This window comes from Streptomyces sp. NPDC029836 (genome assembly GCF_055574495.1).
On the sequence record NZ_JBVHZI010000010.1, the window covers coordinates 112,697 to 170,024 of the forward strand.

The window sequence follows — 57,328 nt, forward strand, 5'->3', positions numbered from 1 at the left end:
GGCCGCGCCTGGCCGGCGCGGAATCGGTCGCGGCCCGGCACATGGCGACCGTCACTCCGCTCGAACTGGCCTACACGCGCGCATCGGCGACCGAACTGGCCCGGCGGTGGCGGGGCCTCGGGCTCGACGCGGTGTTCGCCTACAACGACGAGTACGCCACCCTGCTGCTGCACGCGTTCCGTGCCGAGGGCGTCGTCGTACCGGACGAGGTCGCCGTCGTGGGCTCCGACGACCTGGTCCTGTCCGCGTTCCAGCAGCCCGCGCTCACGTCGGTGCGCCTGGAACTGCCGTCGCCCGCGCGGATCGCGGACTGCCTGCACGAGCTGATCTCCACGGGGACGGCCCCGGACCTGCCGCCCGTCGAAGCCGTCCTCGTTCCCCGCGAGACCTCCTGATCGACGGCCGGTATCCCGGCCGGCGCCGGCCGCGCCGTTCGGGCCGGTCCGTACGACGGGCGGGACTCCCCTCCGGTCCCGCCCGTCGCCTTCAGCCCTGCGGGACGGGGTCCGGCGTGTGCGCGGCCGCCCCCCGGCGGTCGTGCACACGTGCCCGCTCCCGCAGCAGCGCGGGTGCGCGGAACCACCAGGCCAGTAGGCCGACCCCGGCGCCGGCTGCCGCGCCGGCCGCGGTGTCGGTCAGCCGGTGGTTCACGCAGACCGGCGGGTTCACCGGGCGCGGCCGGTCCACCAGGTGCTTGAGCCCCTGGATGACGGCATGTGGGCGCCCAGGTAGGTGACGAGCAGGAAACCGGCGGACAGCAGTCGCCGCCGTACCAGCAGCAGCAACGCGAGCAGGACGAGCGGGACGACGGTTCCTGACGGTCCGCCGAACCTAGTTGAACGCGGCGGCCACGGCGGCGTACGGCCCTTCGTGCGGCCCGCCCATCCAGCGCAGCCGGCGTTCGTCCAGGCCCTGGAAGGGCGGATGCACGACGTCGGGGCGGATGACGAGGGCCAGAAGCGCGGCGCCTCGGAGGAGCAGCAGACCCGACGCGAGCGCGCCGCGGCCCCCGGTTCGCCCCGGAGGCGCCGGGTCTGCCGGTGGGGGTGTCGGCGGTGGTGGTGGCGGGGGAGGTGGACAGGACTGCCTTTCCGGACCGCGGGAGCGGCCGCGGCCGTGGGTGCGGGGGCGCGTGGGGGCGTGGGTGTGGGCAGGGCCGACCGGAGGTGTTGTCCGCGTGGCGTACGGCGCTCCGAGGTCGCCTCCGGTCGGCGCGTGGCAGGGACCCGGGTCAGGCCCCGGCGCCGAGGTGGCTGGCGAGGAAGGCGACGCTCTCGGTGACGATCCTCCCGACGTCCGGCGAGCCGAGGAAGATGTGGTCGGCGCCGTCCACGGGCCGCAGGGTGACCGCCCCACCGGCCCCCTCCAGCGCCCGCGCGAGGACCTCGCTCTGGCTGTACGGGACCAGCCCGTCCCGGGTGCCGTGGACCAGGAGGAACGGCGGCGGCGGGTTCGTGCCGTCGGCGTACGTCACCGGGCTCGCGGCCCGGGCCAGCGCGGGGCGTTCGGCCTCGGTGCCGCCCAGTAGGGCCTCGTACGGGTCGGGGAACCCGTCGGCGCCGGGCATCGGCGGCATGGGGTGCTCGGCGAGGGCGGTCAGGTCGGAGACCCCGTACCAGTCGACGACGGCCAGCACTCCGGTGTCCCCGGAGCCGACGCCGTGCGCTCCCTCCAGGGCGGCGCCGTCCGGGCTGCCGGGGCCGACGAGTCCGGCGAGGGCCGCGAGGTGGCCGCCCGCCGATTCCCCCCAGACGCCGATCCGGTCCGGGTCGATGCCCAGGACCTCGGCGAAAGCGCGGACGTAGCGGATCGCGGCCTTCACGTCGTGCAGTTGGGCCGGGAACGGGGCTTCGAGGCTGTGCCGGTAGTCGATGGAGACCAGGGCGAGCCCGGCGTCCAGGACCGCGCCGTGGAGGAGTTCGGCGGGCACGGTCGGCGGCGGGTAGCGGCGGTCGCCGTCCAGCCAGCCGCCGCCGTGGATCCACACGACCGCCGGGAACGGACCCTCGCCCGCCGGGGTCCGCACGTCGAGCAGCCGGGGCCGGAACCCCGGCGTGGTCGCGTAGGTGACCCCGTCGAAGAGCCGTACGCCGTCGGCGCCCGTCCGGGGCGGTACGGGGGGCTGGTAGGGCGGGGGCGGCCAGGTCATGTCGGCGAGGTCCAACCCGGCCGTGGGGGATTGCGTCATTGCGGCCCTTCGATTCGGCGCGGCCGTGGCGGCCGGCGGGTCCCGGCGCGGACGCAGGCTTCGTGACGTTCGTCCGAAATGCTTGCGTGGGTCCGCTGGGGGAGGCATGACTTGTTACACGTGTAATCAGAACACTAGCGACGCGTTTCGGCTGACCACAAGCCCACGGGGCGGATGACTTCCCGGCCGGTCGTACGGGCCGCTCGGGCGGCTGCGGACCCGGGTCAGCGGCGTCCCGACCGGCGCGCGGAGCGCGAAGGGGTGTCGGTGTCGGTCAGGGCCGCGGTGAGCGCGGCGTGGTCGGCCAGGGTCAGGTCCGCGTAGTCCAGGGCGAAGCGGGTGACGGCCTCGTCGAATGAGTCCCCGGCGCCCAGGTAGCCGGCGATCGCGCACCGGTCGCCGGTCCGGGCGTGCGCCCGGGCCAACGTACGGCCGCACAGGCGGGCGTACCCCTCCAGCATCAGCGGGTCCATGCCGGCGACGTCCGCCGAGCCCTTCATGTCGCGCAACTGCCGCCAGTAGAAGTGCCGGCCCTCCGGTCCCGTGGCCCAGCCCAGGAAGATGTCGGCGGCCGCCTGGAGCAGCCGTTGTCCGGCCACCACCCGGTGCCCGGAGTGCCGGTGCGCCGACGGTCCGAGGGGGGCCTCCAGCACCGACGGCACGGCCTCCTTGATCTGGAGGAAGAGCGGGTCGGCGTCGTCGCGGCCGGTCAGGAGCACCACGAAGCAGCGGGTGCCGACACTGCCGACGCCCACCACCTTGCGGGCGACGTCCACCACGTGGAACCGGTCCAGCAGGAGCCGCCGTTCCTCCGGCAGCGAGGCCCGGTACTCCTGGAACACCTGCTCCACCATCGCCTCGTCGAGGGAGTCGACCGGCTCCAACAGCGGCGGCTCGAACCGGATCCGGAGCCTGCCGTCCACCACCTCGGCCAGCCTGTCCAGCGCTTGGAGACTGGTCCGCCGCCGGGCCCGCGCCAGCCCCGACGCGACCCGCTCCCGGTGCCGTCGTCGTACCAGAGGCAGCACCTCCGCGCTGTCCACCCGCTCGTACCAGACGGCGAGTTCACCCAATCCGGCCAGCCGGCGCATGTTCCGCCGGTACGCGGCGGCGGCCGCCCCGGCGGCGCGCCGGGCGGCCTTGTCACCGTGCCCGTTGTCCCGGGAAGCCACGGCCACGCTCGCCGCGAGCCGTTTCACGTCCCACTCGAAGGGGCCCGGCAGCGTCTCGTCGAAGTCGTTCAGGTCGAACAGCAGGGCCCGCTCGGGCGAGGCGTACAGGCCGAAGTTCAGCAGGTGCGCGTCCCCGCACAACTGCACCACCAGCCCGCTGTGCGGGGTCGACGCCAGGTCGGCGGTCATCACGGCCACCGCGCCGCGCAGGAAGGGGAACGGTCCGGCCGCCATCCGGGAGTACCGCAACGGCAGCAACTCGGGCAGCCGGTCCGCGCCCTGCGCCGCCAGCAGGGCCACCGGGTCCGGGCGGCTGTCGGGCGGGGGCGTCGCCGCGTGTTCCGACCGGGGCAGCCGCTTGCGCCGCGCCCGACCGGAGCGGGCCCGTTCCTCGGGGGACGGGGGCGGAGCCATTGCCATCCCCCAGTCATATCACCGGCTCCGGGTGTGCGCCGTCCGGGGGAACGCCCGGTGCGCCGGACCGGCGGGCGGCCCTCCGCGACGCAAGGTCCTTTCCGGCGGCCGTGTTCGACGCGGCCGCCGGCGGTATTCGGCAAGCCCGGCGGTGTCCGGCGGTGCCCGCGACGACGGGTGGCGTCCGGCGGGGTCCGGCAGTGGAATTTGGGGAGGCGCGGATGCGCATGTTCAGGAAGATCGCCGCGGCGGCGCCGGTGGCCGCAGTCTCGGCCGTTCTCCTCGCCGGGACGGCCCTGGCGTCGGGGTCGTACGCGGAGGGGCTGGTCGTCAGCTCGGCGGGGGTGAAGGTCCGCTCCAACCCGACCACCACGGCCCGGGTCGTCGGCACCCTCGCCCCGTGGCAGAAGGTCAAACTGTCCTGCCGGACCGAAGCCAAATGGGTGGAGGGCAACGACACCTGGTACCGGCTGCACGGCGACGGCTGGGTGTCCGCCCGGTACGTGCACAACTACACCAACGTGCCCTGGTGTTGAACCCGCGGCCGACCCGCCGCTGAGCCCGCTCAGGCCTCCGGGGCGACGCAGTCGCCGGTGCCCGACGTCCCCAGCTCCCCGCCGGCCAGGGAGAACGACAGGACGAGCCCGGCACCGGTGGCGCGCGCCCCGGTGAGCCCGACCCCGTCCGGGAGGTCCCCGAGACCGATCGTACGGGGCCTCAACTTGTCGGCGATGCCGGATGCGAAGGGCAGGGACGCGAGCCGGTCCACCGGTATGTCCCGGCCGAACAGCCGGACGGCGGCGGGGGTGACGGTGACGCTGTCGGCGGTGGTGGACAGGGTCGTCCTGACCGTGACGGGCAGCCCCGTGCCACCGGCGTCGCCGGTGAGCGTGAGGTCCTTGCCGTCCGTGCCGAGGGCCAGGCCGGAGGCGGCGTCGCCCGCCTCGCGCTCCGCGCGCCGGTTCAGCGACGCGTAGGACACGGTGGCCGTGGCGGTGCCCCCGCCCACACCGTCGCGGGACACGTCCTTGAGGACCGCCTCGACGTCCATGTCGGCGCCCTCGCGCCGCACGCCCTCCGCACGCACCCGGACGGTTTCGATGCCGCCGGTGAGGGCGCGCAGTCCGGCGAGGGGACCGTCGAGATCGGCGCTGACCGCTCCGGCCGCGCCGAGCCGGCAGGTCGCCGCGTCGACGACCTCCCCCTCGGCCCGCTGGAGGACGACGAGGTTCAGGGTCCCGGTCGCGGCGGTCGCCACGAGGCAGGCGGCGGCGGTGACGAGCAGGGTCTTGCGACGGGGGCTGTTCACGGTGCGGGTGTTCCGTTCCGGGCGAGGGCGAGCAGGTCGAAGGCCTTGGGCAGGAGCGGGGCGGTGTCCCCGGCGGTACCGGCCTCGCGGCGTGCCCGCTGGGTGCGCAGTACGGCACGGGCCGCGGAGAGGGCCGAGCAGGCGACCACGTTCGCGTGGAGGTCGGCGTCGGGCAGGTCGGCCGGGAGGCGTTCGCGTACGAGGACCGCCAGCCGGTCCTCGAACTCAATGAAGGCCTGCATCAACCGGGACCGGATCAGCGCCTGCCCTTCCGCGCCCGCCAGCGAGTGGGTCAGACCCGCCAGGGTGCTCCGCGCGAACGGCACCGCGGCCTCCAACAACGCGTGGCACACCGCGTCGAGTGGGTCCTCGTCGCGCGGGCGTTCGGCCAAGGCGGCTTCGATGAAGGCGAACAACTCGGCGCTGTCCGGCAGCAGTAGGGATTCCTTGTTCTCGAAGTACCGGAAGAACGTGCGCTCCGACACGTTGGCGGCCGCCGCGATGTCGGTGACCGTCGTCGCGGTGTACCCCCGCTCGGCGAAGAGTTGGGCCGCGCACGCGCGCAGCGTGCGACGGGTCTGCTCCTTCTTGCGTTCGCGCAGGCCGGGCTGGGGGGTCTCGGGTGCCATGGAGTCACCCTATCCAGCGCGGCAGCCATGTCAATTGGCAGTCCTGCCATGTGTGACCCGGTCCGCCTGGGCAGTACTGCCGCGGGCCAATGGGTGGCTGTCGCGCGGCCTCGACCGGATCTGCCGCCACATCAGGGCGTGAACACCCGGCCGGGCGAAAGACCGGCCATCCGATTCCCGTTCCGGCCGGGGTGGAATTCCCCCGTGCATTTCACCCCGGGCCGGCCCGCGTCCGTCGACGTCACTTCGATGGGTTTTCCAGCACGCTTATAGCGGTCCGGGCGATTCTGGGCCTGCATCAAAGCGGCCGGTTCTCGTCGGTGGACCGCCGTGTTCCAGCCGCCGAAAGCGCTATTCGGACGTGACTCTTCTGGGCGTCCGATGCGTTCCGCAATTGCTTGCCGCAGATCGATCGGCCTTGTCATACTTTTTTGGAACAGCGCTCTCCGAATATCGGACGACCCGAGCCGCGGAGTGCGGTGTCCTGTTCCCGTGCACATTCGGCTATCACCCACTTCTGGGAGACATTCGTGCCCGAATTCGCGAGCACCATCGATCTCGACCTCAAGGCGCTCGACCTCGACCTCAGCGACCTCGTCGTGACGTCCATGCGAGACAAGGGCGCCCTGCCCGAGGGCGCCGCGGCCGGGGGCGCCTGCTCCTGCGTCGCCTCGTCCAGCTGCGTCGACCCGCAGCTGGAAACCGGTGTGTCCACGGGCTGATCACCGCCCGTCACCCCACCGCGCACATCCTCACCGATCACTCAGCGAAGGAGACATCCATGCCCGAATCCCGGCCCGCACCCGCGTTCGAGATCGAGGACCTCGACCTCGGCGAACTCACCGTGACGTCCATGCGCGACACGGCCGCCCTCCCCGAAGGCGGAGCCTCCTGGGGCTCGTGTTCCTGCCAGGGCTCCTCCTCCTGCGCCCACCCGGACGCCGGCGAAGCCCCCGTGGGCTGACCGGGCCACCAGCACCCAGCACGCACCACTGACCCACAACATGCCGGACGCCTCCCGCCGCACCCCGCGTGCGGCGGGAGGCCCGCGCCACCACACACAGGACGGGAGCGGCATGCCGCAGCCACAGCACACCGCCGCCGAGGCCGAACACCCGGTCCGGTCCGCGCCGTACGCGCTGGTCCGGGCCACCGTCCTCGCGCATCCCGCCCAGACGCCCGACGCCGCGCGATTCCGTACGCTCGCCGCCCAACTCCACGGTGTCGAAACGGAGTTGCTGCGTCTCGTCGAGCCCCTCTGTGACGCTCTCCACGACAGCCGCGACGGCCACCCCGAAGAGTTCCACCGCGACGTCGTCCTGCCCCTGCGCCGCGCCCTGCACAACGGGCGCGAACCCCGACCCGCCCTGCTCACCCGCCTCGGTGACCTGCCCGCCCGGCTGCCGGCGCTCGCCGGCTGGACCGCCCTGCGCGCGCGCCGCGCCCACCTCCTCACCCGGCTCGACGTCGCCACCGAACGGGCCCTGGCCGCCGAACGCGCCCAACTCGCCGCCCTGTGCGCCCGGCCGGCCCTGGCCAAAGCCGTCGCCTCCACCAGCGTCGACCTGCTCCGGGCCGTGGAGCGGGCCGCCACCGGCGCAACCGACCGGCGGGCGCGCAAGGAGGAACCCGCCGTACTGCGGTACGCCCTACGGGCCAGCACCAAGACCAGTCCGCTGTCCTGGTTCACCGCCGTCGGCTGGGGCCCCCTGGCCGCACACCCCACCGACCCGACCGTCCCGTCGTGGGGCGCCGAACCCCAACTCCTGGGCCCGCTGCGCTCCGTGGTGAAGGTCAACCGCACCCTGACGGCCGCCCTCACCGTGGCGCTCCTCGACGCCCCCCACCGCCGCACGGCCCTGCCGCACCGCATCACCAGCACGGCCCGGATCACCGAAGGCCGGGCCGCGTACTCCCGCGACCGGACCGCCTTCGCCGGCGGGCGCTACCTGGTGGCGGGCGAGGACGAGGCGGAGCTCGCCCACGCCGGTCCGCTGGACCTGCTCACCGGCCGGGCCGCGGAACCCGTCGCCCTCGACGCCCTCACGGACGTGCTCGCGGCAGCCCTGGCGGGCCCGGGGAGCGGGGCCGGCGACGCGAACGGCATGGCGGCGGCTGCCACCGGATACCTCGAACGGCTCGTCGAGGCGGGCCTGCTCGTGCCCGCCGACCCGATCCCGCCCCAGGACGACGACCCGCTGCGCCGCCTCGCCGCCTGGCTGCGCACGTTCGGCGCCGGCCACCCCGAGGACGCGGCGCGCGCCGACCGGCTCGACGAACTCGGCCGTCTGACCGCCTCGTTCGCCGACACCCCCGCCGCCGAACGCCCCGCCCTGCTCGCCGACCTGTCCGTTCGCTGGCGGGCCGAACTGGCCGACGCGGGGCGCCCCGTACCGCCCGTGTCCGCGCCGCTCACCGTCCTCACCGAGGACGTCGTCGCCCCGGACCCGCTCGTCCTCGACGGCTTCCTCGACGCCGCCGACCACGAGGCACTCGGCGAAGTCACGGCGCTGGCCGAACTGTTCGACCTCGGCCACCTCGTCCGCCGCGTCGTCCGGGACCGCTTCGTCGCCCGCTACGGGCTCGGCGGCAGCTGTCGGCACCCCTGGGAGTTCGGCGCCGAGGTCACCGACGCCTGGGACGCCGCCGCACGACTCCCCGTACTCGACCCGCAGGACGGAACCGCGCTGCCCACCGGGGCGGCCCAACTCCTGGCCCTGCGCTCCGCCGTCATCGACGCCGTCCGGGACGCCGCGGTCACGGCGCCCGCCGGCACCCCCGAACTCGTCCTGCCCCCGGACCCGCTCAAGACCCTCGGCGCGCACCTGCCCGACTGGGCCCTCGAACGGCCCCTGGGCTACGCGTACTTCCTCCAACGGGACCCGCGTCGCGGTCTGCTCTGCGTCAACCACGTCTACGGCGGGTGGGGCCGGTTCAGCAGCCGCTTCCTGGACGCCCTGGACCCCGCCGCGCGCGCCGCCGCGTCCCAACAGATCGACCGGGGCCTCGGCCCCGGCGCCAGGGCCGCGCAGATCCGCCCCGTCGGCGGGTTCAACGCCAACCTCCACCCCCTGCTGGTCCCCGACGAGATCGGCACCGACCGCCGCAGCGCCTCCCTCACCGAATCCGACCTGGAACTCGTCCACGACCAGGCCACCGACCAGGTGCGCTTCCGGCTACGGGCCACCGGCGAACTCCTCGACGTCCTCTACTCCGGCTTCCTCGCCCCCGTCCTCCTGCCGCGCCGCCTCGGCGCCCACCTCAGCGACCACCCCCAGGGAACCGTCGACTTCCGCCCGCTCATCCCCCGTACGCCGCTTACCGCGCCGGGCGGGACGGTGACCCGGAGCCCCCGGCTGCGCCACCGGCACGTCGTGCTCCGGCGGGCCCGTTGGGTGCTGCCCCCCGACACGGTCCGGGCCCTGCGCGCGGACCTGGCCGCCGGCCCCCACCCGGCGGAAGCGGCCGCCCGCTGGCGCGCCCTGCTGGACCTGCCCGAACAACTCTTCCTGCACGCGGCCGCGGCAACCCCCACTGGGCGCGGCGCCGAGGACTTCCTCAGCCGACTGAACCGCCCCAAGCCGCAGTTCGTGGACCTCGGGAACGCCCTGCACCTGCGCTGCCTGGCCAAATGGCTGCTCCGGCACGAGGACGGCGCGGTCCTCGAAGAGGCGCTGCCCGCCTCCGGCGGCCTGGCCGCCCCGACCCGCGCGGCCGAACTCGTCCTGGAGGTCAACCGGACCGGGCGGCCCCGATGACCCACCCCCCGACCACGGAGGAGGACCCCGTGTGCGCAGCACCCCCCCACACCACCGAAGCCCGCGACGTGGTCGCCTCCTACCACCACCCGGTCAAAGCACCGCTGCTCCGCGAGGTCCTGCTCCCCCTGGCCCGGTCCGCGACCGCCTCGGGCCTGGACGCCCACGTCGAACGGCACTGGCTGCACGGCCCCCACCTGCGGCTGCGCCTCCAAGGACCGCCCGCCCGGGTGACGGCCGCCGCGACCGCGGCCGCCGACCGGATCCGCGCCTGGATGACCCTGCACCCCTCGCGGGGCGACCTCTCCGAAGCGCGGCTGCTGGAGCTGGCCGCCGAGGCCGGCCGCGCCGAACTCGTCGCCCCGCCCTACGGGCCCATCGCCCCGGACAACACCGTCCGCACCGAGCCCGCCGACCGGTCCTCCGTACGAGCCCTCCTCGGCGACGACGGCGCCGCCCTGCGCGACGACCTGCTGCGGACCGGGCTCGGCGCGCTGGAGGCGGGCGCCGGCTACCTGGGGGAGCAGGGCGACACCGCGGGCGCCCGGCTGCGGCTCGCCGTGACCGCGCTCGCCGCGCACGCCGGCGCCCACCCCGGGGGACTGGCAGGCGGGCACTGGTCGTACGTCTCCCACCTGGAGGACCACCTCCTCCACGAGGACCCGGACGGCCGCCTGCGGGAACGCTTCGACGGCCACTGGGAGAGCGCGGGCGGCGCCGTCACCGCTCTCGTCGGACGGATCGCCGACGGCGACGCGCAGGGCTGGGAACGCGCTTGGGCGCAGTACGCGTGCGACGCCTGGCGACTGACCCGGGGTCGGTACGATGCCGGCGCCGACCTGCACGGCGTCCCGCAGGAGTACCGGGCCCGCGCCGCCGCCACCGGCGACGCGGCGGCCGCGCGCCGCTGGGACCACGAAACCCGCACCCGCTACAGCGAGTTCCACCGCCTGCTGGCCCGCTCCGACCCCGACGGCCGGATGTGGAGCCGCCCCGACTACCTGGTGTACCGGGCGTGCACCAACGCCCTGTACCGGCTCCTCGCCCTCTGCGACGTCCGCCCGGTGGAGCGCTACTTGGCGGCCCACCTGGTCATCCGCACGGTTCCCGCGCTGACCGGCTGTGACTGGCGGACGGACCTCGCCGCAGCCGCGGCCGCGACGACTCCGGAGCCGGGCGCATGACCCCGACGACGCGAGCCGCGCGCACCACCGCGCCGCCGGACACCGCGCTGGGCCGGGCCGGTTCCGGGGCGGGGGGCCCGGCGGGGTCGGCGGGCCCGGCGCCTTCGGCGCCGGACGCGGGTGCACCGACCCACCTGACGCCCGTCGCGCCTGCGGGCGCGGAGGCCGCGGAGCCGGCTACGGAGCCGGTCGGCCCTGCGGCGGGGGGTGTGCCGCAGGGTGCTGCGGCGCCGACCGTGTCCGCGGCGGGGGGTGCGGCGGCGGGCGCTGTGGTGCCGATCGTGTCCGCGGTTGTTTCCGTGCCGGCTGCTTCTGCGGCGGCCGCTTCCGTGCCTGGTGCTTCGGCGCCGGCTGTTTCCGTGCCGGCTGCTTCTGCGGCGGCCGCTTCCGTGCCTGGTGCTTCGGCGCCTACCGTTCCCGTGCCGGCTGTTCCCGCGCCTGCTGCTTCCGTGTCGGTCGCTGCCGGGCCGCCACCTTCCGCTTCGTCGGTTCCCGCTGCGGGCGTTGCCGCCCGGGGCGGTGTGCGGAGGTTGCGGTCCGGGGTTGCCGTGACGCCCTTGCGCGACGGGCTGCATCTGCGGGGGCGGCGGGGGAACCTCACCCTGGAGGGAAGCGCCGCCCTACCCCGGCTGTGGCGACAGCTGGAGCCCGTGCTGCTGGCCGGGGGCGTGGAGGACCTCCTCGACGGAACGGAACCCGGCTCGGCCCTGCACACGGCTGTGGAGACACTGCTCGCGCAACTCGACGCCCACGACCTGCTCGTGACGGAGCCCGCCCGGCCCCCCGCGCCAGACGTCCCCATGGCCGGCGCCCCGGACCTCATGGACCCCGGATCCGCCGGTTCCGACCCCGCGGCCTCAGCCCCCGCCGCTTCCGAGCCCGCCGCTTCCGAGCCCGCGCGGTCCGGCCCCGGATCTGCCGGGTCCGTAGTGGGCGCTTCCGACCCCGGAGGTTCCGACCCCACGGTTTCCGGCCCCACGGTTTCCGGCCCCGCCGTTTCCCAGCCCGTGCTGCCCGGTCCCGGACCCACCGCCTACGACCTCGCGGTTTCCGGCCCCGCCGTTCCCGAGCCCCGGGCCGCCGGCCCTGCTGGCCCCGCCCTCGGGACCCCCGGCCCGCTCGCCCAGTGGCTCGGGGAGTGTGCCGATCGGCCCGGCGAAGCCGCCGCCGCGCTCGCCGCAGCACGTGCCGAGGTGCTCGCCGGGGTCCCCGCCGGGCCCCTCGGCCGGGCCGCGGGCGAGGCGTTGGCGCGCGGGGGGTTGCCCGTCACGTACACCGCCGATCCGCACCTGCCCGAGGGCCGGGTCCTGCTGCGGATCCTCGGCGACGGCCCCGAGCACGTACTCGCCGTCGGGCGCTCCGGCGGCGCCGGCTGGGTCACCGCACCCGGCAGCGCCGCCCAGGCCCGTTCCGACGCGGCAGCCCTGGCGGCCCGGCTCTGCCAAGGCGCGCCCGTACGGTCCGACACGCTCGTCCCGCTGCTCGCCGGCGCCGCCGCGCACCGACTCCTGTGCGCGGCGGCCGGCCTGCCGGACCCGTCGACCGAGGGCGACGACGGCGGGCTGCAGCCCGGCCTGCCCGCCGTGCTGCTCGCGGACTCCCGCCCGCCACGGGCCGAGTACCGGACCTGGCTCGGCCCCGACCGGATCGACGGCGACCGCCGCACCGCCGCCGCACCCGCCACCACCCTCGGCGAGGCGCTGCGCCGGTTGGCCGTCCTCACCGACGAGCGCTGCGGGGCGCTGCCCGAACCCCTCCCGGGAGAGTTGCGACAGCTCCCCGTCCCGCTCGCCGCCTGTCTCCTGCCCGGGCTCCCGCCCCACGAGGGGCGGCTGGCCGGGGGAGCGCCGCGACTGGACCTGGCCCGGCTGGAGCTGTTCTGCCGCACGGCCGAACACCTCCTGGGCGCGGCGGAACCGGGGGCGGGGTTCACCGTCGGGGCGAACCCCGGGCACGCCCGGGGCCGGGCCCTGCGCGAGGCGGCGTCCCGGCTCTTCACCGACGCCGACGGGCCGTCACCCCCTGCGGAGTCCGACTGGTCCGGGCACCCCCAGGTCCACCACTGGTGGACGACCCTGACGGCCCGCCTCGCGGTGCCCGCCCGCCTGGAGGTGTTCCGGCTCGTCCCGGGCGAGGAGGCGTACCGGGCCGTCGTGCACCGGGCGGCCGAGGGCCCGCCGCAGCTGCTCGGCGAGGCCGTCGAGGCGACCCCGGGCGACGCGGCCGCGTACGCCGCGCTGGCAGCCGTGGCCGGCCGCGTCGCCGGGCCGGCCACCGGGAGGCCCCGCCCCTCGGGCGGCGCCGTGGCTCCGCTGGCCGTGGCCGGAGCGGGTACCGCCGACTGGGAGGACGCGGGGTGGACCGGCGGCTGGCTCGCGGAAACGGCCGGCCGCGAGCCCGCCCTGCAGGAAGCCCTCGTCCGACTGACGGGCCCGACCCGGTCGTCCACCCCCGAACGGGCCCCCGCCCTCGCCGAACTCCTGCACGCCCACGGGTTCACCGTCCTACCCACCCCGAGGAACCCCCGATGACCAGCCACCCCTCCACCCCTTCCACCCTCGGCTCCCTGCCCGTCCCCCTGCTCGACGGCGCGGCAGCGCTACGGCACGAGGCAGGGCCCGCCGTGGTGCTGCTCGCGCGGTGGACGCTCGGCGAGGCCGAGGGGCTGAGTCGGTACGGGCTCGGGCACCCGGTGGCCCTGGTGCCCGTACGCCTCGACGGACCGCTGGCCGTGATCGGCCCGGTGTTGCGGCCCGGCGCGGCGACCTGCCTGTGCTGCGCCGAGTACCAGCGGTTGGCGACGGACGGCGGCCGGGTGCCGTGGCGCAGCCCCGGCATGGTGCTGGCCGGCGTACCGTCACCGGCGCTCGGCGGCTCGGCGGCCGCCCTCGCGCTGGACCTCCTCGACGACGCCGATCACGGCGACGGCGACGGCGACGGCGACGGCGACGATCACGAGCACCGGGACGGCGACGCGGCATCCGCCGTCGTTCACGTCCTGCACCAGGGGCGCGGCACCTGGTCGACCCACCGGGTCCGCCCGGTCGGCGGCTGCGCCGTGTGCCGGCCCCTGCCGGCGGACGACCCGGCCGCGGTCGCGCCGCTGCCCTCGGCGTCCCGCCCGCTGCCGGACCCGTACGTCCTGCGCGCCCCCAACCCCCGCACCACGCCCGAGGGGTTGCGCGCCGCGCTGTACGACACCCGGTTCGGGCCGGTCCGCCGGTTGATCCGGGCGGAGGACTCGGCCTTCTCCCTGACCAGCGCCTTCGTCACGGACGGCCGACTCGCCGATGGCGCCGGGTACGGCCGCGCCGGCGACTTCGCGGGCAGCGAGCGGATCGCCCTGTTCGAGGCGGTCGAGCGGCACGCGGGCATGCGCCCCACCGGCCGGCGCACCGCGCTGCGCGCCCCCTTCGCCGCACTGGGCCCCGACCTGGCCGTCGACCCGGAGCGCCTCGGCCTGCCGGACCCGGCCCACCAGGGCCACCCGGCGTCGCGGACCGTCCCGTACGCCCCGGACCTCGAACTGGACTGGGTGCACGGCTGGTCGCTGACCCGGCAGCGGGTGACGGCGGTGCCCGAGCACGTGGCCTACTGGGACGTGCCGGGTCCCGACCGCCCCCGCGTGGTGTACGAGTCCTCCAACGGTTGCGGACTGGGCAACAGCCTCGAAGAGGCGGCGCTCTACGGCCTGTTCGAGGTCGCCGAACGCGACGCCTTCCTGATGGCCTGGTACGCGTCGACCCCCCTGCGCCGCATCGAGGCGCCCGCCGGGGACCTCGACACGGCCCTCCTCACGGACCGGGCGGCCGGGGTCGGCTACCGGCTCGTCCTGCTCGACGCGACGAACGACTTCGGCATCCCCGCCGTCCTCGCCGTCTGCCGCTACGAGGGCACCCACCCGGCGGCGCCCCGGATGTTCCTCGCGGCGGGCGCCCACCACGACCCCCGCGCGGCGATCCGGTCCGCCGTGGCCGAAGTGGTCACCAACGTCCTGGAATCGACGCACCGTTCGACCGACGCGGGCGGCCCGCGCGATCCCGCCCGGCTGCGACCGATGCTGGACCGCCCCGAACTGGTGGTGAGCCTGGACGACCACGTCGGGCTGGGCACCCTCCCCGAGGCGGCGCCGCGCTGGGAGTGCCTGTTCGCCGACGCGCCGCCCCTGACGGTCGAGGAGGCCTGGCCGGGCGCCCCCACACCGGTGCGCGACCTCGGCGCCCTGCTCGGCGCCACCGTGGAGCGGCTCGCCGGGGCGGGCCTGGAGGTCATCACCGTCGACCAGAGCGAGCCGGGTACCCGCGAACGCCTCGGCCTGCGCTGCGTGAAGACGCTGGTTCCCGGATCGCTGCCGATGACCTTCGGACACGTCAACCACCGCACCCGGGGCCTGCCCCGGCTGCTGGAGGTGCCGTACCGGCTCGGCCGCACGACCCGCCCCCTGCGTCACGCGGACCTGGCCCTCCACCCGCACCCCTTCCCCTGACCGGCCCGGCCGCTCGACCCGTACGCCCGCCCCCGCCCGCGCCCGCCCACCCCGAGGAACCTCGTGACGACGACGACCGGCACCTGGCACAGCCACCACCTCTTCCTGCACTGCGATGCCGAGGAGACCGACGCCTTCCTGCTGCGGACCGCGGCCCCGCTCCTCGACGGCCTGGTGGAGTCCGGACACGCCGACCGGTGGTTCTTCATCCGTTACGGCGAGGACGGCCCCCACCTGCGGATCCGGGCGCACGGACCGCACTCGGCCGCCCTCGACCGGCTGCCCGCCGAACTGGCCCTGGCGGCGAAGGAGGTGCCGTCCGTGCCCGGGCCGTGGCCGTCACGCCACGGCGAGGTCCGCACCGTGCCCTACGTACCCGAGACCGGCCGCTACGGAGGCCCCGGGGCCCTGCCGGTCGCCGAGGAGGTCTTCACCGACTCGACGCGGGCCGCGCTGGACGCCCTGCCGGGACTGCGTGGCGCCGCGGACCGGCTGACCCGCGCGGCGGACCTCGCGCACGCCACCGCCCACGGGCTCGGCATGGACCCGCTCACCGCGGCCCGCTGGCTGCGCCGGCACGCCGCGGGCTGGCGTTGGGTCGAGGAGGTGCCGCTGCTGCCGGGTGCGGCCGTGCACGGCCGGGTCAACTCCGTGTACGCGACCCAGCGCGAGGGACTCGTACGCCGCGCGGCGGACCTGCGGGAGCGGCTCGCGGCGGGCACCGCGCAACCGGGGCTCGTACGGTGGGCCGCCCGGGTCCGCGAGGCCGACGCCCTGATGCGCGGCGGGGCGGGTGCGCGGGGCCTGCCGCAGGAGGCGGCGCACTGGGTGTGGGCCTCGCAGCTCCACATGCTCTTCAACCGGCTCGGGGTGAGCCCCGACGAGGAGCGGGCCGTGTGCCGGTTGGCCGCGCGCACCCTGCTGGAGCCGGGGGAGACGACCGGTTCGGCGCCCGAGGAGGCGGGCTGGTTCCCGCAGGCGCACACCGCGCCCGACCTGCGTTACCTGGAGCGCAGCAAGTTCCAGATCGGCCGGGGCGAGGACTCGGCGCTGAGGTCACCGGCGGCCGATCCGCAGTGGGCGCCGGGCGCCGGCCGACCGGAAACCGCCCTGCCCGCCGACCCGTTGCCCGCGACGACCCTGCGCGACGCCCTCGCCGCCCGGGCCTCGGTGCGCGGACCCCTCGGGGGACCGCTCGACGCGGGCGCCCTCGGCGCGCTGCTGTGGCACTCCCTGGCCGAGAGCGGCCGCACCGAACACCACCGCCCCGACGGCTCCGTCCTGACCGCGGTGCACCGCCCGCACCCCAGCGCGGGCGCCCTGTACACGGCCCGGGTACGGCTGATCGTGCTCGACGTCGCCGGGGTGGCCCCGGGCACCTACGACTGCGTACCGGAACGCCGGACGCTGCGGTACGTCGGTCCGGCCCCGGAGGTCGCGGAACTCAAGGCGCTGTCGACGTACCTGTCCCGACCGGCGACGGACCCGGCCGCGATCGGCATCGACGCCGCCCCCGTCTTCCTCGGCCTGTACGCGGACCTCGGCCTGCTCCGCAGCCGCTACGGCCTGCGCGCCCTGCGCCTCGCCCTCCTGGAGACCGGCCACCTGGCGCAGAACCTCCTCCTGGTCGCCGCCGCCCTCGGGCTCGGCGGTACGACCCTCGGCGGCTTCCACGACGACCTCGCGCACGAACTGTTCGGCTTGGACGACCTGACCCAACCCCTCCAGTACCTCCTCCCCCTCGGCCGCCACCCGGACACCCGCGCGCTGGGGCCGGACGCGTCCACGGCCACGGTCGCCCCCGCCGCCGGAAACAGGTCCTGAAAGGTCAAGGGCAGCCCGACCGGCATCAAGGCCGGTACCAAGGTGCGCACCATACGTCTCGTCGACGGTGTGGAGGGCCACGACATCGACTGCAAGGTCGAGGGGCGCGTCCCCGTGCAGCTGAAGTCCGGCGTGGTCAGGAAGGGCTGACCGGTCCGCGCGGCCGCCGTCAGGGCCCGCCCGTGCGCCGACGGTTGGCCGAAATCGTACGGTTCCGGTCGCGGGCCGGCCGGTCCCGCCCGCCCACGTGTCCCTCGGCCCCCGGGCCGTTTCCCCTCCGCCCGCGGGCCGGCCGTCCTCGTGCCGCGCGGGTCGCCGCTGTCGATGCCGGAAGGGCCCGGAACCCCGTGGCCCCATGCCCGTACCGGGTGCGCCGACCGCGTCGGGCGGGCGTGTGGGGGCGTGGGGGGTGCGGGTGCGGGGGCGTCCCGGGGCATGGATTTGAGTCCGCTCCGAGCGGGCGTGGAGGGGGTACCGATAGGGCCCCGATCGGCGTGAAATTGGTCTGGACCACCTGGCGTCGTGATGGTTAGGGTTCTTAACAGAACTCGCTCCGGCCGGCTGTGGGCCCGTTCCGCACGCCGCCGAAACCTCTGATGGAGGACCCGTCCGTGATCGACATCGTGGCTGTGCTCAGAGCCGAGGACGCGGTTCTCGACTTCCTCTCCGTCCTCGCCGACCCCCGCCGCACCGAGGTCCACGTGCTGTGCGGCGACACCCGCGCCCACCTGGTCCTGCCCCCGGGCACGGAACTGCGCGAACGACTCGCCGTACTGGCCCGCCACGTGCGACCGGTCGACGACACGGCCGCCTCGCCGGGCCCGGAGCCGCTCGCCGTCCTCCTGCACCGGGCCGCCGCCGGCCTGCCGGCCCGGCTGTGGACCCACTCGCCCGCCGACAACCGCCGCAGCCGCGGCGTGCTGGGCCGCGACGCCGCCGTCGCCGGCGAGGGCATGGCGGTCCGGCACGCCGTCGGCTACTCGCCGTTCCTCCAGTTCATCAGCGACTTGGACCGGCCCCTCGACGGCTCCCAGACCGCCGCCAAACTCGACTTCGTCAACCGGCACTGCGGCCACCTCCTGGGGTCCACCTCGCCGGACCAGATGCTCTACACCGCCCGCGTGCCCGCCACCGAGCGGTTCTTCGAGGCCCAACCCGCCGAACGCGAACGGCTGTTCGCCCTGCTGTCCAGCCTCGACGACGGGGCCGCCTCCGTGGAGGACCCGTGGGAGTTCGAGAGTTCCCCCTACGAGGACGAGCGGCTGGACGCGACGACCTCCTGGATCGCCGGCCGGCTGGCCCCGGCGGACGGACCGCTGATCGAGGTCGGCGCCTGCGAGGGCGCGCTCACCGCACGGCTCGCCGCCAAGGGGTTCACGGTGGAGGCCACCGAGCCCAACACCCTGTTCCGCGACCGGCTGTCCGCCCGCGTCGGCGACACGGCCCGGGTCCACCCCGACGGGCTGGAGCAGTTGGCCGCCCGGCCCCGGCTGCCCGGACCGGCGTACCTCCTGATCGAGATGCTCTACTACGGCCAGGACCTCGACCTGCTCGACACCCTGCCGACCGACCGGGTCTTCGTCGCCCTGGAACCCGAGGCGCTCGCCACCCGGCTCACCCCCTGGCTGGAGACCGCCGCGCACTGGGAGGCCGTCGAGGAGCGGGTCCTCGTACGCCCCGCGCTCGAAGCCGTCTGCGGCGGCCGGGCCTACCTCAGCAAGCGCGGGAGCACCGGCGTCCTGCTGCACCGCCGCACCACCGGCTGAGCCCCGCCGTCCGTTGACCCGTCCCACCGGCTGAGCCCGACCGGCCGTTGACCCGTCCCACCGGCTGACCTGTCCCAGCACGCGCGGGGGCCCCGCGCCCGGGGCCCCGCCGCCCCCGACGCCCCTCCCGCCGACACCCCGGAGGCCGGGCCCGTCCGACCGTCACCACCCAGCCCCGTACCCCGCAGACGCCGCCGTCGCCGCCGCGCCCGTGCCCGCGCCCACGGCCTTCCGTCGAGGCCCGCCGCCCCGCAGCCCCGCCGCCCCGCGGCCGACCCGTCGGACCGGCCCGGTCCGGTCACGCCGCCCCACCGGGAGGGACCTCCGCCCTTCCCTCCCTCCGTCCCGTTCCCGAAGGTTGAACGCCCGTGAGCACTGCCACGACCCTCGTCAACGCCTGCCTCCTGCCCGCCTACGACGGACGCGTGCCGCCCGACTGGATCCTGCGCGCGCTGGACGCGGGGATCGCCGGGGTCGGCCTGTTCGGCACCAACCTCCACTCCACCGGGCGCTCGCTGCGCGAGGACATCGTCGACCCGATCCGCGCGGTACGGCCCGACGCCCTGATCGCCCTGGACGAGGAAGGGGGTGACGTCACCCGGCTCGACTACCACCGCGGCAGCGTCTACCCCGGCAACCACGCCCTCGGCAGCGTCGACGACCCCGAACTGACCCGGCAGGTCGCCCTGGCCGTCGGATCCGACCTGCGCGAGGCCGGGATCAACCTCTGCCTGGGCCCCTGCGCCGACGTCAACTCCCGCGCCACCAACCCGATCATCGGCGTACGGTCCTTCGGCTCCCGGCCCGGCCCCGTCGACCGCCACACCCGTGCCTTCGTCCGGGGCCTCCAGGAACGCGGCGTGGCCGCCACCCTGAAGCACTTCCCCGGACACGGGGACACCGGAACCGACTCGCACACGGCGCTGCCCGACATCCACCGCGGTCTCGACGCACTGCGCGCCCTGGACCTGCCCCCGTTCACCGGCGGCATCGCGGCCGGCGCCAAAGCCGTCATGACCGGCCACATCCGGCTCCCGCACCTCTGCGACCTGCCCGCCACCCTGAGCCGGCGCATCGTGACCGGGCTGCTCCGCGAGGACCTCGGCTACGACGGCGTGGTGATCAGCGACGCCCTGGAGATGGCCCCCGTACGCGACCGCTGGGGCTTCGGCGGCGCGGCCGTCCTCGCCTGGGCGGCGGGCGTCGACCTCGTCCTGCTCGGCGCCACCGACGGCGAGTCGATCCTCCCCGAGGTCCACCGGGCGGCGCAGGACGCCCTGCGCACGGGAGCCCTCACCGTCGAACGGATGGAGGAGGCGGCCGCCCGGGTCGCCGCACTCCGCGCCTGGGCGGCGCCCACCACCGCGCACCCGGCCCCCGCGTCCGCCGAACCCGCCGAACCCGCCGCGAGCGCATACGGCATCGGGCTCGTCGCGGCCCGCCGCGCCCTCTCCACCGCCGGCCTGCCGGCCGTCGGCCCCGGGGAGCCGGTGCACACCGTACGGCTCCTCACCGGCGGCAACATGGCCGTCGGAACGGCGCCCTGGGGCCTGGCGCCCGCGTTGAAACTGCTCGACGCCCTGGCCTGCGCCACCGACGTGGAGCCGGACACCGACCCCCGGGACATCGACCTGCCCGACACCGGCCCCGTCGCCGTCGTCGTGCGCGACGCCGCCCTCGACCCCTGGCAGGACGCGACCCTGCGCGCCCTGCGCGCCCGCAGGCCGGACCTGGTCACCGTCGACATGGGCCTCGGCCCGCGCACCCCCGAACCGGGCAGCCGGGTGGTCCTCACCCGTGGCGCCGGCCTGGTCAACGCGGTCGCCGCCGCCGAACTCCTCACCGGACGCACCTGGACCGGCCCCTTGCGCACCTGACCACCCGGAGCACCACCGTGCCCCCTTCGACCACCCGGACCACCCTTCCCCCCGCCACCCCGGAGGACCAGGTGTACGACGTCTGCGTCGGCCTCGGCTACCACTGCGAATCGACCTACCAGATCCGGCGGATCACCGGCGACGACCGGGCCCACTTCTTCGACTGGCTCGACCTCGACTTCGAATCCGTGCTCCGCACCCTCGCCACCGACTTCCGCGAGGTCCTGGGCCCCGGCCTCACCGAACCGTTCAGCAACGGGACCTGCGCGCTCGACACGGGCTCCCGGATCCGCTTCTTCCACGACTTCCACGCCCGGCCCGACGCACCCCTGACGGCCGAGGACATCGCCGACCAGGTCGCCGGCGTACGGGCCAAGTTCCAGCACCTCGCGGCCCGTTGGCGAGAGCTGACCGCCTCCCGGGCGCACGTGCTGTACGTCCACCACGACGCCTTCGACGAACTCGAAGCCGCTGACCTGGCCCGCCTGCACACCCTGCTCCGCCAACGCCACCCCGGCCACCGCTTCTCCCTGCTGTGGCTGCGCCGCACGCCCCCCGGCGATACGGCCGCCCTGCCGCCGGGCGTCCGGTGGGACACGGTCGCCGAGCGCCCCGGCCGCTGGCAGGGCGACGACGCCCAGTGGGACGCCGCCTTCGCCGCCCTGGCCGACCCGCCCGACTCCGCCCCGCCCGACTCCGCCGCGCCCGACTCCGACCCGAACGCCACCGACCCGAACGCCACCGCCGCGCCCGACGCCCCGGCCCCGGGCGGACCCGTCCGGAGCCGGGCCCGCAGGCCGGCCCGCTCTCCCGCCCCGCCACCCGCACCTGATCCGGAGGAACCCATGCCCGCTCCCGCTCCGCCCCCCTGGCGCACCGTCGTCCTGTCCCCGCACTTCGACGACGCCGCCCTGTCGCTCGCCGGCCTGTTGCCCGCACTGCCCGGACCGGTCGCCTTCGTCACCGTCTTCGGCGGCGCCCCGGCGCCCGACGCCGCCACCTCCTGGTGGGACAGCACCTGCGGGTTCGTCTCCGCCGCGCAGGCGTACCGGACCCGCCGCGCCGAGGACGCCCGGGCCTGCGCCCGGCTCGGAGTCGCACAGGTCGTCCTCGACCACCCCGACGGCCCGTACGGCGACGGTGGCGAACCGCACCTCCTCGACGCCTTCCTGGAGGGACTCGCCCCCGGCACCCGCGTCCTCGCCCCGCTCGGCAGCAACCAGCCCGACCACGAGAGCGTACGGCTGCGCGCCACGAAGGTCCTCGCCGCCGCCGGCGCCCCCGCGCCGTGGGTCTACGCCGACCTCCCCTACACCGGGCACCTACCCGAATGGGGCACCGACGCCGCGAGCGGAGCCCTGGCCCGCAGCCCGATGTGCGGGCTCGCCTACCAGCAGCTGCTGCGGAGCCATCGCACCACCGTCCGCCACGAGTTGCTCCTGACCGACGAGCACTGGCAGGCCAAGCACGAGGCGGTGCTCTGCTACGCCTCCCAACTCGCCGCGCTCGTCCCCGACCACGGCACCTTCCTCGCCCGCACCGGACCGCTGCGCGCCGAAGTGATCTGGGAACTGTCGCCCCTGGACCCGCCGTGCTGACCCCGGGCCGCCCCGCCGAGACCGCCCCGCAGGACGGCGCCGGCCAGGACGGACCCGCCGAGGACCCGCGGCCCGTCGTCATGGCGGCGACCGGCCTGGTCAAGGAGTACCGGCGCGGCCGGGCCGTGGACGGCGCCGGCTTCACCATCCGCGCGGGGGAGCGGCTCGGCCTGCTCGGGCCGAACGGCGCGGGCAAGACCACGACGCTCCTGATGTGCCTCGGAGCCGTCGAACCGGACGCGGGCCGGGTCGAGATCCTCGGCACGAACCTGCACGGCAACCGGGCCCGGGCCATGCAGGGCGTCGGCTTCGTCGCCGGCTACCTGCCGCTGCCCGACCGGGTCCGGGTGCGCGAGTACCTGCGGCTCTACGCCGACCTGTACGGGCTGCGCGCCCCCGGCGCCGCCGTGGACCGCGTCCTGACCCGGTTCGGCATCGAGCACCTGGGCATCGCCATCGGCACCGAACTCTCCAGCGGCCAGCGCACCTTGGTCGGCATCGCCAAGGCCGCCCTGCACGAACCCCGACTGATGATCCTGGACGAACCCACCGCCTCCCTCGACCCCGACATCGCGCTGCGCGTCCGCACGGCGCTGCTCGCCCTCTCGGCGGAACAGGGCACCGCCCTGCTGGTCACCAGCCACGACATGGTGGAGGTGGAGCGGCTCTGCGAGCGGGTGATGTTCCTGCACGGCGGCCGGATAGCCGCCGACGGCACGCCCGCCGAGGTGGCGCACCGCTTCGGCCGGGCCGACTTGGAGGGCGTCTTCCTGCACCTGGCCGAAGAACGCGACCGCGAAAGGGCCACCGCCCGATGAAGACCTCCCGCCCGATGACGACTTCCCCCACGTCCCCCGCCGCACCGGACGCCGCCCCCGGGGGCGGAGACCCTCCCGCCCTGCGGTCCCCGGCCGTCGCGTCCGCGTACCGGGTGCGCGCCGTCGCCCGCCGCCACTGGCTGGTGCTCAAGCGCAGCCCGCACCGCTTCTTCGACGTACTGGTCTGGCCGCTGGTCGACACCCTGCTCTACGGGTCCATCGGCCTGTTCGCCGCCCAGGCGGCGGGCACCGACCCGGGAGCCGCCACCGCCGTCGCCGTGTACCTGCTCAGCGGCACGGTCCTGTGGCACCTGGTCCACCAGACCCAGATCTCGCTCGCCACCGGCTTCCTGGAGGAGACCTGGTCGCGGAACCTGCTCGGCCTCCTCGCCACCCCCATGAGGGAGTGGGAGTACCTCGCGGGCGTCGGCCTCTTCGCCCTGTTGCGCACCGCCGCGAGTACGATCGCCGTCGCCGGACTGGCCTTCACCGCCTACGCCTTCGACGTCACGGCGCTCGGCTTCGGGCTGGTTCCGGTGGCGGCCCTGCTGCTGGCCTGCGGCTGGTCGGTGGCGCTGCTGGTGGTGGGCCTGGTGTTGCGGTACGGCAGCGGGGCCGAGGCCCTGGTCTGGGGCGCCCTGTCCGTGGTGATGCCGCTGTCGGGGGTCTTCTACCCCGTCTCCACGCTGCCGGCCGCGTTGCGCCCGCTGGCCGAGATCCTGCCCACCACGCACGTCTTCGCCGCCGGTCGGGCCCTGACCGGCGGAGGGGGGATGCCCTGGCGGGAGCTGGGCACGGCCACCGCCGGGACGCTCGTCCTGATGCTGCTCAGCCTGTTCGCGCTGAGCCGGATGATGCGCTCCTTCCGCAGGCGGGGTCTGGTGACGCGGTACTCGTGACGGGGGCGGTCGGCGCGCGTCAGCGCGGGCCGGTACCCGGGTGGCTCCAGCGGAACCGCGCCTCCGGGAACCGCGTCGAGGGGCCGTCCAGCAGCGGGGCGGGAAGGTCGCGCAGGAAGCGGTCGAAGAAGGCCCGCGCGTAGGCCCGGACCAGCCGCGTCGACCTGGCCGGGGCCAGGGTGCCGAGGAGTTCCGCGTACAGGTCGGCCGGCCAGGACCGCGGGAGTCCGCCCGCCGCGGCGAAGTGCGGCAGGTCGGTGAAGGTGAGGTGTCCGGTACCGGTGATCCGCACCTGGCGGGCCCAGCCGCGCTGGTGGTCCCGCCACTGCCGCCAGGTGTCGTGGTCCTCCGCCGCGGTGAGCAGCATGTACGGCCGGTCCAGGCCCTGCTCGGCCACGGGCGAGCCGAAGAGGGCGCCGTCCAGACCGAGTCCGGCCCGGAAGCGGCCGTCCACGCGCAGTACCTCGGCCGCGGCCGAACCGCCCATGGAGTGGCCGAGCACCCCGATCCGCGCCGGGTCGGCCCGCGGCCACCCCCACCCGCCCGCGCCGCCGCGCGGCCGGAGGAGTTCGCCGGCCAGGAAACGCAGGTCATCGACCCGCGCTGCGATCTCCAGGCGCTCCTGGGCGCCCCAATCGGCCGGCTCCTCCGGCAACACGCCACGTACGATCCGGCCGCCGGGGAACTCGACCACCGCGGCGTCGAAGGTGTGGTCGACGGCGGCGACGAGGTACCCGTGCGCGGCGAGGTCCTCGGCCAGGGCGGTGCAGTTGGCGCGGCCACCCTTGCGCCCGTGGCCGAGCAGCAGCAACGGCAGCGGGCCCTGCGCCGCGGGGGCCGCGTCCCGGGCGTGCGGGCGGACGGCGGCCAACGTCCCGGCGGTCAGCGGCAGGCCGGACTCCAGCTCGGCGGCGACCGCGGCGGTGGTGTACGCGGCGCGGGGACGTCCCGCCCTGGCGAGGGCCGGATACCAGAGCTGCACCATCAGCTCGCGCGGGCGGCGGTCCGGGGCGAACGGGTCCTCGCGCGCGGTGTCGACCAGGTGGAGGGTGCGGGTGCCGACGGTCCGGGACGCGGTGGGGGCGGGCAGGGGGAGCGCGGCGGTGGCCTGGGCGGTGGTGGGCGAGAGCAACAGGCCGCCGGTGGCCGAGCCGGCGAGCAGCAGAACGGAGCGACGCGTGATCATCATCCACCCTCGGGGAAACGGCGAACTGGCGACGCCCCAACGTAGTTGGTCCGGACCAGCTTGCCCAGGGGGTTTCAAGTGGCCCGATAGGACCGGGGCGCCGTACGTCAGGCGGCGGTCCAACCGCCGTCCATGGGGAGGGAGGCCCCCGTGACGTGGCCGGTGTGCGGCCCGCAGAGCCACAGGGCGACGGCCGCCACCTCCTCCGGTTCGATGAGTCGCTTGATCGCCGAACCGCGCAACAGCACCTCGCCGACGACCTGTTCGGGCGGGATCCCGTGGGCCTCGGCCTGCGCGGCGATCTGGCGTTCCACGAGCGGGGTGCGCACGTAGCCGGGGTTCACGCAGTTGCTCGTCACGCCGTGCGGCGCGCCCTCCAGCGCGGTGACCTTGCTGAGGCCCTCCAGGGCGTGCTTGGCCGTGACGTAACCGCACTTGTAGGGGCTGGCCCGCAGGCCGTGCACGCTGGAGATGTTGACCACCCGGCCCCAACCGCGCCGGTACATGTGCGGCAGGGCTCGGCGCAGCAGCAGGAACGGTGCGGTGACCATCACCTGCTGCAGCCGTTCGAACATCCGGGGCGGGAAGTCCTCGATGGCCGCGACGTGTTGCAGTCCCGCGTTGTTGACCAGGATGTCGGGATCCTCGGGCAGGGACGCCAGGGCGGCGGGATCGGCCAGGTCCACCGGATGCGCGCGCCCGTCCACCCGCCGCGCCACTTCCGCGGCGGCCCGCGCGTCGAGGTCCACCACGTGGACGAAGGCCCCGGCGCCCGCCAGGGCCTCGACACAGGCCCGCCCGATGCCGCTGCCGCCGCCGGTCACCAGGGCCGTACGTCCGACCAGTGCGCCCGTCGGGAGTCCGGGCGCCGTTCCACCGAATCCGCTCGTCATGACCCGAACGGTAGGGACGCGTACCGGGGGCTGCCGATGTGCGCCGCCACCACAGTCCGGGCCCCGGACATGGCCGCGGCCACCACCGACGGGTGGGGGCCCGGTGGGAGCGGTCGCGGGCGCGATCCGGCGACGGGCCTCAGGGGCCGGGCGCCACCGGGACGGACGGCGTGTGCGCCGGTCTTGGTTCGCCCGCCGGGTACTCCTCGCCCAGCACGGTGTCGAACAGGCTGGTGACCTCCTGCGAGGTCAGTCCCTGCGCGCGCGCCTCGCGCATCCACTCGCCCAGCCGGGCCCGCACGGGGGACTCCGGCGCCGTCCGGGGCGTCGCCAGCGTCCGCGTGATGAAGGTGCCCGAGCCCTGCCGCACTTCGACCAGTCCGGACCGCTCCAGTTCGCGGTACGCCTTCAGGGTGGTGTTGGGGTTCACCTTCGTGGTGGCGGCGACCTGCGCCGCGGTGGGCAGCTTGTCGCCCTCGGCCAGTGCCCCCATGTGGAGCGCCTGCTCCACCTGGTGGACGATCTGGAGGTAGGCGGGCAGGCCGCTGCGTCGTTCGATGCGGAACACGACCACGGTGCCCGCCTCCTTGGTCCTCGTCGTTTTCGCTCAGCCTAGTGCTGTGGCCGGAAGGGTTTGCCGGGTCGCGGTGTTCGGTGCGCTGCGTCGCGAGGCGGAGGGCCGCGGCTCGTACTGGACGTACTTCCGCGGTCCGACAACGCGGCTAGGTGCCGTGCCGGGCGCCGCGACCCGGCGGACCTTTCCGGTCACAGCACCAGGTGCTCGCCGGACTACAGCCGGCCCCTGCGGGTCCGGAGCACGCACACCGTCAGGAACAGCACGGTCAGCGCCAGGAGCACGCCCGCCGCGGTCCACTGCATGCCCACCATCTGGTCGCGGTCGAAGTAGTCCCGGACCGTGTTGACGATGCCGAGGTCGCTGCGGCACTTCTCGGCCGCGGCGTCATGGGCGCAGGTGGACCAGCCGTAGAGCTTGCCCGACGCGGTACCGACCCACTGGTCCACCTCGACCCCGCCGCCCAGGGCGGCCGGCGTCTCGCCGTCGAGCGGCCAGGCGACCCGGCGCGGCGTGGCGAGTTCGTCGCGGAGGCCGCCGGCCACGGTCAGGCCGATGGCCGAGACCAGGAAGGTCGCGACCATGGCGGGCGTGACCCGCCGCACGAGCGCGCCCACCGCGATGCCGAGGGAGGTGGTGCACAGGGCGGTGGCGACCAGGACCGGACCCGTGGTGTCGAAGAGGGCGCCGGTCAGCCAGTCGTTGGGGGCGAGCGGTCCCAACGACCGCCACCACCAGCCGTACAGCAGGCTCAGGATCGTCATCGGTACGGTCACCACGAGCAGGGCGAAGGACACCTTGGCCAGCAGCCACTGGAGCCGCGACACGGACTGGGTGGCGACGAGCCGTCCCGTCCCGTTCTCGTAGTCCGCAGCGATCAGCGGTGCGCCCAGGAACGCGCCCAGCAGGACCGGGACGAAGCCCAGGGTCACTCCACCGGAGTTGAGATCGTTGGATATCCGGTTGGTCAGGTCCTGCGGGAGGGAGTCCCCCCGCTTGCCCGGCCAACCGGCGGCGTGCAGGTCGTTCAGCATCGCGCCGCGCTGGTAGACGATCCAGGCCGCGCCGATGAGGGTGAGCGCGAGGCAGCACAACAGGGCCGCGCGGTGCTGGTGGACCATGAGCCAGGCCAGTCCGCGCAGCGCGCGGGGACCGGAGGGCTCGCGGCCGCGGATCGTGGGGTCCTGGGTGAGCGTGCTCATGCGGCGTGGTCCTCTCGGTGGCCGGGGACGGAGGTGGGGGACAGCAGGGCGGGCGCCTGCGGCGAGCGGAGGTAGGCCAGCAGCACTTCCTCCAGGCTCGGCTCGGTCGGCTGCCATTCGCTGCCGATCCACCCCTGGCGGCGCACCAGAGCGCTGAAGTGGCGTCCCGAGGTCCGGGCCTCGATCAGGGTGTGGGCGCCGAGGGCGGCGGGCAGGGCGCCGGACCCGTCGGTCACGCCCGTCACCACCGTGTGCATGGGGACCAACTCGTCGGTGTCGCCCGCCATGCGGACCTGTCCGTCGGCGAGGACCAACAGGTGGTCACACATGTCCTCGATCTCGCTCAGCAAGTGGGAGGAGAGCAGGACCGTGGTTCCGTTCTCGGCCGCCTCGGCGAGGAGCAGCGAGCCGATCTCGTCGCGGGCCACCGGGTCGAGGTCGGCCATCGGCTCGTCCAGGAGGAGCAGTTCGGGTCGCTTGCCGAAGGCGAGCGCGAGGGCCACCCGGGTGTGCTGGCCGCCCGACAGGTCCGCGATCCGCGCCTCCATCGGCACGTTGCCGGAGCGCACGATCCGTTCGGCCACCTCCTGGTCCCAGCCGGGGTTGAGTTCCTGCCCCATGCGCAGGGTCCGGGCCACCGTGAACCGCTTGAAGAGCGGCTTGTCCTGTCCGAGGTGGGCCCAGCGGGTCCTCGTCCCATCGGAGCCGACGGGCAGGCCGAAGATCTTCAGCTCGCCGGCGGTCGGCTCGACGAGCCGGGTCGCGAGACCGAGCAGGGTGCTCTTGCCGGCGCCGTTGGGTCCGACGAGGGCGGCGATGCGACCGGCGGGGATCCGGAAGGTGCAGTCCCGCAGGGCCCATCCCCGGCGGTACCTCTTGCCCAGCCCGTGTGCCTCGATGGCCCACCGGTTGTCGGCCGCGTCGAAATCGGTCGTACTGCGCACGGCGTCCCCCCTTTCCGTAAATCCACTAGATGAGTAGTGGAATAATGGACTCAGGTGTCGGCCGTGTCAAACGCCCGGATCCGACGGCGGCCGGCCCGCGCGGGAAGGGTCCCGCGCGATCCGGCGCCGTCGGATCCGGGCGCTGAGCCGTCCGAAGAGGGGGGTGTCGACGCTCCGATCAGGGGCGGGCCGCGGGCGGCGTCGGCAGCGGGGTGCCCTCGGTGCCGAGCAGCGCGAGGAGGACGATCGCGTCCGTCCACCCGAGCGGTACGACCGCCTTCGGCCGGCCGTCGACGCTGACGGTCTCGGGCAGCTCCCCGAGCGCGTTGCGCTTCGACAGCACCCAGTCCACGACCGCGTCGGCCTTCTCCCGCTGCCCCGTACCCGCCCAGGCGAGCGCGAAGAAGGACGTACTGGCCGTCCAGGTGATGTTGCCCCAGGGCGCGTCCGGGTCGTCACCCGGGACCACGCCCCCGTTGGGCCGCAGCAGCGCGGCGTACGTGTCGTCCAGGGCCCGGGGCAGGTCCGCGGGGGCGTTGTTGAACGGCGGCGCCATGAAGCCGACGGCGCTGTCCCGACCGTTCGAACCGTCGGCGGTCCGCGGGTACCCCAGCGGCGCGAACGTGGCCGCGATGCCCGCGGACAACCGCTGCGCCGCGTCCGCCCACCGGGCGGCGTCCTGCGTCCGACCGAGGCCGCGTGCCAGGTCGGCGGCGGCGTTCAGCCCCGCCAGCAGCGGCGCTGCGGTACCGATGTTCGCGCTCTCGGTCTCCAGCTCCCAGTAGTCGGGGGAGGCCGGTGGCAGGCCGTCGGCGTCGAGGGTGCCCGCCGTGTGGTCGGCCGCCTTGCGGATCATCGGGTACAGCGCCTCCAGCCGCGCGGCCCGACCGTCCTGCGGCGCCGCCCGGTACCACTGCCAGGTGGCCCACGGCACCCAACCGTTCCCGTCCAACTGCCACGGCCGGTCGTCCGGCGGACCCGAACCGTCCAACCGGGTACGGGCGTCCCAGGTGCCGTCCGCCCGCTGGGTCTGCGCGTTGAAGCGCAGGATCCGGTACGCCTCCTCGTCGTGCCCGGTGTGCGCGAACGCCGCGGAGGCGAAAGCGGAATCGCGCGGCCACGAGAAGTCCCAGAACGACGACCAGGCCGCCGCGAAGGCACCGTTCGGCCGCAGCAACGCCCGCATCGACAGCAGGGCCCGCTCCGCGCCCTCCCGCCGCGGCCCCGCCGCGCCCGGGATCCGGCCCGACGCCAGCCAGGCCCGGGACTCGGCGATCTGCTCCAGGGCGCCGGGGTCGTCCGCCTCGACGACGACGGACGCGGTGGCGCCCGCGGGCAGGTACCGCCACCGGCCGGACGGCAGCCGCAGCACGTTGCTGCCCCGCACGTAGTCGGCGCCGACGGCGAACTCCGGAGTGACCGCCTCCACCGCGGTCCCGTTGGAGAGCAGGCCGGAGGTCCGCGCGATCCGGTCGGAGGCGGGCACGTAACAGGGGTCCGTCTCGCCGCACCGCTCCTCGCCGGTCGGGTTCACGTGGAACGCCAGCCGGTCCTCGACGGCCTCCCACTGGTCCGCCGCCCCGTCGTGCCGCCAGCTGACGGGGGCGCCGGCCTCCGCCCGGCGGGTACCGTGCCAGACGACCGGCTTGCCGTCCGGGGTGGTCGCCTGCGCGAACAGGTAGTACGGGGTGCCGGGCGTCACGGGGGCGTCCAGGGGCACCTCCACCCAGCCCGCGCCCGCGCCGCCCAGCTTCGCCACATCGACCGTCCGCGCGGCGATCGTGGAACCGGCGTCCTCGCGCGCGCCGCGCACCTCGATCCGTACCCGACCCGTGGCGGCGGCGCTGCTCAAGTACAGGCTCACCCGCGACAGGCGGGCCTCGGACGTCCTGAACTCCTGCGCGGCCGCGCCACCGGCCGTCGCGATGCCGAGCAGCGCGGCCTCGTGCAGGGACTGTCCGTCCGGTGGAACTCCGTCCCGTGCGCTCGCCGGTCCCCCGGCGGCGCACAACAGTGTCGACAGCAGGGCAGTGGCCAACGCGGTGGACCTCGTACGCACCATGCTTCTCCCTTCGGGTGATCCGGACGTCAAACGAGAGACGGGCATGGGTGGTGGCGCGCTCCTTTCAGAGAGTGCCCCGCACGACCATCGGACCATCGGACCATCGCCCGGCCGCGCCGTAACCCGCCCCGTCTGGACGAACCGGGGCCACGCGGTGCGCCGATGGATGTCACCCCACGGACGCGGGGGCGTACGGGCGTACCGCCGTGGGCCGATGGCGCGGGCGCGGTCCGGTCCCGGCACCGGAACGTCGGGCCCGACCCCCGCCTCGCGGTGAGGGCACCGCGGGCGCCAACGAGGCGCGGGCTGCCAGGCGTTGGGGCAGTCGGCCCACCCATGACCGGTACGGCCCCGGCGGGTTCGGTGCCGGCGGCGGCCCTCGCCCTGCCGACCGGCCCCCGGCGAGCCGCCGGTCCGCCCGCCCCGCGCCGGATCCCCGTCCCCCGCAAGTGGGAGGACGGGGATCCGGCACCTGCCCCTAACGGGCCGGCAGCGCACCCGCGACCGACGACGGGACCGGGGCGAGACCCGCGGGCCGGGTGGTGAAGGTGCCCCGCCCCTGGGTCCGGCCCCGCAACCGGGACGCGTACCCGAACAGCTCCGCCAGCGGCACCGTCGCCGTGATCACCGCGGTCCCGGCGACGGACGTGGAGCCGCCGACCCGACCCCGGCGGGCCGCGAGATCACCGAGGACGCCGCCGACAGCGTCCTGCGGCACGGTCACCGTCACCTCCACGACCGGCTCCAGCAGTTCGACGGCGCTCACCCGCAGCGCCTCGCGCAGGGCGAAGCGGCCCGCGGCCCGGAACGCCATCTCCGAGGAGTCCTTGGAGTGGGTCGCCCCGTCGGTGAGGGTCACCCGCAGCCCCGTCACCGGGAAACCGCCCAACGGACCCTCGGCGAGGGCGTCGCGACAACCCGCCTCCACGGCGCGCGCGTACTCCTGCGGCACCCGGCCGCCGACGACCGCCGACCGGAACGCGAACCCGGGCTCCGCCAGCGGCTCCACGTCGATGACGACGTGCGCGAACTGGCCCGCGCCACCGTCCTGTTTGACGTGCCGGTACACCAGCCCGGTCACCCCGCGCACGACGGTCTCCCGGTAGGAGACCTGCGGCTGACCGACGGCCACCTCCACCCCGTGCCCGCTGCGGATCTTCTCCACCGCGACCTCCAGGTGCAGCTCGCCCAACCCCGACAGCACGGTCTGACCGGTCTCCGCGTCCGAGCGCACCACCAGCGAAGGATCCTCCTCCGCCAGCCGTGCCAGCGCCACGGCGAGCCGCCCCGTGTCGGTGCCGCGCCGCGCCTCCACCGCGACCGACACCACCGGATCGGCCACCGTCGGCGGTTCCAGCAGGACGGGCGCGTCCGGAGCGCACAGCGTCGTACCCGCGCGGGCCGTCTTCGGCCCGATCACGGCGACGATGTCACCGGCCACGGCCTCCTCCCTCTCCTCGTGCCGGTCGGCCTGCACCCGCAGGATCCGCCCGACGCGTTCCGTACGGCCCGTACCGGGATCCAGTACGGTCGCCCCCTTGCGCAGGGTGCCCGCGTAGATCCGCAGGTAGGTGAGCCGGCCCGTCGCCGTGGCCGACACCTTGAACGCGAGCGCCGTGAACGGCGCCGCCGGGTCGGGAGCCCGTTCCTGCTCGGCGCCGGCGGCCGTCCCGCGCACCGGCGGCATGTCCGCGGGCGACGGCAGGTACGCCACGACCGCGTCCAGCAGCGGCTCGATCCCGCGGTTGCGGTACGCCGAACCGCACAGCACCACCACGGCCTCCCGCCGCAGCGTCAGCCGCCGCAGGGCGTGGACCAGGGTCGGCCCGCTCAGCGCGGACTCCGCGCAGAACTTCTCCAACGCCTGCGGATCCAGCTCCGCGACCGCCTCCTCCAGCAGCCGGCGGCGCCGCAGCGCCTCCTCGCGCAGCGGCTCGGGCACCGGCTCCGTACGGTGGGTGTCGTCGCCGTCGTGCCAGATCAGCGCCCGCATCCGAACCAGGTCCACCACGCCGCGGAAGTCGTCCTCCCGCCCGACGGGCAGCTGGACCACCAGCGGGACCGCGCCGAGCCGATCACGGATCGAAGCGACCGCCGCGTCGAGATCGGCGCCCGCCCGGTCCAGCTTGTTGACGAACGCGATCCGCGGCACACCGTGCCGGTCGGCCTGGCGCCACACCGACTCGCTCTGCGGTTCGACGCCCGCGACGGCGTCGAACACGGCGACCGCCCCGTCCAGGACCCGCAGGGACCTCTCGACCTCGTCGGCGAAGTCCACGTGCCCGGGCGTGTCGATCAGGTTGACGCGGTGCCCCTGCCAGGTACAGCTGACGGCCGCGGCGAAGATGGTGATGCCGCGGTCGCGTTCCTGGGCGTCGAAGTCGGTGACCGTGGTGCCGTGATGGACCTCGCCCCGCTTGTGGACGGCGCCCGTGGCGAACAGGATCCGCTCGGTGACGGTGGTTTTGCCCGCGTCGACGTGGGCGAGGATCCCGAGGTTGCGCAGGGTCGTCAGGGTGGGGGAGAAGGGGACGGTGGAACGCCGGTCGGTGCGCATGGCCCGAGGCCTTTCGAACGAAATGGAACAGGGATCGGCGCGATTCCCGGACCACGTACGCACCCACCCGCACGCCCCCGCCCCGGCGTACCGGCCCGTGCCGGGACGGAACCCGGCAGGGCGGAGCGGGGGAACGGGAGGAGCGGAGGTCGGGGCCTAGACGTGTGTCACGGGCATACGGCGCCGGCCGCGCGGCCGGCACCGCACGGCGCGAGACACCGGGATCACGTCGTAACGGGACGGGGGAACCAAGGCGACGGTGCGGTGGGTGCGCATGGCCCGGTTCCCCTTCTCATCGTTCGGCGTCGGACGCGCCCGGCCCGATCGGCGGCGCGCACCGCGAGTGTAGGCAGCGGGACCCCCGACCGGCACGGCATTTTCCGCCGCGCCCCGTCCGGCAGCCCTCCGGCCCCCTCCCGGCGCGCCGGGCACGCCGTGCCCGGCCGGGACGGCGGGCGGGGGTTACCGTCGGCCGCATGGACGGTGACCGTCGAAGGTGGCGTCAGTGCGTGCTCGGCGGGGCGGTGTTCGCCGTGTGCATGGCCGGCACCACTCTGCCGACCCCCCTCTACGGCCTCTACCAGGAGAAGTTCGGATTCTCCGAACTGATGGTGACCGTCATCTACGCCGTGTACGCCTTCGGCGTCATCGGCGTCCTGCTGCTCGCGGGCAACGCCTCCGACGCGGTAGGCCGACGGCCGGTCCTCCTCGCGGGCCTCGCCTTCGCCGCCGCGAGCGCCGGCTGCTTCCTGAGCGCCGACGCGATGGGCTGGCTGTACGCCGGACGGCTGCTGTCCGGCCTGTCCGCCGGCCTGTTCACCGGGGCCGCCACCGCCTACGTCATGGAACTGGCCCCCCGGGACGGCTCCTCCCGGGCCACCCTCGTGGCGACCGCCGCCAACATGGGCGGCCTGGGGTGCGGTCCGCTGCTCGCCGGCATCCTCGCCCAGTACGCGGCCTGGCCCCTCCACCTGACGTTCGTCGTGCACCTCGCCCTGGTGGCGGCGTCGGCGGCGGTCCTGCTGCGGCTCCCGGAGACCGTGGCGGAGCGTCGCCCGCTGAGCACCGTACGCCCCCAGCGGCCCGCGCTGCCGCCTGGCGTCCGGACGGTTTTCGGGCCCTCCGCCATCGCCGCGTTCGTGGGGTTCGCCCTGTTCGGGGTGTTCACCTCGGTCAGTCCGGCGTTCCTCGCGGAGTCCCTGGACGTGCACAACCGCGCCGTCAGCGGGCTCGTCGTCGCCCTGGCCTTCTTCGCCTCGACCGCCGGACAGCTCGCGGTCGGCCGGTTCGGCGTGGGGCGTTCCCTGCCGTTGGGCTGTGCCGGGCTGCTCGCCGGCCTGGCCCTGCTGGCGGGCGCCCTCTGGTGGGACCAGCTGTCCCTGGTGGTGGCCAGTGCGCTCGTCGGCGGGGCCGGGCAGGGCCTGGCCTTCCGCGGGGCGCTGTCCGCGGTGGCCGCGGCGTCCCCGGCCGACCGCCGCGCGGCGGTGATCTCGACCCTGTTCGTGGTGGCGTACACGGGCATCTCCGTGCCGGTGATCGGCGTGGGCCTCCTGACGGGCCCGATGGGCCTGGAGGGCGCGGGGCTGGTGTTCATCGGCTGCATGGCCGTCCTGGCCACGGGCGCCGGCGTCTACCTCCTGCGCCGACCGGTCCGGACGGACTGAGAAGGGTACAACCCCCTCTCCTCCGGCAGGCGTTCACCCTGGCCCGCCTCCCCGTCAACAGAACTCGGGGACAGCGGCGGCGGCGTTGCGGCGTGCGCGCGAGGCGTTCGTGGGACACCGTGGACCCGCCCCCCTCACCCGGGCCACCGGCCCGGACCGACCCGCCGGCGTGACACGAGGAGCCCCTCCATGAACTGGACACTCGAAGTCGTACCCGTCCCCGTCACCGACATGGACCGCGCGAAGGAGTTCTACGCCGACAGAATCGGATTCAAGGTCGACCTCGACGACGAGGTCGCCCCCGGCATGCGCATCATCCAGCTGACCCCGCCCGGCTCGCGCTGTTCGATCGCGATGCTGCACGGAATGCCCACGGCGCCCGGCACGCGCGAGGCGACCCCCGGAAGCCTGCAAGGCTTGCAGCTCTGCGTCACGGACATCGAGGCGGCCCGCGAGGAACTCGTCGCCCGCGGCGTCGTCGTCTCCCGGGTCCGGCACGTCGGGGCGAACGGCTGGGAGGACGGCAAGGGCGGGACCTGGAACTCCTTCCTGACGTTCGAGGACCCCGACGGCAACGGCTGGGTGGTCCAGGAAGCCCCCTCGGAACTGTCCGCCCGCTGACCCGCGGCGGGCCCTCCCGGGCGGGCGGTCGCCTACGGGGCCCTCACCCGCCTCGTCCGGATCCGCCCCCGCGACGTCGTCCTCGTGACGGGGGCCGCCGGAGCGGTCGGCTCCCTGGCGGGCCGGGCCGCCCGACTGCTGGGCGCTGCCCGGGTGATCGCCGCCACCGGATCGCCCGCCAAGGCCGCCCGCCTCGTCGACGAACTGGGCTACGACACGGTCCTGCTCCGGGGCACCCGCCGCTTCGGGGAGCAACTCGCAGAGGCGGCGCCCGAAGGCATCGACGCCGTCCTGGACACCGTCGGCGGTGAGCAGCTCACCGCGGCCCGGCAGGGCGCCCGCGTCGCCGAGATCGCACGGCTCACCGGGCTGCGCGAGAGCCTGGCGCGGGGCGCCTCCGCCGACGTCCCCCAACCCGCCGAGGAGCCGGAATCCACCGACAGCCACGCCGTGGAACTGAATTGACGGATCGTCAATAACAGCCCGCGGCACCGCCGCCGGCGCGGACACTCGCCGCCGCACCGCATGGCGCCGGGTACGGCGGGTAAGCGCGGGCCATGACGGTCAAGAAGACGAGTGTTCTCGTACTGGACTGCGCCGAGCCCCAGGCCCTGGCCCTCTTCTACGCCCAACTCCTGGACGCCGACGTGCGGATGGGGGACAACCCCGACATCGTCGAAGTGGTCGGCACCGCTGGAGTGCAACTCGCCGTGCGCCGGGACCACGGCTACGCCCCGCCCAGCTGGCCGCGCCCCGAGGACTCGCAGCAGGCGCACCTGCGGATCCTGGTCGACCCCGCCGATCTCGACGAGGCCGAGCGCGAGGCGGTCTCCCTCGGAGCCCGACCGATCGCCACCGACGTCGAGGAAGGCCCCCACGACTCACGGCTGTTCAGCGACCCCGCCGGCCACTCGTTCACCCTCGCCGGACGACCCGCCACCCTCTGAGGCACGGACCCGGGCCCGCCCCCTCCAGCGCACCGACCAGGTCGGCACCCGTCAAGGATCCGGCCGAGCGGGGCCGCCGCGGTGCTGTCCGCCCTCGTCGTCGCGGACAGCACCGCCGACGGTACGGCCCCCCGCTCGGGAGACCACCGCCGACCGGCCGCTACCCCGACGGCGGCGCGCGTACGGGTGGGGAGCCGATCCCGCCCCCTCCGGACGCGCCACCTCCGCCGGCGCCGCCTATGGTGGAAGAGGGGCACATCCCTCGGAGCGTGCCATGCGATGCGCGACCCTCCTGTGCGCCGCAGCCCTGACCGCCGCGACCACCTTGGGCGGCAGCACGTCGCCACCGGTCCCGGACGATCCGCGGCTGACCGCGTTCTACCAGCAGAAGATCACCTGGGGCCCGTGCCCCACGTCCCACCCCGCCGTCATGCGGTGCGGGACACTCACGGTCCCCCTCGACTACGCACACCCCGACCGGGGCACCGTCGAGCTCGCCCTGTCCCGCATCCCGGCCACCGGGCCGCACCGGCTGGGCTCGCTCGTGCTCAACTACGGGGGACCCGGCCAGAGCGGCGCCGCGGGCACGGCCCAGCGCTTCGCCCGCTGGCAGGACCTCGCCCGGTCCTACGACATGGTGGGCTTCGACCCCCGGGGCATCGCCGAGAGCTCCCCGATCAGTTGCGGCGGCGCCCTGCCGCTCGTGGGCACCGAGTACATGGACGCCACCGAGCTGCTGAACGCCACCGAGGCGGCGAACCGCGCCTGCGAGAGCCGTACCGGACCGATCCTGCACCACGTGGGCACGGTCGACGTCGCCCGCGACATGGACGTCCTGCGCGCGGCGCTCGGCGAGTCGAAACTCCACTACGTGGGCGCCTCCTACGGCACCCGGATCGGCGCCGTCTACGCGGCCGAGTTCCCGCGACGCGTCGGCCGGATGGTGCTTGACGGGGTCGACACCCTCGCCAAACCCCTGACCGAACAGGCCCTGGACGTCGTGAAGGGCCAGCAGCTCGCCTTCGAGGGGTTCGTCGCCTGGTGCACCGCGCAACCCGGCTGCGTCTTCGCCGGGATGGAGCCGAAGGAAGCCGTACGGCAGACCGAACGGCTGGTCGCCCGGCTGGACGAGCAGCCGCTGCGCACCGCGGCCGGCAAGGAGTTCACCGGCCAGTCGCTGGCCTTCGCCATCGAGAACTCACTGTACGGAAGCAAGAGTTGGCCGGAACTGGCCCGCGGTTTGGGCCTACTGGAGCGGAGCGGGGACCTCACGGTCCTGGCGGACCTCGCCGAGCCGGAGTCGGACAACGAGGGCGCGGCCCTGACCGTCGTGAACTGCGCCGACTACACCGATCGCGGCGCCGGGGACGCGGCGGCGGTCCAGCGCAAACTCGACACCCTGCTGCCGGAGTTCGAGAAGGCCTCCCCGATCTTCGGACGCGGCGAGCTGTCGGAGACCGAGCTCTGCCACGGCCAAGGCCGGGCGGACCGGTTCGTCGCCGACATCGATCACCCCGGAGCCCCGCCGATGCTCCTGGTCGGAGTCCGCAACGACCCCGCGACCCCGTACGCGTGGACCGAGGAGACGGCCCGCCGACTCGGCTCGGCGGTCGTCGTCGACTACGAGGGCCACGGCCACACCGGTTACCCCCACTCGACTTGCGTGAAGCGGTACGTCGACCGGTTCCTGCTGACGGGGGAACTCCCGGAGGGGCAGGGCGGGTCCGGCGACGCCGCCGGGAACACCGTCTGCCCGGCCGAGGAAGTGAACGCGAAGGGCGAATAGGCCCGCCCGGCGGCCCACGCCCCGCCGCGCCGGCGCCCGGCAACCACCGGGCGCCGGACGGCGTCCCCCTTGCCGGGGGTGGTGCGGGTGCGGGCAGGGGAGGGGCGCGGGGGGCGGCCGACGGCGGCGTTGCCCGTCGTCGTCGCGGCGGCGCTGTACGGCTGGGCCCACTTCTACTTCGCGGGCCCGAACCCGCCGTCGGCCGCGGTCGCCGTCGGGGTGGGGGCGGTGCTGGGCACCGCGGCCTGCGCACTGTACTTCGTACGCACCCACGGCAGCGGCGCCCTGTTCGGGGTGCTGTTCCTGGCGGTGGGCCTGCTGCTGACCGTGACGGCGGCCGACCGGGCCGCCGGGCGGGCCGAGGTCGCCGTCTGCGTCGTGCGCGAGGCGCACAGCCAGGTGCAGGGGTCCTACGGCGAGGGCGGTCCGCCTGCCAAGACCGTCCACCGCCTCGTACTCGACTGCCCCGGGGGCTACCCCGACGAACTGAAGGACGACCGGCCCTTGGCGGCGCGGGGCGAGGAGATCGAGGTGGCCTACGACGCACGGCGGCGGGTGGCGCCGGAGCCGGCGGGCGGTACGTCGGCGTGGGTGCCCGCGGTGTGGGCCGCCCTCCTGCTCGCCGGCGCCACGCTGATCGCCGCCAGGAGCCCCGCACCGGGCAAATGACAAGCACCGGCAAATGACGAGCACCGGGCAGGTGAAAAGCGCCGGGCACGCAAAAAACGGGAGGGGCCCGGATCCGAACGGATCCGAGCCCCTCCCGGGCAGTAGCGGGGACAGGATTTGAACCTGCGACCTCTGGGTTATGAGCCCAGCGAGCTACCGAGCTGCTCCACCCCGCGTCGGTGAACCCAACCCTACGGCACCCCGGGGGGTGCCGATGACCACGTCGCCCGGAGCGCCCTCGGGGAGCAGCAACGCCGAGTCGCAGTGGACGGTGATGCGCACCGGCCCGGCCGGAGCGTCGCACGCCGGGTCGGGTGCGGGGGCGAAGCGGGGGTGCGGGGCCGCGCTGATCTGCCAGCGGATGCGGTGGCCGGCGGCGAAGCGGTACGCCGTGTGCCCCATCGCGGCGGTGACCGGTACGGGCGCCGGGCCGTCGGCACGCAGCACGGCCGGTGCGTCACAGACGTTGGTGGAACGCCCCCGGGGGTCGACGTCGCACAGGCGGGTGAAGACGTCCGCGCGCCCGCCGTCGGCGGACAGACTCAATCGGGCGAGGACGGGACCCAGGACGTCGACGGGTTCCGCGAGCGGCGGCCCGGTGAAGGTCAGGACGTCGGCGCGGGCCTCCAGGGCGGTGTTGTCGCGCGGTCCGGCGCCGAGCGACAGCAGCGGGCCGCCCACGGACGGGGTGGGGTCGGCGGGGTCGTGCGTGAAGGACGCCAGCGGTGCGGAGCCGTCGGGGGCCTGCCGGATCAGGTGCCCGCCCGGCGCGGGGAACCAGGAGCGGGCGGCCCGGGGCGGCGGCCACGCGTCGAGGTCGCGCCAGGCGTCCTCACCCCCGACGTGGACCCGTACGCCGGTCGGGCGCAGGCCCGAGGGATCGGAGCACAGGTGGGCACGCAGCCAGCCGAGGCTCTCCGCGAACACCTCGGGCCAGCCCCGGCTCAGGGCGGAGGTGTGGGTCCACGGTCCGACGAGCAGGGCGCTGTCGGGTCCGCCGGCCCGGCTCAGGCGGGCGTACTGCTCGAAGGTCTGGCCGGCGAGGGCGTCGTACCAGCCGGTGATCAGCGCGGTCGGCACGCCCGGCAGCTCGGCGGCGGCCGCGGTGGACGCGTCGCTCCAGTACGGGTCGTCCCGGTCGGGGTGGGCGATCACCTCGTCCAACCAGGCGGGTACGCCGCCGAGCGCGGCCGCGTACGAGTCCGGTCGCGGGGCCGAGGGGGCGAGGCCGCGCAGCAGGCGCCGCAGCCGCAGGGAGGCCTTGAGGAACGGGACCGTGCCCCGGTGCTGGTGGCTCATGGCGGCGCCGACCAGGAGGGCGTGCTCCAGGTGGAGGGCGCCGTCCGCGTGGAACAGGGCCCAGGGGTCGTGCAGGCCGAGTTGTACGACCATCGCCTTCAACTCCGGCGGCGGGTCCAGGGCCAGGGCCCACTGGGTGTACCCGAGGTAGCTGGGGCCGATCGTGCCCAGGGAACCGTCGAACCAGGGCTGTTCGCGCAGCCAGGCGACGGTGGCCCGGCCGTCGGCGGCCTCGTTGCGCCAGAGGTCGAAGCGGCCGCCGGAGCCGCCCGTTCCCCGGCAGCTCTGCAGGATCACGTGGAAGCCCTGTTCGGCGAAGAGGGTGCCGTACTGGGGCCCCCACGGCAGGCCCCGGCCGTAGGGCGAGCGGACGAGGAGGGTCGGGAAGTCACCGGGCGAGCGGGGGAACCAGTGGTCCGTGACGAGCGGGCTGCCGTCGGCGGCGGGGACGGTGAGGCCGCGCTCCAGGCCCACCTCGTGGAGGCGGGCCGGGAGCCGGCGCCAACCGGCTCTCATCAGGCGGGCGGACAGCGGCGGCTTGCCGGCGGGCGGCGTCCAGGCCGTCCTGGGCGGAGCGTCGTGGGCAGGCGTCATCGTTTCCCCTCCATCATTCTCGTACATGGTACGAGAATAGGGGATGCTTGGATGGGAACCGACAGGAGCCGACCGTCGCAAGGACAGGAGCCGACCGTCGAGAAGAAAGGAACACCCGTACCGTGACCGCAGAAGGCGCACCCGGCGGCGCCGGCCGAGTCGACCCCGGGCAGCTCTGGCTGAGCCCCGAACAGCCCCGCAGGGGACGCAAGCCCGCCTTCACCCGCGAGGCCATCACGGCGGCTGCCGTCGCCCTGGCCGACGCCGAAGGCATCGAGGCCGTCACCATGCGTCGACTCGCGGCCGAGGTTGGCGCCGGCGTCATGTCGTTGTACAGCTACGCCCCGGACAAGGAGACCCTGCTCGACCTGATGGCCGACCGGGTCAACGCCGAACTGCCCGTCCCGCGGGCGCCGACCGGCGACTGGCGCGCCGACCTGAAGGCCATCGCCCACCTCCAGCGCGCCCTGATGCTCCGCCACCCCTGGCTGCCCGCCGCCCTGCACGGCCGCCGCTCCCTCGGCCCCCACGCCCTCGCCTTCCTGGAACACGCCCTCGCCGCGCTGCGCCCCACCGGCCTCGACGGCGCGGCCCGCCTGGAGGTCTTCGCCCAGCTCACCGGGTTCGTCGCCGGACACGTCGCCCACGAACTCGCCCAGCAGGCCGCGACGGCCTCCCCCGAGCGGACGGCGGCGGAAGTCCGCTACCTGGCCACCGTCGCCGCGGACGGCGAGCACCCGGAACTGGCCGAGGTCCTGAAGGCGCCGGCCCGCCCCGTCACCCCCGGAGCCACGTTCGAACGGTTCCTGAACCGGCTGGTCGACGGCCTCGACACCGACTGATCCGCCCCCGCGAGGACGCACCGCCGGCGTCGCGCGGTCCGCGGGGTGAGTACCTTGCGTGCCTGCAGATCGAGGGTCCGCGCCGGCGCGGACACGTGCTTCTCGTGGCGGGCGACGCCGCCGTGCGCCGGGGGCCGTCCAGGTGGCCCCCGGCGCCAACCTGGCGGCGCTGGGGGTGATCCCCGTCGCCGGACCGGTCGTCGCCGCCGCCGGGTTCCCCGTACCGGCCCGCGAGCCGTCGCCGGGCGTGGGGTGGCCCGTACCCGCCCGGGATCCGCGCGGCCACATCCACGCCCTGACCAGCCCGCCGACGCGCCCGAGGTCCGGGCAGCCGCGACCGGCGCCCTCTACTGCTGGACCCGTCTCAAGGATCCGGGCACGATCACCGGAGCCGGGCTCGAACTCCTCGACCTCCTCGCATCCTTGCCGACCCCGGACCCCCGTCATCTGCGCCTCGTGCACCGGCGCACGGAGCTGCTGAACCGGTCACCCGGCCCCCAGGGACGGGCGGTTGACCCCCGAGCGGCCGAAGTCCGCCCCGACCCGGGCGAAGAGGGGGCAACGGGGTGACAAACAGGCGCTACGACGCCGTGACTACTGTGGGAATGCCGCGCAGTCGCGCGGGTGAAGGCACGCATTCGTTCAGGGGGAATGGAATGTCATCCCAGCCCGCGGTCATCGACCTGCTGGATCTCAGTCCGGACTTCGTCCGCGACCCATACCCGGTCTACGCGCGCCTGCGCCGCCGCGGGCCGGTCCACCACGTCCGGACACCCGACGGAAGGGACATGTGGCTGGTCGTCGGACACGACTCCTGTCGCACCGCCTTCACCGACCCGCGTCTGAGTCGTGACTGGCGCGGCTCCGGGGACCTCCGCCAGATCATCAACACCGGCCAGGACCAGCCGGGGCTCGCCCACATGCTGATGTCCGACCCGCCGGACCACACCCGGCTGCGCCGCCTGGTGGCACGGGAGTTCACGACCCGCCGCATCGAAGCCCTCGCCCCGCGCATCCAACAGGTGACCGACGAACTCCTCGACGCCATGGCGGCGCACGAGGACCGCAGGGCCGACCTGGTGGACGCCTTCGCCTTCCCGCTGCCGATGACCGTCATGTGCGAACTGCTCGGCGTGCCCGAACTGGACCGCGACGCGTTCGGCGCGTGGTCCAACGAAATGGTCGCCCGCACCAGCCCCGAGGCCGAGGCCGCCGCCTACGAGGAGATGCCCCGCTACCTGGTCGCCCTCATCGAGGCCAAACGCGCCGCGCCCGGGGACGACCTGCTCAGCGGGCTCATCCACGCCGTCGACGAAGGCGGCGACAGGCTTTCGCCGGACGAACTCATCGGCATGAGCCTGCTCCTCCTGATCGCCGGACACGAGACCACGGTCCACATGATCGGCAACGGCATGCGGGCCCTGTTCGCCCACCCGGACCAACTCGCCGACCTCCGAGCCGACCTCGGTCTGCTGGACGGCGCGATCGAGGAGATGCTCCGCTACGACGGTCCCGTCGAGACCTGTACCGAACGGCTCGCCCTGGAGGACGTGGAGATGGGCGGGGTCGTGATCCCCGCCGGATCCGCCGTCCTGATCGCCCTGGCCGACGCCGACCGCGACCCCAGCCGCTTCCGGGAACCCGACCGGTTCGACATCCGCCGCGACGCCCGCGGCCACATCGCCTTCGGGCACGGACTGCACCACTGCCTGGGCGCCCCGCTGGCCCGGATGGAGGGCCGCATCGCGCTGCGCTCCCTGCTGGGGCGCTTCCCGGGGCTCACCGGGGACACCGGGGCGACGACGCTGGACTGGCTGCCCGGCATGTTGATCAGGGGCGTCCGGGAACTGCCCGTCCGCTGGTGAACCGCGCTCCCGAGCCGGTCCGCCGGTCGGCGTCGGGCCGTGGCGTCAGCCGCTCGGCTTCGCGCGGACGTGCATGCGTTCGCCCTGCCGGCCGAACAGGCTGAGCACTTCCACGGACCGCTCGTCCGCGCTGCTGAACCAGTGGGGGAGCCGGGTGTCGAACTCGGCTGCCTCGCCGGGCCCGAGGATCAGGTCGTGCTCGGCGAGGACGAGCCGCAGGCGGCCGTCCAGCACGTACAGCCATTCGTAGCCCTCGTGCGTCCGCAGGTCCGGCTCGGTGCCCCGGTGGGGGATGAGCATCTTGTACGCCTGGAGCGGGCCCGGGGTCCGGGTCAGCGGAACGACCGTCCCGCCGTGCACCAGCGGGCGGGGCGTCAGGCGCACCCGGGGATCACCGACCTCCGGGGCGCCCACCAGGTCGTCCAGCGGCACGTGGTAGGCGGCGGCCAGCGGGAGCAGCAACTCCAGACTCGGGCGGCGTTGCCCGGACTCCAGCCGGGACAGCGTGCTCTTGGAGATGCCGGTCTCCTCCGAAAGGGCGGCCAGCGTGAGGCCGCGCTGGGTGCGCAGGCGGCGCAGGCGGGGGGCGACCTCGTCGAGGACGGCTCGGTAGGGGGCGGGGTGGTCCGTGTCCATGAGTGCATTTCACTCCGCCGTCCCGGAAACGGCAACAACATTTGCCGCCGGGACGGAAAGGGGTGCAGGCTCCGGCCCATGAGCACCCACAGCGCCTCCGGACCCACCCACCAGCACGGCCACGGCAACGCCCACGCCCCCGACCAGGGCCCCGGCCGCACCGACGGCCACGCCCACGGTCCCGGTCACGCGCAGGCCCACTCCCGGAGCCACTCCCCGGGCCACGCCCACGGCCATGACCACGGCCATGACCACGGCACCGACATCGACTGGGCCGCCATGGCCGGCCAACTGGAGGCCAACGGCGAGATCCAGCTCCCGCTCCTGCGCAGCACCGCGGCCCGCCTCGGGGAGTTGCTCGCCGGCGCGGGTACGCGGGTCCGCCGCGTCCTCGACGTCGGCAGCGGCCCCGGCGTGATGACCTGCGTCCTCGCCGAAGCCTTCCCGGAGGCCGAGGTCGTCGCCGTGGACGGCACCCCCGCCCTGCTGGAGCACACCCTGACCCGCGCCGAGCGGCTCGGGCTCGGCGACCGGGTCACCACCGTGCACGCCGAGCTGCCCGAGGGCCTCGACGCCATGGGCGCCGCCGACCTGATCTGGAGCAGCAAGGCCGTCCACCACCTCGGCGACCAGCAGGCGGCGCTCGACGGCCTCGCGGCCCTGTTGCGGCCCGGTGGGGTGCTCGCCGTCGCCGAGGCGGGTCTGCCGATGCGCTTCCTGCCCCGCGACATCGGTTTGGGCACGCCGGGCCTCCAGGCCCGCCTCGACGCCGCCCTGGAGTACTGGTTCTCCGTCATGCGGGCCGAACTGCCCGGCAGCACCCCGGTGACCGAGGACTGGCCCGCGATGCTCGGCCGCGCCGGCCTGGGACCCGTGGGCGCCTTCACCGCGCTCCTCGACCTCCCCGCGCCGTTGGCGGCGCAGGCCCGTGCCTTCCTGCAGGACCACCTGAGCCGGCTGCGGGAACTGGGCGACTCCCTGGACCCCGAGGACGGCAGGACCCTCGCCGTCCTGACCGACCCCGAAGCGGAGGCCGGCATCCTGCGCCGCCCCGACGCCTTCCTGCTCTCCGCCAGTACGGTCTTCACCGGGGTGCGCCCCGCCCGCTGACCGCAACGCCGGAAGCCGGCGGCCCCGTCGATCCCGTCAGCCCGGCGTGGACCGACGGACGGTGCCGATGCGGGCGGCGAGCAGGGCGATGTCGTCGTCGGCGGAGGCCGGCACCAGATGGGTGATCAGCGTGTCGCACAGGTGGTCCAGCGGCTGTTCCGGTTCGGTCAGCAGCCGCGTCAGCTCGCCCAGCCGTTCGTCGATGTCGTGGTCGCGGGCCTCGACCAGACCGTCCGTGTACAGGACGAGCAGGCTGCCCGGGGGCACCGTGAACTCGGTCGTGGTGAAGCCGACCCCGCCGACGCCCAGCGGTACCCCGGGCGGGGTGTCGACCAGGTAGACGGTCCCGTCGGGCTCCGCCACCGCCGGGGGCGGGTGCCCCGCGCGGGTGACGGTGCACCGGCCGGTGACCGGATCGCACACCAGGTACAGGAAGGTGGCCAGCATCGGCTCGGCGAGGTCGGCGAGCGTCGCCTCCATCTGGTGCAGCAGGGCCGTCGGCTGCATGTCGAGGCGGGCCAGGGCGCGAACCGTGGCCGACAGCCGGCCCATGACCGCCGCGGCGGCGATGCCGTGGCCCATGACGTCACCGATGAGCAGGGCGGCCCGCCCGCCGCTCAGCGGGAGGACGTCGTACCAGTCACCGCCGACCTCGTTGATGTCACTGGCCGCGAGGTAGCGGTGCGCCGTCTCGATCCCCGGCGGCGGCGAGACGTGCTGCGGCAGCATGCTGCGCTGCAGGACCACCGCCGTCTCGTGCTCGTGCCGGTACAGCCGGGCGTTGTCGATGCTGATGGCGGTGCGCGCGGCGAGCTCGCCCGCCAGGGTGACGTCGTCCGAACCGAACGGTCCCACCGGTCGCGTCCGGTAGAACGTGGCCACCCCGAGGACCACGTCCCGGGCCGTCAGCGGGACCATCATGAACGAGTGCACGCCCGCCCGGTGCAGCTGCTCGGGCTTGGGGGAGTGGCGCGCGGCCGGGGCGAAGGACTGCTCGTCGAAGCGGGCGACCAGGAACGGCTGGCGGGCCCCGAGGGCCTGCGTGTACGGGGCCGCCGCGGGGAAGGTGAGGGTCCGGCCGAGCGGAGCCAGGATGTGGGTGACCGCCGAACCGGTCAGCGGCGCCTTGCCCAGGCGCCGCAGTTCGACGCCCCCGGCCAGCCCCATGCCCGGCTCGTCGCCCCTCGCCAGGACGTCCAGTACGTCGACGGTGACCGCGTCGGCCAGGTGCGGGACGGCCAGGTCGGCCAGCTCCTGCGTCGTGCGCTCCAGGTCCAGACTGGCGCCGATGCGGGCACTGGCCTCGCTGAGCAGGGCCAGTCTGCGCCGCCCGGCCTCCGCCTCGGTGTGGTCGCGCTGCTGCTCGGTGATGTCCAGGAGGGACGCGATGACGCCGATCGGCCGGCCACCGGGGTCCTCCACGCGCACGTACGAGCACGACCAGACGTGGTCGTGCTCCGGGTCGGCGGGCGTACGGCCCGTACGGCGACGGTCCAGTACGGGCTCACCCGTCGCCAGGACCCGACGCATCGCGTCCTCCATGTCGCCCGCGTTCACCTCCGGCAGCACCTCGGCCAGACGGCGCCCGACGTGCGCGGACTCGGCCAGCCCGTTCATCGTCTCCAGAGCCGGATTGACCTGGAGGAACCGCAGCTGGGTGTCGAGCACGGCGATGCCGACGGGCGAACGGGCGAACAGGCCGTCCCAGACCGCCGACGAACCCCGGATGCGCCGCGCGGCGTGCGCGTCGGCCGCGAACACGAGCACCGCGGAGGCGCCGTCGCGCCGGTCGGGCACGGGGCAGGCCCAGATCTCCAGCTCCAAGGGGTGACCGTCGCGGTGCCAGGCGGTGACCGTCCCCATCACCCCGTGCCCGCCGGCCGCCGTCTCCCACAGGGACCGGCCCAGACTGCGGTCCGCCCCCGGATGCAGCAGATCGGCGATGTGCCGGCCCAGGACCTGGGGCGGGAGGTAACCCAGCAGGTGCTGCGCGCCCTGGTTCCACCGCACGATCGTCCCGTCGGCGCTGGTGGCCAGCAACGCCACCGGCAGGGCGCCGAGCCACCCGCCCGCGTCCTGGGCCGCGTGGCTGATCAGATCCGCCAGTGGCTCCTCGTGCATCCCTCACCCGCCCTCCCGGCAGCCTCGGCCCCGTCTCGCCCCGACCCCCATCAGTGGCGTCCCCCCACCGGGTGGTCCGCCGCGACCCGCGCCCCCTCCACACTCCCCATGGTCGCGCCGACGGCCGGGGAACGCCCCTCGGCCGCCGGCGTGAAGATCAGGACTGTCGGACGGCGGACACGTCGAACTCCAGCACCACCTTGTCGCCGACCAGGACGCCGCCGCCTTCGAGCGCCGCGTTCCAGGTGATCCCGTATTCCTTGCGGCTGATCGGGACGGAGCCCTCCAGACCGACGCGCAGGTTGCCCTGCGGGTCGGTGGCGCTGCCCTGGAACTCGAAGTCGATGTCGATGGACCGGGTGACGTCCTTGATGGTCAGGTCGCCGGTGACGCGGAAGGTGGTGTCGTCGAGCTGTTCCACCGCCGTCGACACGAAGGTGATGTGCGGGAAGGTAGGCGCGTCGAGGAAGTCGTTGGTCCGCAGGTGGCCGTCCCGCTGCTCGTTGCGGGTGTCGACGCTGGCCGTGGTGATGGTGACGGACACCGAGGACTTCGCGGGGTCCGTCCCGTCCAGGTGGGCCTTGCCCTCGAACTCGTCGAAGGAGCCGCGGACCTTGGTGACCATGGCGTGCCGGGCGACGAACCCGATCCGGCTGTGGACCGGATCCAGCGCGTAGTCGCCCGTCAGGGACGCGAGGGAGGTGGCGGTGCTCATGAACCTGCTCCGGAGGATCGAGGGCTGGAAACGCGGGGACGTCAGACGGTGGCGAGCTGCGGGATCAGGCGCAGCGCGTTGTCGTGGTAGATGCCCTGGAGCTGCTCCGGGGTGAAGGCCGGATCGGAGTCGAGGGCGGGCAACGCCAGGTCGGTGACCGTGTCGCCGGGGGCGGCGGGCCAGTCGGTGCCGAAGAGGATCCGCTCGGCGGGGACGTGGGCGAGGAGGGTCGCCGCACTCGCCATCGGCCCGGCGGTGTCGTAGTGGAAGCGCCCCAGGTACTCGCGGACGGTGCCCGGGTCCACGGGCGGCTCGCAGAACCGGCCCAGGGCTTGCAGGCGCGTCGCGATGTACGGCAGGAAACCACCCGCGTGCGGCAGGATCACCGAAATGTCCGGGAACCGGTCCAGGGTCCGCTTGCTGATCATGTTCACGGCGGCCCGGGTGGTGTCCAGCAGGAAGTCGCACATGAAGTTCGGGATCCCCGGAACGGTCGCCGGTCCGGGCGGGCCGTCCGGCAGGTTGTGCGGGTGGGTGTCGACCACCGCGCCGAACTCGTTCAGCTCGGAGAACACCCGGTCGTAGGAGGGGTCCCCGAGGTAGACGCCCCCGTAGTTGGCCGTCACGTTCACGCCGACGGCGCCGAGCTGCCCCAGTCCGCGCCGGATCGCCCACGAGGAGGCGTCCGGGTCGTCGAGGAAGAGCGGGACGTAGAAGGAGAACCGTCCCGGGTGGGAGGTCGCCACCTCGATCATCGACTGGAGCGTGATGTTGATCGCCTCACGCTGCTGCGCCGTGGAGTGGTAGCGGGCGGGCAGCATGGGCTTCAGGACGGCCGTGGCGATGCCCGCGCGGTCCATGAACGCGATCGCGGCGTCGGTGCCCAGCCCGGTCCACGGCGGCAGCCGCTTCGGGTCGACCAGCTCGTGACGCACCGCCCAGTCGAGCCACTCGGGCGCACAGTAGTGGTGGTGCATGTCGATCTTCGACCGGTTCGCGTGGACCGCTCCGGTACCGGGCGCGAGGACGTCGCCGGCGGGGCCGGGACGCTCGTCCGGTGCCGTGCCCAGGAGGGCCGAACCAAAGGTGCTCGCGGATTCAGGCATGCCGATTCACCGTCCGTGGAAGGGTCTGGTCAGTTGCCGGGTACGACGGCGGCCGGCCCGGCCGCGGTGATCGGCGCGATCGGCGTGCCCGCCGTGCGCGGCGTCGCCCTCGCGTCGCGGCCGGGGGCGGACCGTACGGGTTCCAGCACGAGCCGCAGCCGCTCCAGCCCGCGGAACGCCGCCACCGGACCCTTCAACCGGGCCGCCCGCGCCTCCTCCTCGGACTCGGCCAGCTCCATCTCCGGGAACTCCCGCAGGAGGCAGGACAGCGCGATGTCGAGTTCCAGCCGGGCCAGCGGCGCGCCCAGGCAGTAGTGCGTGCCGTGCCCGAAGCCCAGGTGCATGCCCTGGATTCCCTCGCGGGTCACGTCCAGGACGTCCGGGGCACCGAACTGGTCCGGGTCCCGGTTCGCGGAGGAGATGGCGATCTGCACGAGCGAGCCCTTGGGGATGAGCGTGCCCCGCACCTCCGCGTCCTCGGCCGCGTACCGGAAGGTGGAGGTCTCCACGGAACCCTCGAAGCGGACGAATTCCTCCACCGCCCCGGGGATCAGCGCGGGATTGCGCCGCAGCTTCTCGAACTGGTCGGGACGGAGCAGCAGGTCCAGGACGGAGTTCCCGATCTGGAACGCGGTCGTCTTGTGCCCCGCGAAGAACAGCACCCACAGGGACGAGACCAGCTCCGCGTCGTCCAGCCCGTCCTGCGCCCGGATGAGGTCGCTGAGGAAGGAGTCCGAGGGGTGGGCGCGGGTGTGCGCGATCAGACGGTTCAACCGGGCCTGGAGCCACTCCTCGGCAGCCCTCAGCTCCGCTTCCATCCGCGGGTCGAACCGGGCCCGCGTCACCACCGCGAACTGCCCGAGGATCTCCGGACGGTCCGCCTCCGGAATCCCCATCAGCTCGCACAGCACCGTGATGGGGAACGGGAACGCGAACGCGGGGATCAGGTCCACCGGCTCCGTCTTCGGACACGCGGCGAGCAGCCCCTCCGCGATCTCGGTGATCCTCGGCCGCATCCCCTCCACCCGCCGCGGGCTGAACGCGGTCCTCAGGGCGCGGCGCAACCGGGTGTGGCGGGGCGGGTCCGAGTTGAGGACGTTGTCGTCGAGGTCGTCGAAGAGGCTGCCGTACACCGCGTGGTAGAGGTCGAGGGCCCCACGCATGTCCTTGCTGAAACGGGGATCGGACAGCGCGTCGCGGGCGTCGTCGTACCGCGTGATCAGGTACGTGTCGACGCCGTGCGCGGGCGTCAGACGGCACACCGGGGCCTGCTCGCGCAGGGCCGCGTAGACGGCGTGCGGGCACGTCCGGAACTCCGGCGCGCCCCTGGACACGGACGCCACGATGTCCCGCAGCGCTTCGCCGCCGTTCGGTGCCGCATTCTCCTGCGCCATGTCTGAGTACCCTCCGTGAAGCCGGCGTTCGGCCACTCACGGGTTCCCTGCGGCCCCCGGCCGTGAAACGGGCCGTGGCTCGTTCGAGTGAGTCCGCCGCCCCTTCGCGCGGTGCCACCGAGGGCAACGCCCGTCCCGCCCGGCCGTGGGAAGGGAGCCCGCCGACCGCCGCCCGCGCCGTACGCGCCGTCGGCCGACCGGCCGTCAGCCGTCCGATCGGAAGGGGTGGCGGCCGGCCGGAGCGGGGAAGGGCTGCTCGTGCAGCCGCCCGCAGCCGGGGGCGCGCCGTCGCGGCCCCGACCGGACGGCACTCCTCGGACGATGCACCCCCAGGGAGTTCCCCATGCCCCGAACCCTCACCTTCGCCCTCGCCACGGCCGCCTCGCTCGCCACCCTGGCGGCCGTCGCCGCACCCGCCGCCACCGGCGCGGACACCGCCAAGGCCGCCGCCGACCGGGCCGCCACCTACCGGGCCACCGCGCCGTTCCACCGGCACGCGAGCGCAGTGAAGGCGGGCTACGTACCGGACAAGTACTGCGTGGAACGCGCCGGCGCCGGCGCCCTCGGCTACCCGCACTTCAACCACGGCCACGACAACTCCGTCGACCCGGCGAGGCCCGCCGCCCTGTTCTACGAGGACGACGGGCGCGGCGGCAAGCGCCTCATCGGGGTCCAGTGGACGGTCTTCGACCGCGACCAGGACGTGACCACCGACAGCGACCGCCCGAAGCTGTTCGGCATCCCGTTCAAGGGCCCGCAGCGCGGGAACTTCCCCGGCCAGCCGGTGCACTACGCCCTGCACATGTGGCTGTGGAAGAAGAACCCCGCCGGCACCTTCGAAACCTTCAACCGCGCGGTCACCTGCCTGCCCGGCACCACCCGGCCCAAGCCCGCCGTCTGAACCCGGAGGCGGCGGCGCACAGGGCCGCGCCGCCGCCCGACGGCGTCAGGACCCCGAACGGGGTCCGACCGGGTGGGCCCGCCCCGCGCCCCGACCGCCCCGCCCGCTCTCGACCCGGGCCACCAGCCGCTCCAGGGCGGCCAGCGTCCCGGGGAAGCCCGCGCCGGTCTCCCGGACCACCCCGGGCCCGGTCAGGAAACGGCCGTCGACCACCAGCGCCGGCACCCCCTGGATGCCGTACGCCCGGAGCAGCGCGTCGGCGTGCCGGATCGCGGACTCCACCGCGTCCGAGGCGAAGGCGGCGGCGAAACCGGCCTCGTCCAGGCCCTGCTCCGCGGCCCAGGCGAGGACCGCCCCGTCGGTGTCGAGGTGCGCGCGGTCCCGGTGGATGGCCGTGAAGGCCCGCTGGTGGAACGCGCCGGCGCCCAGTGCCTCCAGCGCGAAGTGCAGGCGCTGCTGCGGCTTGAAGTTCTGCCGGCTGCCGCTCGTCGCGCGGTCGAAGTCCACGGGGATCCACCGGAACGCGACGCGGTCGGCGTGGACGCCGCGCCACGCGTCCAGCACCGGTTGCAGCTCGTACGCATGCGAGTCGGAGTACCAGAAGAAGGCCTCGACGGTGACCGGACCCGTACCCGCGCCGGCCGGCGCGGGGCCGTTCACGTGGGTGTGGTCCTGGCCTTCGACAGACATGGGGAGGCTCCTCCGTCTCGAACGTGCCGGCCGCGCCCGCGCGCGGGACGCTGTCGTGCCGTCCCCCGCGCGCGCCGTGCCCAGGACGGAACGTATGTGTCCGCCCACCGGTCGCGAAACGCAGATCCCGGCCACCCCGAGGCCGGAAACAGTCCCTTCGGGATTCCTTCCCCCACGGGCCCCGCCGCCCCGGCCCCGACGGCCCGCCGGCCGCACCGCCTACGCTGGCGCCGTGAACGGAGCACACCCCAGCCGCCGGCAGGCCGTGGGCGCGGGCGCCCTGGCGGTCGCCGCCGCGCTGGCCGGCTGCACGGCCGGCTCCGGCCCGGCGCGCCGACTGCGGCTCGCGACGGGCCCGCCGGGCGGCCCGTACAACGCGTTCGGCGAGGCCCTGGCCAAGGCCGTCACCACGGGCGCCCCCGGGACGCGGATCGAACCCGTCGACACCGCGGCCAGCGTCAACAACCTGCGCAAACTGCAGGACGGCAGCGTCGACCTGGCCCTGGCCATGGCCGACGCCGCCGAGGACGCGGTCCTGGGACGGGAACCGTTCGCCCGGCCCGTCCCGGTGACCGCGCTGGCCCGGGTCTACGTGAACTACACCCATCTCCTCGTCCCCCGGGACGGGCCGGTCCACACGGTGGAACAGCTCGCCGGCCGCCCGGTCGCGGCCGGCGCCGCCGGGTCGGGGGTACGGGTCGTGGCGGGCCGGGTGCTCCGGGCGGCCGGCGTGGGCACGGACCTCGCCGCCGCCCGGGAACGGGAACTGGGCCTCGCCGCATCGGTGTCGGCGCTGCGAGAGGGCACGGTCGACGCCCTGTTCTGGTCCGGCGGCGTCCCCACCGCGGCCCTGTCGGAGCTGGCCCGGGAGCACCCGGTCCGGTTCCTGCCGCTGGACGGACACGTCGGCGCGCTGCGCGGGCGCCACGGCCCCGTCTACACGGCGGTCACCCTCCCGGCGGGGGCGTACGGGCTGACGGAGCCGGTCGGGACCATCGGCGTCGGCAACTACCTCCTGGCCCGCGCCGACCTCCCGGACGCCGCGGTGCGCGACGTGCTGCGGGTGGTGTTCGACCGGTGGCGGGACCTGCTGCGGGAGGTGACCGCCGGGGCCCGGCTGGAACCCCGGTTCGCCATCTCGACCGGAGCCGTCCCCCTCCACCCGGGCGCGGTGGCGTACTACCGCTCGGTGTACGGCTGAGCGCCCGTCCGGGGCGGTTCAGGCGGCCGGCAGCCGCAGTTCGGTCAGCAGCCCGCACGGCACGTTGCCGCCCACGTCGAGCCGGCCACCGCTGACCCGGGCGATCTCCTCGGCGATGGCCAGCCCCAACCCGCTGCCCCGGACGTTCTGGTGCTCGGGGGACCGGGCGAAACGCCGCAGCAGCAGGCCCCGTTGCTCGGGCGGTACGCCCGGGCCGTCGTCGCGGACCCGGACCAGGACGGCGCCGTCTTGCTCCCGCGTGACGGCGACCTCGACGCGACCGCCCGCCGGTACGAACTTGACGGCGTTGTCGAGGAGCGCGTCCAGGACCCGGCCCGCCGCATCGGGCAGCGCGCGGGCCCGCAGTCCCTCCCCGGGACACGCGTGCGCCAGCTCCAACCCGGCCCCGGCGAAGACCGGGGCCCAGGCCCGCACCCGCTCCCGTACCGCCGCCGCCACGTCCTGCTCGCGCGGCTCCGCCGGGCCCGACTCCACCCGCGCCAGGGCCAGCAGCCCGTCGAGGAGCTCCTCCAGGCGCTCCGCCTCGTCCAGGGCCCGCGCGTGTTCGGCCAGACCGGGGCCAGGAGAGACGTACGGCTCCACGTTCTCCAGCTGGAGCACCAGGGTGGCCAACGGGTTGCGCAGCTGGTGCGAGGCGTCGGCGACGAAGTCGCGCTGCCGGCCGATGGAGTCGGCCACGGCCTCCGCCATCGCGTTGAAGTGCAGCCGCAGGCGGCGCAGTTCGGGCGGGCCGGTCTCGGACACCGCCCTGGCCCGCAGGCTCCCCGCGGCCAGCTTCTCCACGGCCCGGTCCAGATCGAGGACCGGCCGCAGCAGCCACCGGGTGATCCCGGCCGCGACCAGGGCGGCGGCGGTGAAGGCGGCCGCCGCCCCGGCGCCGATCAGTGACCAGCGGACCGCCACGTCCCGCCGGGCCGTGGCCGTCGGCAGCGCCAGCAGGACGGCGCCGCTGACCCGCTCGTCCCGGCCCACCGGCTCGGCCAGCACGACCTCGCCCGGCCCCCAGGGGCGCAGCGTGGGGAGCCGGTCGGTGGACCGGCCGGTGAGCGCACGGTCGCGGGCCTCGATCGCCCCGGCGGCGGCGTCGGCCCGCGCTCCGGCCCGGGCCACCGGCGCCCCGGCCGGATCGACCACGACGACCCCGGCGCCGTACAGCTGGGCGTACCGGACGATCTCGGCGGACAGCTCCGCACGGTCGGCGTCCGTCCGCATCCGCTCGGCGAGATCGGCGAACCGCACCGCCTCGGACCGCCGTTGCAGCAGCAGGTGCTCGGTCCGTCCCCGGGCGTACGCGTCGGCCAACGGGACGCACAGCAGCAACGCGGCGGCCCCCATGAGGACCATCAGCACGGCCAGGAGCCGCCGCCTCATCGCGGGCCGCCGGCGGGAGCGCGGGTCGGCCCGGTCCCGGCGGGAGGGGCGCCGAGCTGGTAGCCGAAGCCGCGTACCGTACGGACCAGCCAGGGGCGGCCGGTCTTGGCCCGGACCCCCGCCACGTGGACGTCGAGCGAGCGGGAGACCCCGAGGAAGGCGTCGCCCCAGATCCGGTCCAGGATCTCCTCGCGGGCGTGCACCTCGTCGGGGCGCTCGGCCAGGAAGGCGACGACGTCGAACTCCCTGCGCGTCAACCGGACCTCGGAATCCGCCACGGTGACCGTGCGGCGCGCCAGGTCCACCGCGACGTCCCCGCTGCGCACGATCCGGTCCCCGCCCGCCGTCGGCCCGGAGGGTCCCGTCGGGCCGGAGCGGACGGCCGAACGGCGGCGGACGCTGTCGACGCGGGCCATCAACTCGGCCATCCGGAACGGCTTGACGACGTAGTCGTCGGCGCCCGCCCGCAGCCCCTGCACGATGTCGCGCTCCTCGCAGCGCGCCGTGACCACGATCAGCGGCGCGTCGCAGACCGTCCGCAACCGGCGCAACAGCTCCAGCCCGTCGAGGTCGGGCAGCCCCAGGTCCAGCAGGACGAACTCGGCCTCGTGCACGTGCCGCAGGGCGTCCAGGGCGCGGCCCACCCGGCGGACGGTGTGTCCGCGCTGGGCGAGCGCCGTCCCGAGGGCGTGCGCCATGCGGTCGTCGTCCTCGACGAGCAGAGCGTGCATGGACACATCCCTCGTGCCGCGTGATCCGGGGCAGCAGACTACGGGAGCCCGCCGCACCGGGTCACCGTCGCCGGTTCAGCGCGCGGAGCGCTCCGGCGCCGTCGCGGGGGACGTCACCGGTAGGGCCCTGCCTTCGACCGCCGCGTCGGCCGCCGCGTCGGCCTCCGCCTCGGCGCGGCTGAGCGCGGTGTCACGGGTGTCCGGCATCAGCACGTAGGTGACGAGGGAGACCAGCGCGCAGCCGGAGACGTACCAGAAGAACATGCTCTCGCGGCCGTTGCTCTTGAACCACAGGGCCACGTACTCCGCGGTGCCGCCGAACAGGGCGTTGGCGATGGCGTACGGCAGGGCCACGCCCAGGGCGCGCACCCGGGTGGGGAACAGCTCCGCCTTGACGGCCGCGTTGATGGAGGTGTAGCCGGTGACGATGACCAGCGCCAGCAGCGACAACCCCAGCGCGGACCAGTACGAGGACGCCGACCCGAGCGCGGTCATGATCGGGTACGTGCCGACGGTGCAGCCCACCGCGAAGGTGATCAGCAGCGGCCGGCGGCCGATCCGGTCCGACAGCATGCCGGCGAAGGGCTGCAACACCGCGAAGAGGGCGAGTGCGGTGAAGCTGACCAGGGTCGCGGTCGTCTTCGGCATGCCCGCACTGCCGACGAGGTACTTGGTGAGGTACGTGGTGTACGTGTAGTAGGCCACGGTCCCGCCGAGGGTGAGGGCCATGACCAGGCCGGCCTGCCGCCGGTGCTCCCACAGGACCTTCAGCGTGCCGCGCGTGCTGTCGTCGTGGCCCTCGTCACCCGACGACTGCTCCTTGAACGCGTCGGTCTCCTGGAGCCGGCGCCGCAGCCAGAAGACGACCACGGCGAACAGCGCTCCGAGGAGGAACGGGATTCGCCAGCCCCAACTCTCCAACTGGGCCGTGGTGAGGGTGTGTTGCATCGTGATCAGGATGCCCAGGCCGAGGAGCTGGCCGCACGTCATCGACACGTACTGGAACGACGAACCCAGTCCGCGCCGGTTGCGGGCCGACGCCTCGGTCAGGTAGGTGGCACTGGCCGCGTACTCGCCGCCGATGCTCATCCCCTGCAGGAGCCGCGCGAGCAGCAGCACCAGGGCGCCGAAGTAGCCGGCCTGACCGTAGGTGGGGGCCACGGCGATCAGCAGGGCGGCCACCGACATCATCGTGACCGTGAGCGTGAGCGCGCTCTTGCGGCCGTGCCGGTCAGCGGCGCGGCCCAGGATCCACCCGCCGACGGGACGCATCAGGAAGCCGACGGCGAAGATCCCCGCCGTGTTCATCAACTGCGTGGTCGGATTGTCGTTGGGGAAGAAGGAGTCGGCGAAGTAGATCGCGAAACTGGCGTAGACGAACCAGTCGTACCACTCGACCAGGTTGCCCAGGGACCCGCCGATCAGGGCGAGACGGCGCTTCTTGCGCTCCTCCGCGGACGAGGGCGGTACGGGCACGACGGCGGGCGCGGACATGGCGGCTCCGGAGGGAAGACCCAGAAGGGCGAGGGGGAACGCCCCGGCGGTGGGGGAGTGACCAGAGCATGCGGTCGCCCTCGCCGGCGGACAAGGTCCGCCGCGCAGATCTAACGTTCCGCTAAGGAAGGCGCACGCGAACGGTCCCCGGGGTCGGGGTCGGGGCATCGCCGGTCGGGCGGCGCCGGCCCGGTTCCGCCGACCCGACCG

Annotated in this window: 47 protein-coding genes, 1 tRNA gene and 1 pseudogene (1 of these 49 only partly in view); 26 read left to right on the top strand and 23 right to left on the bottom strand. The window is 74.8% G+C overall.

What is annotated here, in order from left to right:
- A protein-coding gene (locus tag ACZ4XJ_RS26420) for a LacI family DNA-binding transcriptional regulator (protein WP_468497612.1) crosses the window boundary here: on the top strand, positions 1–395 show its end. It extends 703 nt beyond the left edge of the window; 395 of the gene's 1,098 nt are visible here — the last part of the coding sequence; the start codon falls outside the window, past its left edge; it ends in the stop codon at positions 393–395.
- Between the two features lie 91 nt (positions 396–486).
- On the opposite strand, the gene ACZ4XJ_RS26425 is transcribed toward ACZ4XJ_RS26420, so the two are convergent.
- From ACZ4XJ_RS26425 to ACZ4XJ_RS26435, 3 genes are all read right to left on the bottom strand, one after another.
- Complete coding sequence (locus ACZ4XJ_RS26425; protein WP_468497613.1) at positions 487–687, bottom strand: hypothetical protein; 201 nt, start codon at positions 685–687, stop codon at positions 487–489.
- A gap of 544 nt (positions 688–1,231) precedes the next feature.
- Entirely contained in the window at positions 1,232–2,188 is a 957-nt protein-coding gene (locus ACZ4XJ_RS26430) for an alpha/beta hydrolase fold domain-containing protein (RefSeq protein WP_468497614.1), read from the bottom strand.
- Positions 2,189–2,412: 224 nt separating this feature from the next.
- Positions 2,413–3,774 carry a DUF2252 domain-containing protein gene (locus tag ACZ4XJ_RS26435; protein WP_362878676.1) on the bottom strand — a complete coding sequence of 454 codons (1,362 nt, stop codon included), beginning with the start codon at positions 3,772–3,774 and terminating at the stop codon, positions 2,413–2,415.
- A gap of 221 nt (positions 3,775–3,995) precedes the next feature.
- Between ACZ4XJ_RS26435 and ACZ4XJ_RS26440 the strand changes: the two genes are divergently transcribed.
- The gene (locus tag ACZ4XJ_RS26440) at positions 3,996–4,310 is read left to right on the top strand and encodes an SH3 domain-containing protein (protein WP_362878579.1); all 315 of its coding nucleotides are present in this window, start codon (positions 3,996–3,998) and stop codon (positions 4,308–4,310) included.
- Positions 4,311–4,339: 29 nt separating this feature from the next.
- Here the strand turns inward: ACZ4XJ_RS26440 and ACZ4XJ_RS26445 are convergent, their stop codons facing one another.
- Together ACZ4XJ_RS26445 and ACZ4XJ_RS26450 are read right to left on the bottom strand one after the other, a co-directional pair.
- Positions 4,340–5,083, bottom strand: coding sequence for an LmeA family phospholipid-binding protein (locus tag ACZ4XJ_RS26445; protein WP_362878580.1), 744 nt, complete (start codon positions 5,081–5,083; stop codon positions 4,340–4,342).
- On the bottom strand, positions 5,080–5,712 hold the full coding sequence (locus tag ACZ4XJ_RS26450; protein WP_362878582.1) for a TetR/AcrR family transcriptional regulator: 633 nt from the start codon (positions 5,710–5,712) through the stop codon (positions 5,080–5,082). Before ACZ4XJ_RS26450 ends, ACZ4XJ_RS26445 begins: the two co-directional genes overlap by 4 nt.
- Positions 5,713–6,242: 530 nt before the next feature.
- Between ACZ4XJ_RS26450 and ACZ4XJ_RS26455 the strand changes: the two genes are divergently transcribed.
- The 13 genes and pseudogenes from ACZ4XJ_RS26455 to ACZ4XJ_RS26515 all read left to right on the top strand — a co-directional run bounded on the left by ACZ4XJ_RS26455 (position 6,243) and on the right by ACZ4XJ_RS26515 (position 23,922).
- Entirely contained in the window at positions 6,243–6,434 is a 192-nt protein-coding gene (locus ACZ4XJ_RS26455) for a thiazolylpeptide-type bacteriocin (protein WP_362878583.1), read from the top strand.
- Positions 6,435–6,493: 59 nt separating this feature from the next.
- Positions 6,494–6,676, top strand: a complete 183-nt coding sequence (locus tag ACZ4XJ_RS26460) for a thiazolylpeptide-type bacteriocin (protein ID WP_362878585.1) — start codon at positions 6,494–6,496, stop codon at positions 6,674–6,676.
- A 112-nt stretch (positions 6,677–6,788) separates the two neighbouring features.
- The gene (locus ACZ4XJ_RS26465) at positions 6,789–9,470 is read left to right on the top strand and encodes a lantibiotic dehydratase (protein ID WP_468497615.1); all 2,682 of its coding nucleotides are present in this window, start codon (positions 6,789–6,791) and stop codon (positions 9,468–9,470) included.
- A gap of 29 nt (positions 9,471–9,499) precedes the next feature.
- Positions 9,500–10,654 carry a lantibiotic dehydratase C-terminal domain-containing protein gene (locus tag ACZ4XJ_RS26470; RefSeq protein WP_468497616.1) on the top strand — a complete coding sequence of 385 codons (1,155 nt, stop codon included), beginning with the start codon at positions 9,500–9,502 and terminating at the stop codon, positions 10,652–10,654.
- Between the two features lie 548 nt (positions 10,655–11,202).
- Positions 11,203–13,185: a hypothetical protein gene (locus ACZ4XJ_RS26475; protein WP_468497617.1), complete on the top strand. Its 1,983-nt coding sequence runs from the start codon at positions 11,203–11,205 to the stop codon at positions 13,183–13,185.
- Positions 13,182–15,140: a TOMM precursor leader peptide-binding protein gene (locus tag ACZ4XJ_RS26480; RefSeq protein WP_468497618.1), complete on the top strand. Its 1,959-nt coding sequence runs from the start codon at positions 13,182–13,184 to the stop codon at positions 15,138–15,140. Before ACZ4XJ_RS26475 ends, ACZ4XJ_RS26480 begins: the two co-directional genes overlap by 4 nt.
- Positions 15,141–15,203: 63 nt before the next feature.
- Positions 15,204–16,964: a thiopeptide-type bacteriocin biosynthesis protein gene (locus ACZ4XJ_RS26485; RefSeq protein ID WP_468497619.1), complete on the top strand. Its 1,761-nt coding sequence runs from the start codon at positions 15,204–15,206 to the stop codon at positions 16,962–16,964.
- A pseudogene (locus ACZ4XJ_RS26490) lies at positions 16,965–17,114 on the top strand (PhnA domain-containing protein); the annotation flags it as partial. It abuts the gene before it with no gap.
- 461 nt (positions 17,115–17,575) lie between these two features.
- Positions 17,576–18,730, top strand: a complete 1,155-nt coding sequence (locus ACZ4XJ_RS26495) for a class I SAM-dependent methyltransferase (RefSeq protein WP_468497620.1) — start codon at positions 17,576–17,578, stop codon at positions 18,728–18,730.
- Positions 18,731–19,098: 368 nt separating this feature from the next.
- Positions 19,099–20,607 (top strand): glycoside hydrolase family 3 protein, encoded by a 1,509-nt coding sequence (locus tag ACZ4XJ_RS26500; RefSeq protein ID WP_468497621.1) that lies wholly within the window; start codon positions 19,099–19,101, stop codon positions 20,605–20,607.
- 845 nt (positions 20,608–21,452) lie between these two features.
- A complete protein-coding gene (locus ACZ4XJ_RS26505) occupies positions 21,453–22,205 on the top strand; it encodes a PIG-L deacetylase family protein (protein WP_468497725.1) in 753 nt (250 codons plus the stop codon).
- The gene (locus ACZ4XJ_RS26510; protein WP_468497622.1) at positions 22,199–23,023 is read left to right on the top strand and encodes an ABC transporter ATP-binding protein; all 825 of its coding nucleotides are present in this window, start codon (positions 22,199–22,201) and stop codon (positions 23,021–23,023) included. Before ACZ4XJ_RS26505 ends, ACZ4XJ_RS26510 begins: the two co-directional genes overlap by 7 nt.
- Before the next feature lie 14 nt (positions 23,024–23,037).
- Entirely contained in the window at positions 23,038–23,922 is an 885-nt protein-coding gene (locus ACZ4XJ_RS26515; protein WP_468497623.1) for an ABC transporter permease, read from the top strand.
- Between the two features lie 19 nt (positions 23,923–23,941).
- Here ACZ4XJ_RS26515 and ACZ4XJ_RS26520 read toward each other — a convergent pair whose 3' ends face one another.
- The 7 genes from ACZ4XJ_RS26520 to fusA all read right to left on the bottom strand — a co-directional run bounded on the left by ACZ4XJ_RS26520 (position 23,942) and on the right by fusA (position 33,340).
- A complete protein-coding gene (locus ACZ4XJ_RS26520; protein WP_362878603.1) occupies positions 23,942–25,111 on the bottom strand; it encodes an alpha/beta hydrolase in 1,170 nt (389 codons plus the stop codon).
- Between the two features lie 104 nt (positions 25,112–25,215).
- On the bottom strand, positions 25,216–26,001 hold the full coding sequence (locus tag ACZ4XJ_RS26525) for a 3-hydroxybutyrate dehydrogenase (protein ID WP_468497624.1): 786 nt from the start codon (positions 25,999–26,001) through the stop codon (positions 25,216–25,218).
- A 139-nt stretch (positions 26,002–26,140) separates the two neighbouring features.
- Positions 26,141–26,575 (bottom strand): GntR family transcriptional regulator, encoded by a 435-nt coding sequence (locus ACZ4XJ_RS26530; protein WP_362878606.1) that lies wholly within the window; start codon positions 26,573–26,575, stop codon positions 26,141–26,143.
- Positions 26,576–26,790: 215 nt separating this feature from the next.
- Positions 26,791–27,777 carry an ABC transporter permease gene (locus tag ACZ4XJ_RS26535; protein ID WP_468497625.1) on the bottom strand — a complete coding sequence of 329 codons (987 nt, stop codon included), beginning with the start codon at positions 27,775–27,777 and terminating at the stop codon, positions 26,791–26,793.
- Entirely contained in the window at positions 27,774–28,721 is a 948-nt protein-coding gene (locus ACZ4XJ_RS26540) for an ABC transporter ATP-binding protein (protein ID WP_468497626.1), read from the bottom strand. Before ACZ4XJ_RS26540 ends, ACZ4XJ_RS26535 begins: the two co-directional genes overlap by 4 nt.
- Positions 28,722–28,899: 178 nt before the next feature.
- Positions 28,900–30,783 (bottom strand): glycoside hydrolase family 15 protein, encoded by a 1,884-nt coding sequence (locus tag ACZ4XJ_RS26545; RefSeq protein ID WP_468497627.1) that lies wholly within the window; start codon positions 30,781–30,783, stop codon positions 28,900–28,902.
- A gap of 478 nt (positions 30,784–31,261) precedes the next feature.
- A complete protein-coding gene (fusA, locus tag ACZ4XJ_RS26550; RefSeq protein WP_468497628.1) occupies positions 31,262–33,340 on the bottom strand; it encodes an elongation factor G in 2,079 nt (692 codons plus the stop codon).
- A gap of 476 nt (positions 33,341–33,816) precedes the next feature.
- On the opposite strand from fusA, the gene ACZ4XJ_RS26555 reads away from it, so the two are divergent.
- The 6 genes from ACZ4XJ_RS26555 (at position 33,817) to ACZ4XJ_RS26580 (ending at position 39,027) form a co-directional block, all read left to right on the top strand.
- On the top strand, positions 33,817–35,004 hold the full coding sequence (locus ACZ4XJ_RS26555) for an MFS transporter (RefSeq protein WP_362878615.1): 1,188 nt from the start codon (positions 33,817–33,819) through the stop codon (positions 35,002–35,004).
- A 189-nt stretch (positions 35,005–35,193) separates the two neighbouring features.
- Positions 35,194–35,625, top strand: coding sequence for a VOC family protein (locus ACZ4XJ_RS26560; protein WP_468497629.1), 432 nt, complete (start codon positions 35,194–35,196; stop codon positions 35,623–35,625).
- Positions 35,626–35,709: 84 nt separating this feature from the next.
- Positions 35,710–36,090, top strand: coding sequence for a zinc-binding dehydrogenase (locus ACZ4XJ_RS26565; protein WP_468497630.1), 381 nt, complete (start codon positions 35,710–35,712; stop codon positions 36,088–36,090).
- 92 nt (positions 36,091–36,182) lie between these two features.
- The gene (locus ACZ4XJ_RS26570; RefSeq protein ID WP_362878619.1) at positions 36,183–36,572 is read left to right on the top strand and encodes a VOC family protein; all 390 of its coding nucleotides are present in this window, start codon (positions 36,183–36,185) and stop codon (positions 36,570–36,572) included.
- 274 nt (positions 36,573–36,846) lie between these two features.
- Positions 36,847–38,358 carry an alpha/beta hydrolase gene (locus tag ACZ4XJ_RS26575; RefSeq protein WP_468497631.1) on the top strand — a complete coding sequence of 504 codons (1,512 nt, stop codon included), beginning with the start codon at positions 36,847–36,849 and terminating at the stop codon, positions 38,356–38,358.
- Between the two features lie 87 nt (positions 38,359–38,445).
- Positions 38,446–39,027 (top strand): hypothetical protein, encoded by a 582-nt coding sequence (locus ACZ4XJ_RS26580; RefSeq protein WP_362878623.1) that lies wholly within the window; start codon positions 38,446–38,448, stop codon positions 39,025–39,027.
- Positions 39,028–39,129: 102 nt separating this feature from the next.
- Here the strand turns inward: ACZ4XJ_RS26580 and ACZ4XJ_RS26585 are convergent.
- Both ACZ4XJ_RS26585 and ACZ4XJ_RS26590 read right to left on the bottom strand, forming a co-directional pair.
- Positions 39,130–39,203 (bottom strand) — tRNA-Met (locus tag ACZ4XJ_RS26585).
- A complete protein-coding gene (locus ACZ4XJ_RS26590) occupies positions 39,181–40,920 on the bottom strand; it encodes a CocE/NonD family hydrolase (protein ID WP_468497632.1) in 1,740 nt (579 codons plus the stop codon). The genes ACZ4XJ_RS26585 and ACZ4XJ_RS26590 overlap by 23 nt, the downstream gene beginning before the upstream one ends.
- A gap of 122 nt (positions 40,921–41,042) precedes the next feature.
- On the opposite strand from ACZ4XJ_RS26590, the gene ACZ4XJ_RS26595 reads away from it, so the two are divergent.
- Entirely contained in the window at positions 41,043–41,762 is a 720-nt protein-coding gene (locus ACZ4XJ_RS26595) for a TetR/AcrR family transcriptional regulator C-terminal domain-containing protein (RefSeq protein WP_362878627.1), read from the top strand.
- A gap of 656 nt (positions 41,763–42,418) precedes the next feature.
- Positions 42,419–43,627, top strand: a complete 1,209-nt coding sequence (locus tag ACZ4XJ_RS26600; RefSeq protein ID WP_468497633.1) for a cytochrome P450 family protein — start codon at positions 42,419–42,421, stop codon at positions 43,625–43,627.
- Between the two features lie 45 nt (positions 43,628–43,672).
- On the opposite strand, the gene ACZ4XJ_RS26605 is transcribed toward ACZ4XJ_RS26600, so the two are convergent.
- Positions 43,673–44,263, bottom strand: coding sequence for a helix-turn-helix domain-containing protein (locus ACZ4XJ_RS26605; protein ID WP_362878631.1), 591 nt, complete (start codon positions 44,261–44,263; stop codon positions 43,673–43,675).
- 78 nt (positions 44,264–44,341) lie between these two features.
- Here ACZ4XJ_RS26605 and ACZ4XJ_RS26610 point away from each other — a divergent pair, with 78 nt between their 5' ends.
- Positions 44,342–45,373: a class I SAM-dependent methyltransferase gene (locus ACZ4XJ_RS26610; protein ID WP_468497634.1), complete on the top strand. Its 1,032-nt coding sequence runs from the start codon at positions 44,342–44,344 to the stop codon at positions 45,371–45,373.
- A gap of 36 nt (positions 45,374–45,409) precedes the next feature.
- On the opposite strand, the gene ACZ4XJ_RS26615 is transcribed toward ACZ4XJ_RS26610, so the two are convergent.
- The 4 genes from ACZ4XJ_RS26615 to ACZ4XJ_RS26630 form a co-directional block, all read right to left on the bottom strand.
- Positions 45,410–47,494 carry a SpoIIE family protein phosphatase gene (locus tag ACZ4XJ_RS26615; RefSeq protein ID WP_362878635.1) on the bottom strand — a complete coding sequence of 695 codons (2,085 nt, stop codon included), beginning with the start codon at positions 47,492–47,494 and terminating at the stop codon, positions 45,410–45,412.
- A 157-nt stretch (positions 47,495–47,651) separates the two neighbouring features.
- Entirely contained in the window at positions 47,652–48,209 is a 558-nt protein-coding gene (locus tag ACZ4XJ_RS26620) for a YceI family protein (protein ID WP_468497635.1), read from the bottom strand.
- Positions 48,210–48,250: 41 nt separating this feature from the next.
- Positions 48,251–49,315, bottom strand: coding sequence for an amidohydrolase family protein (locus tag ACZ4XJ_RS26625; RefSeq protein WP_468497636.1), 1,065 nt, complete (start codon positions 49,313–49,315; stop codon positions 48,251–48,253).
- A 29-nt stretch (positions 49,316–49,344) separates the two neighbouring features.
- A complete protein-coding gene (locus ACZ4XJ_RS26630) occupies positions 49,345–50,709 on the bottom strand; it encodes a cytochrome P450 family protein (protein ID WP_468497637.1) in 1,365 nt (454 codons plus the stop codon).
- A gap of 343 nt (positions 50,710–51,052) precedes the next feature.
- Between ACZ4XJ_RS26630 and ACZ4XJ_RS26635 the strand changes: the two genes are divergently transcribed.
- Positions 51,053–51,610 carry a hypothetical protein gene (locus ACZ4XJ_RS26635; protein WP_362878643.1) on the top strand — a complete coding sequence of 186 codons (558 nt, stop codon included), beginning with the start codon at positions 51,053–51,055 and terminating at the stop codon, positions 51,608–51,610.
- A 45-nt stretch (positions 51,611–51,655) separates the two neighbouring features.
- Here the strand turns inward: ACZ4XJ_RS26635 and ACZ4XJ_RS26640 are convergent, their stop codons facing one another.
- Entirely contained in the window at positions 51,656–52,300 is a 645-nt protein-coding gene (locus ACZ4XJ_RS26640) for a thiol:disulfide interchange protein DsbA/DsbL (RefSeq protein ID WP_468497638.1), read from the bottom strand.
- A gap of 232 nt (positions 52,301–52,532) precedes the next feature.
- On the opposite strand from ACZ4XJ_RS26640, the gene ACZ4XJ_RS26645 reads away from it, so the two are divergent.
- Positions 52,533–53,501, top strand: coding sequence for a TAXI family TRAP transporter solute-binding subunit (locus tag ACZ4XJ_RS26645; protein WP_468497639.1), 969 nt, complete (start codon positions 52,533–52,535; stop codon positions 53,499–53,501).
- Positions 53,502–53,519: 18 nt separating this feature from the next.
- On the opposite strand, the gene ACZ4XJ_RS26650 is transcribed toward ACZ4XJ_RS26645, so the two are convergent.
- The 3 genes from ACZ4XJ_RS26650 to ACZ4XJ_RS26660 form a co-directional block, all read right to left on the bottom strand.
- Positions 53,520–54,893, bottom strand: coding sequence for a sensor histidine kinase (locus ACZ4XJ_RS26650; RefSeq protein ID WP_468497640.1), 1,374 nt, complete (start codon positions 54,891–54,893; stop codon positions 53,520–53,522).
- Positions 54,890–55,624, bottom strand: a complete 735-nt coding sequence (locus tag ACZ4XJ_RS26655; RefSeq protein ID WP_468497641.1) for a response regulator transcription factor — start codon at positions 55,622–55,624, stop codon at positions 54,890–54,892. Before ACZ4XJ_RS26655 ends, ACZ4XJ_RS26650 begins: the two co-directional genes overlap by 4 nt.
- A gap of 75 nt (positions 55,625–55,699) precedes the next feature.
- Positions 55,700–57,118, bottom strand: a complete 1,419-nt coding sequence (locus ACZ4XJ_RS26660; RefSeq protein ID WP_468497642.1) for an MFS transporter — start codon at positions 57,116–57,118, stop codon at positions 55,700–55,702.
- Positions 57,119–57,328 lie beyond the last annotated feature (210 nt).

Bases quoted from the DNA above. Each gene is read 5' to 3' on its own strand.
- ACZ4XJ_RS26605 (WP_362878631.1), bottom strand. From the start codon at position 44,263: ATGGACACGGACCACCCCGCCCCCTACCGAGCCGTCCTCGACGAGGTC.
- ACZ4XJ_RS26435 (WP_362878676.1), bottom strand. From the start codon at position 3,774: ATGGCTCCGCCCCCGTCCCCCGAGGAACGGGCCCGCTCCGGTCGGGCG.
- ACZ4XJ_RS26570 (WP_362878619.1), top strand. From the start codon at position 36,183: ATGACGGTCAAGAAGACGAGTGTTCTCGTACTGGACTGCGCCGAGCCC.
- ACZ4XJ_RS26505 (WP_468497725.1), top strand. From the start codon at position 21,453: ATGCCCGCTCCCGCTCCGCCCCCCTGGCGCACCGTCGTCCTGTCCCCG.
- ACZ4XJ_RS26630 (WP_468497637.1), bottom strand. From the start codon at position 50,709: ATGGCGCAGGAGAATGCGGCACCGAACGGCGGCGAAGCGCTGCGGGAC.
- ACZ4XJ_RS26430 (WP_468497614.1), bottom strand. From the start codon at position 2,188: ATGACGCAATCCCCCACGGCCGGGTTGGACCTCGCCGACATGACCTGG.
- ACZ4XJ_RS26620 (WP_468497635.1), bottom strand. From the start codon at position 48,209: ATGAGCACCGCCACCTCCCTCGCGTCCCTGACGGGCGACTACGCGCTG.
- ACZ4XJ_RS26535 (WP_468497625.1), bottom strand. From the start codon at position 27,777: ATGAGCACGCTCACCCAGGACCCCACGATCCGCGGCCGCGAGCCCTCC.
- ACZ4XJ_RS26660 (WP_468497642.1), bottom strand. From the start codon at position 57,118: ATGTCCGCGCCCGCCGTCGTGCCCGTACCGCCCTCGTCCGCGGAGGAG.
- ACZ4XJ_RS26450 (WP_362878582.1), bottom strand. From the start codon at position 5,712: ATGGCACCCGAGACCCCCCAGCCCGGCCTGCGCGAACGCAAGAAGGAG.
- ACZ4XJ_RS26480 (WP_468497618.1), top strand. From the start codon at position 13,182: ATGACCAGCCACCCCTCCACCCCTTCCACCCTCGGCTCCCTGCCCGTC.
- ACZ4XJ_RS26615 (WP_362878635.1), bottom strand. From the start codon at position 47,494: ATGCACGAGGAGCCACTGGCGGATCTGATCAGCCACGCGGCCCAGGAC.
- ACZ4XJ_RS26650 (WP_468497640.1), bottom strand. From the start codon at position 54,893: ATGAGGCGGCGGCTCCTGGCCGTGCTGATGGTCCTCATGGGGGCCGCC.
- ACZ4XJ_RS26555 (WP_362878615.1), top strand. From the start codon at position 33,817: ATGGACGGTGACCGTCGAAGGTGGCGTCAGTGCGTGCTCGGCGGGGCG.
- ACZ4XJ_RS26465 (WP_468497615.1), top strand. From the start codon at position 6,789: ATGCCGCAGCCACAGCACACCGCCGCCGAGGCCGAACACCCGGTCCGG.
- ACZ4XJ_RS26460 (WP_362878585.1), top strand. From the start codon at position 6,494: ATGCCCGAATCCCGGCCCGCACCCGCGTTCGAGATCGAGGACCTCGAC.
- fusA (WP_468497628.1), bottom strand. From the start codon at position 33,340: ATGCGCACCGACCGGCGTTCCACCGTCCCCTTCTCCCCCACCCTGACG.
- ACZ4XJ_RS26600 (WP_468497633.1), top strand. From the start codon at position 42,419: ATGTCATCCCAGCCCGCGGTCATCGACCTGCTGGATCTCAGTCCGGAC.
- ACZ4XJ_RS26635 (WP_362878643.1), top strand. From the start codon at position 51,053: ATGCCCCGAACCCTCACCTTCGCCCTCGCCACGGCCGCCTCGCTCGCC.
- ACZ4XJ_RS26520 (WP_362878603.1), bottom strand. From the start codon at position 25,111: ATGATGATCACGCGTCGCTCCGTTCTGCTGCTCGCCGGCTCGGCCACC.
- ACZ4XJ_RS26625 (WP_468497636.1), bottom strand. From the start codon at position 49,315: ATGCCTGAATCCGCGAGCACCTTTGGTTCGGCCCTCCTGGGCACGGCA.
- ACZ4XJ_RS26640 (WP_468497638.1), bottom strand. From the start codon at position 52,300: ATGTCTGTCGAAGGCCAGGACCACACCCACGTGAACGGCCCCGCGCCG.
- ACZ4XJ_RS26610 (WP_468497634.1), top strand. From the start codon at position 44,342: ATGAGCACCCACAGCGCCTCCGGACCCACCCACCAGCACGGCCACGGC.
- ACZ4XJ_RS26655 (WP_468497641.1), bottom strand. From the start codon at position 55,624: ATGCACGCTCTGCTCGTCGAGGACGACGACCGCATGGCGCACGCCCTC.
- ACZ4XJ_RS26545 (WP_468497627.1), bottom strand. From the start codon at position 30,783: ATGGTGCGTACGAGGTCCACCGCGTTGGCCACTGCCCTGCTGTCGACA.
- ACZ4XJ_RS26575 (WP_468497631.1), top strand. From the start codon at position 36,847: ATGCGATGCGCGACCCTCCTGTGCGCCGCAGCCCTGACCGCCGCGACC.
- ACZ4XJ_RS26440 (WP_362878579.1), top strand. From the start codon at position 3,996: ATGCGCATGTTCAGGAAGATCGCCGCGGCGGCGCCGGTGGCCGCAGTC.
- ACZ4XJ_RS26560 (WP_468497629.1), top strand. From the start codon at position 35,194: ATGAACTGGACACTCGAAGTCGTACCCGTCCCCGTCACCGACATGGAC.
- ACZ4XJ_RS26525 (WP_468497624.1), bottom strand. From the start codon at position 26,001: ATGACGAGCGGATTCGGTGGAACGGCGCCCGGACTCCCGACGGGCGCA.
- ACZ4XJ_RS26515 (WP_468497623.1), top strand. From the start codon at position 23,038: ATGACGACTTCCCCCACGTCCCCCGCCGCACCGGACGCCGCCCCCGGG.
- ACZ4XJ_RS26590 (WP_468497632.1), bottom strand. From the start codon at position 40,920: ATGACGCCTGCCCACGACGCTCCGCCCAGGACGGCCTGGACGCCGCCC.